This window comes from bacterium, assembly GCA_014360495.1.
GTDB lineage: Bacteria > Armatimonadota > JACIXR01 > JACIXR01 > JACIXR01 > JACIXR01.
Genome location: JACIXR010000012.1, coordinates 1 through 57,671, shown reverse-complemented (window position 1 = coordinate 57,671; position 57,671 = coordinate 1). Strand labels below are relative to the sequence as shown.

Here is a 57,671-nt window from a genome sequence, read left to right as displayed (position 1 = left end):
CGACCAAAGACTTGCTCTCTTGCGCTCCTTGGCTAGGGAGGTTGTGAAGAGGGGAAAAATAGAGACAACCCTCCAGAGGGCTAAGGAGGCAAGGAGGGTTGTGGAGAAGCTCATAACCTTAGCGAAGGAAGATAGCTTATCTGCAAGGAGGAGAGCTTTCCGCATCCTCCAAGACGAGACTTTGGTCAAACGCCTATTTGAGGAAATCGCTCCCAAGATGCAGGATAGGGAAGGCGGTTATCTCAGGATAACGAGATTAGGGTATAGAAGAGGGGACCACGCCGAGATAGCCCTTCTCTCTCTCGTGGAATGATAGATTCTCTTTATGCGTAATATCGTTTTAGGGGTCAGCTACGATGGGACGGATTTCGCTGGTTTCCAAAAGCAGAAAAGTCTGCCCACTATTCAGGGCGAGATAGAGGAAAAGCTGGCGAATTGTTTGGGCGAGAGAGTAAGGGTCATAGCCGCTTCCCGGACAGACGCGGGAGTTCACGCCAAAGGACAGGTGATAAATTTCCTTACAAGCTCTCCTATACCAGTGGAGAAATTTCCTCGCATACTCAATGACCGCCTCCCATCTTCCATTAGGGTCATATGGTCAAAGGAGATGGATGCTTCTTTCCATTCTCGTTTTGACGCGAAAAGCAGAATATATAAATACTTTTTGATAAATAAAGCGGTTATTTCTCCTTTTCTCTCGCGTTATGCTCTGGTCATTCCTGAAGAGCTGGATTTGGAGCTTATGAGGAAAGCGGGAAAGATGTTGGAGGGAGTTCATAATTTCTCCGCTTTTACATCCGAGCGAACGAAAACGAGGAGGCATCTTATTCGTCTTGACATAAAGAAAAAACACGATATAATTATTTTTACCTTAGAAGCTAACGCTTTTCTAAAGGGAATGGTGCGTAATATCGTAGGGCTTCTCCTCCAAATAGGTAGGGGGAAATATTCCCCTTCTATTGTGGAGGAATGCTTGGAAGGAAAGAAAAGCGTGCTGAATCTCACTGTGGCTCCTCAAGGATTGTTCCTTTGGAAAGTAAAATATGATGAATTTTAAGGAGGAATACAGGATGCGAACATATCTACCAAAAAAAGAAGAGATAGAGAGAAAATGGTATCTAATTGATGCCCAGGGGCAAACCCTTGGGCGCCTAGCTGCTTTTATTGCCCGTCTTCTTATCGGTAAGCACAAGCCCTATTACACACCAAGCCTTGATGTGGGAGACAGGGTGATTGTGATAAATGCGGAAAAGATAAGGGTGACGGGAAAGAAATTGGATAAGAAAATTTATCGTTGGCATTCGGGTTACTTGGGTGGTCTTAAAGAAAAGAGTTTAAGAAAAATGTTAAACGAGAACCCCGAGAGGGTTCTCTATCTTGCCGTGCGGGGAATGCTTCCCAAAAATCGTTTAAGGGATAAACGATTGAAGGGGTTAAAGATATATCGGGGAAGCGAACATCCTCACGCGGCGCAGAATCCCGTGCCAATCACTATTGAGGGAGGTTAGATAAGAAATGGAGCAGAAACTTTTAATGGATTATTATGCGACAGGGCATAGAAAGACCGCTACTGCAAAGGTTTGGTTGATTCCCGGTGGCGAAGGGAAGATAATAATAAACGATAAACCTATGGAGGAATTCGTAGGGGGGAGGGAAGTATGGGGCAAAATGCTCCAACAGCCGCTCCTTCTCACCAATACACTGGACAAATATGGTGTAGTGGCAAAGACCGAAGGAGGTGGCATTTCCGCTCAGGTCCAGGCTGTTAGACACGGAATCGCCCGGGCTTTGCTCAAAGTAAATCCCTCTTTTAGGGGGGTGTTGAAGGATGCGGGGCTACTTACAAGGGACCCCAGAGTTAAGGAACGAAAGAAATACGGACGCCACAGGGCGAGACGTGGCTTCCAATACTCCAAGCGCTAAATTATCTTTTCTCCTCATCATCTTTCTCGCCTCCCTTGTATCTACCTCCCTGGGGGAGCGTTTAGTAATAACACTCACGCTCCCCCAGGAGGAGAAAAACAAGGAGGAGAAAATATGGGTGGTAAGCGTGGTTAGGGAAGGAGCCGAGGTCTTCGCTTCTCCATCTACTCGCTCTCGCCTTTACTATAAGTGCCCGAAGGATATGCTTCTCGCGGTGAAAGAGGAAAAAGAGGGATGGCTCGGGGTTATTATGATTGATGGTTCGTTGGGATGGATAAGAAAAAACGATACGAAAAGACTTCCCTATGTGAGCGATGTAATCCTTCATATCCCTGCAAATCTCAATAAATCCTCTAACACGAAAAACGATACGCTTGAGCAAAAGATTGTGAAAACAGCCTTGGGTTATTTGGGTGTTCCTTATAGATGGGGAGGGCTTTCCTCAAGGGGAATGGATTGCTCTGGGTTTGTGCAGAAGGTTTTTTCCTCCCATGGCATTGCCCTTCCTCGAACGGCGGAGGAACAATTCCGGGTGGGGAAAGCTGTTTCCCTTGACCAGCTACAAATAGCCGACCGCTTATATTTCGCGAGTAGAAATGGTAAGATTGACCACACGGGAATATACATCGGCAGCGGTTTATTCATCCACTCCGCTCGCTCAAGGGGTGGTGTGAGCATTGATAGCATAAATGACCCCAAATGGCGAAACATGTTTGTGGGAGCGAAAAGGCTTTAATTAAAACTTTTTTAATTTCTTTTGCGTCTATTATATTGAATGCCCATCCATTCCATTATCCTAAAGAGATAGTGGAAGTGAATAAAAAGATGCTGAGTAAAAGAAAAGATTTCACAATTTATCAAATTGATTTTCCCAGTCCCGTCAAAACGAGATGGGAGGAGAACAATAGAGTTTTCGTTTATCTTTACTCTCCTCCTAATCCTAAGGGGAAGGTGTTGGTTCTTCATACTTTGGGGACGAAGAACCTAAATTTAGAGGAGGAGATATGCAGAAGATTTGCCCAGATGGGCTATGAGGGAGCTGCCTTGGTTCTGCCCTATCACCTCCAGCGTCGCCCAGCTGGATTGAGCAAGGGTTGGGGATTCACTGCCAATCCATCTGTTATGCGCGAGACCTTAATCCAAAGCGTGGATGATGTGATGAGATTCTTGGATATTTGGTCTGAAGGTAAAGGCGTAGCGATAGTGGGGTTAAGTCTTGGTGCCATAATTGGGGCTTTAGTGATGGGAGTTGACAAGAGAATAGAGAAGGGGGTCTTCATAATGGGAGGTGGGAATTTGCCGCTTCTTATCAGGCATAGTCTCTTGCTCTCTCTAAAATCTTTTAAATGGTCAGAGGATGAGATTTCATCGCTTTTTGATGTGGACCCCCTAAAATATGCTCATCTCATCCCTCCCCGTTCTGTCCTCTTAATAAATGGTAGGCTTGATTTCGTCGTCCCTTACAATTGTTCTTATGCCCTCTGGGAGAGGATGGGGAAACCTCAAGCCGAATGGCTTTGGTGTGGTCATTATGGAATCTTGCTGATAAAGGACAAAATTTTGCGAAAGGTGCTAAAATTTATAAAGGAGGTGCATTGAATATGCGCTGGAGAATACCTCTTATAATTCTGCTCGCCATAATTACCGGCTTGCTTGTTATTCATCCAAATAGACTACAGAGCAAGCCGCAGGTGCCTTCCGGGGTTGAGGAGCTGGAAAAAGCCCTAGTTGAGATTGCCAAGAGGGTAGAACCCTCTGTTGTGAACATAAGCGCGGAGAAAACAGAGAAGGTTTCCGTGCCCTCTCCTTTTGAGGAATTTGAAAACGACCCCTTCTTCCGGCGCTTTTTCCGGGAGTTCCAATTCCCCTCTTTCCCCAGGGAGCAAGTTTTTAGAAGAAGGACCCTCGGCTCCGGCTTCATCGTCAGCGCTAATGGCTATGTTTTAACAAATGCCCATGTAGTGGAAGGATTTGATGAAGTGACGGTCATAACCCATAGCGGTGCATCATATAAAGGGAGGGTGGTAGGAAGGGATGATAGGAGCGACCTCGCCCTCGTTAAAATTGAAAATCCCGGCGAACCTCTCCAACCTGTCGTCTTGGGGACATCCTCAAACTTACAAGTTGGACAGATTGTCGCTGCCTTCGGTAACCCCTTTGGAGTGGGACAGAGCATGACCTTGGGCGTTATCTCCGCGCTTAACAGAAGCCAGGTCGTGGAGGAGAAGTCTTACCTCAATTTAATCCAAACGGATGCAGCTCTAAACCCCGGGAACAGTGGCGGACCCCTTGTGAATATAAAGGGCGAAGTAATAGGGATAAATGTAGCTATTGCCTCACCTGGTGCCTTCAATGTAGGCGTGGGCTTCGCGATACCTATTGATATAGCGAAGAAGCTTCTCCCCCAGCTTGAAAAGGGCAAAGTCACCCGTGGCTATTTGGGGGTGAGAATTCAAAGCGCCACTCCAGATATGAAGGCAATCTACGGAGCAGGAGAAGGAGCGTTAGTTGTGGAGGTTGTTCCCAATTCCCCAGCGGATAAAGCGGGGATAAAAGAGGGAGATATAATCATTCGGGTGGATAATAAGCCCATTCATACGGATGCCGATTTAGTTGAAACCATCGCCTTCACTTCCCCAGGCACGAGGGTAACCCTCACGGTTATTAGGGATAAGAAGGAAATGAGGATTCCCGTAACAATCGGTTCCGCCGAGGAAAGCCTTGAGGCTTCAGTTTCCTCTGAAAAAGAGGGTATAAGGGTGGAGAATATAACGCCTCAGCTAAGGGAAAGGTATCGCATCTCATCTGGTCTGGAGGGAGTAGTGGTGACAAGGGTAGGCGTAGAGAGTCCTTTCTATAGCGCGGGAATCAGGGAGGGCGATGTGATATATCGTATCAATGACGAAAAAGTGAGAAATGTCTCGGAATTCAACAACGCCATATCCAAGGCGAAGAAGATAGGGAGGGCTTACATCTGGTTTAGGCGTGGTTTCTCTAACTATGTGGTGACGGTTTACTTCTAATGTGGATTGAGATGGGTTTGAGGGGAGCCGTTAGGCTCCCCTCAAACCTTAAAAGCAAAAAGTTCCCAATAATCGGAGGAGGGAAGCTAAAAGCGTAGCAACGAATAGGGAAAGAAGGAAGGAATAGATAGTATATTTTGCCCCTATTTCCCGCCACATAACTGCAAGGAAGGAGACGCAGGGGACATAAAAGAGCACGAAAGTCGTGAAAACTAATATCTGTAGGTGGGATAAAACCGCTGTAATATTCGTTGTCCCTAAAACATTCGTCAAGAGTATAAGAGTGAGCTCCTTTCTTAATATACCGAAGAAAAGCGTTGTTCCCACGACTTTCGGTAAGCCCATAGCCCCAACAGTTAAGGGAGAAAGCAGGGCATTTATAAAATTATCTATTTTATAGAAACTCAACAGGCTCATAATCAAGCTGGCGAAAATTATCACGGGCCAAGCAAATACGATGAATTCGTAGAGGCGAAACCAGGTCTTCTTTCCGATGTAGCGAAGTGGTGGCATCTTATATGTCGGTATATCCATAATGAATGCTTCAAGAGAGCCAGGAAACATCCCTCGTAGTAATTTCCCCAAGAGAGCCACGACGAGCAAATTGAAGAAATAAAGGGCGAAAGCGAAGGGAGCACCCAAGTAGGCGCCAACTAAAGCCAAAATAACTACGGAGCGTGCGGAGCAGGGGATGAACGAGACGAGTAGGCTCGTGATTAACCTGTCTATGGGGGAATCAAGGATGCGTGTTGCAACGAGAGCAGGGACATTACAGCCATAACCCAGAACGAAGGGGATAACGGATTTTCCATGAAGCCCGATGCGGTGGAAGAGACCGTCAAGGAGGAAGGCTACGCGAGGGAGATAACCCACATCCTCAAGAAGGGAAATGAAGAAGAGAAGGGGAACGAGATATGGTAGGACTATCCCAATACCTCCCGCAATTCCTTCAATCAATCCTTGAAGGAGGGAGAATAAGAGAGAGCGTTGGCTCAGCGGTTTAAGTATTTCCGTCAAACCATCAAATGGGAGAAGCACATAACTACCTATTAAGTTGCCGAGCCTGAAAACGAGGAGGAAGACAATTCCCAGGACAAGGAGAAGGAAGAAATAGCCCGCTATCGGATGCATTACATAGCGGTCCAATATATCATCTATGCGTTCCCTCGGTGGATGAACGACCTTACAAGTCTGCTCAAATATATTTAAGGATAGAGCGTGTCTTTCAGATGAAAGGACAAAGCCGAAGGGAGCTCCATGTGCTCGTTCAATTTCCTCTGCTTTTTCCTTTACCACCTTCAATATCGCTTCCCCATCCTTTAATCTATTTATTTCCTCAATATATTCCTCTTCTCCTTCAAGGAGGCGAATGGCGAGGAAGCGAGCGGGAAGGGAAAGCTTTTCAAGGACATCTTTGGGAAGGATTTTCTGAACCGCAAGGATTGCGTCCTCAACATCCTTATGAAAACTCGGCGTTATCCCTTTTCTTGCTTTATGAAATGCTGCTGACATCAACTCTACTATTCCCATCCCCCTTACAGCTACCGTGGATACAACGGGCACGCCCAAGACCTCCGATAACTTCTCCTCATTTATCAAAATTCCCTTTCTTCTTGCTTCATCCACCATATTGAGGCAGAGGACAAGTGGTCTTTCCAATTCCAATAGCTGGAGGGTTAGTTCCAGGGAGCGAGGTAAAACGGAGGCGTCAACGACATTTATGATAACATCAACGTCTTCCTTTAAAAGGAAATCCCTGGTTACTTTCTCCGCTATATCCGAATAGGAAAGGGAATAGATTCCCGGAAGGTCTATAAGCTCTACTTCCCTCCCCAAGAAACGGGTTTTGCTAATCGTGTAGCCGACAGTTGTGCCAGGGAAGTTCCCCGAGAGGGTCTTGAACCCAGCAAGGTTATTGAAGAGAGTGCTCTTTCCGCTGTTCAGCTGCCCAACTAAGGCAATTCTAAGGGGTTTCATCTACCAATTCCACTATCATCCTTCTCGCCATTCCTCTGCCGATGGCGATTTTCGCTCCCGTCGGTATGTGTTCAATGAGGATTGGTCCTCTAAAGGGCGCTGATTCTAAAACCCTTAACAGGTCTCCTTGAAATATCCCCAGGCGGGAAAGGTTGAGGAAAACGCCTCTCCCACCTTCAACCAAGGACAATCTGACAAGTTTGCCAGCCGGAACATCTGAAAGCTTCATGTCTTTCTCCTTTTCGCAAGTATAAAATTATAAACCCCAAATATGCTAAAAACAACTTTTTTAAATTTAATAGGGGAATTCGGGGAATGATTTTAAGAAAAAGAATGGTTTCTCTCCCTCCCCAGAATGACAGAAAAGTCGCTCCCTATAATCTTGCCCCCTGCTGTCAATGCGTGCCCGCCGAAGGCGGGCTCGCAATACCTAAACGAAATAAAAGGGCAAATTGGTTTCGCTTTATTCCCTTAACCTAAATATGTAAAATTCTTTATAAAGAAAGGAGGATTTTATGAGCGAGAAAGCCCCTAAAAATCTCTTAAAAATCGGTGTCGTTGGCATGGGAGTTATGGGATGGCAATACTGCGAAGTCCTCCGCTCCCTACCCCAAGCCTCCCTCCAATGGATATGCGATATAGATACTGAAAGGCTTGAAAAATCAGCTTGCCATTTCAAAGTGAAAGGCTATAAGGATTTCAAGGAGGCTCCCGTTGAGGAAATAGACGCAGTTATCATTGCCACTCCCGATAACTATCACCTTGAGCCAACACTCTATTTCGCCAAAAACAAAAAGCATATCCTCGTAGAAAAGCCCTTAGCCACAAGCGTTGAGGATGGCATTGAGATGGTGAAAGCTTGCAAGGAAGCGGACATAAAGCTAATGGTTGGACATATCCTCCGCTTCGACCCTCGCTACGCCCTCGTCAAAGAAAGGATAGAGAAAAAAGAGATAGGAGATATAGTTCATTTCTATGCGAGAAGGAACAATTTGCTTTCCAATGCGATAAGAATAAAAGGAAGGACATCGCCTATCTTCTTCCTCGCCGTCCACGATATTGATATCCTCTGTTGGCTGAAGAAATCCCCGCCAAAATGGGTTTACGCCACCGCCAATAGCAAGCTCCTCCGTTTCCTGAACACATTTGATACCGCTTTCATCCTCCTTGAATGGGAGGATGGAACGATAGCTTGTGTTGAGACATCCTGGGTATTGCCCGATTATTCGCCGAGCGGTCTGGACTCCCAATTGGAGGTCGTGGGAAGCGAAGGTGCCATTTATCTGAGGATTGATAATCAAAATCTACGAATTTACAAAGAGAAAAGCGAATTTCCCGATACATTCTATCATTTCCTTCTCCATAACGAACCATTCGGCATTTTGAGAGCGGAGGTTGAGCATTTCATTGATTGCGTCATCGGCGACAACCCTCCATTAATTGATGGCGAGGAGGCACTTATCGCGGTTAGGATAGCGGAGGCGGCGCACAAATCTATTGATTTAAAGGAGAGGATAGAGATATGAGGCTCTATCTTGGAATAGACGGAGGGCAGACCAAGACCGTTGCGGTCATAGGGAATGAGGATGGGGAGGTTTTAGGCTGGGGCAAGGGTGGACCTTCAAATCACATCAGGGAAAAGGGCGGGAAGAAGAGGTTCAAAGAGGCTCTGCTTGTTTCAATAAGTGAGGCAATTAAGGATGGAGGATTGAAGGAAGCTGTTTTCCAATCCGCTTATCTTGGCATCTCGGGAGCTTGCGACGAGATGCTCAAGATAGCGAAGAGAGTCATAAAAGCCGAACAAATTTTCCTTGAAGGGGATGCTCTCCTCGCCCTTGCCTCCTGCACTCTCGGTAATGAAGGAGTTGTGATAATCGCCGGCGGTGGTTCTGTCGCTTTTGGGATTAATAAAAATGGGCAAATAGCTTCAGCGGGCGGTTGGGGATATTTCATGGGCGATGAGGGAAGCGCCTTCTGGATAGCTAAGGAAGGGATAAACAGGGCAACTAAAGCTGTTGATGGAAGGGGAAAACAAACCTCCATCCTTTCTAATCTCCTCTTACATTTCAACATCCCTGACCTTCAAGCGCTTCATAGATTGATTTATTCGGGGAAAATCTCCCGTCCCGAGATAGCGGGAGCGGCGGAGGCTGTTTTGAAATCGGCTAAGGAAGGGGATGAAATCGCTTTAGAGATATGCAAAAGGGCGGGGGAGGAATTGGCGGAAGCCTGTATAGCTGTTTTGCGAAAGCTCTCTATGGAAAATAAAGAGGTCACAGTAGGATTGTTTGGGGGAGTTTTCTCCGCTGGTGAGGTGATAATAGAGCCTTTGAGGGAGAGATTGTTGAGAGATGCGCCCAAAGCGAGGCTCGTTTTCCCCGTTCTTCCTCCGGAGGGAACTGCTTTCCTCTTGGCTCTCAAAAAGAGCGGAAGGGAGATAACGCCGGAAGTGGTTGAGAGAATCAAAAATTCCCTTAAGGAAAGGAGGGAAAAATTTGGCGGATGATAAGATATTAAGATTGAAGGGGGGATTGATTGTTTCCTGTCAAGCTGATAAGAATAGTCCCCTTTATGGACCGCAATATATGAGCGCTATGGCGAAGGCGGCTAAAATGGGTGGAGCGATTGGGATAAGGGCAAATGGACCGGAGGATATAAAAGCGATTAGGGAGGCGGTTGATTTAGTGATAATAGGGATATACAAGATTCAAGTGGAGGGCTATCCAGTTTATATAACTCCCACATTTGAATCTGCTCGGGCTGTGGCGGAGGCGGGAGCGGATATAATCGCCTGTGATGCTACCCTCAGGGAGCGTCCCGTTCCCTTTAGGGATTTGGCGAAGATGATACACGAGGAGCTGGGATTGAAAGTGATGGCTGATATATCAACGAGGGAGGAAGGGTTGAGCGCGGTTGAGGATGGCGCCGATTTGATAGCGACGACCCTTTCTGGCTATACGCCATATTCTCCGAGGAGGAAGGGACCGGATATTAAACTGATAAGGGAATTGGCGAGGGAGGTTGATTTGCCGATAATAGGGGAGGGGCGATTCAAATATCCTTGGCAGGTGAGGAGGGCAATAAGAGAGGGGGCTTATGCTGTCGTAGTGGGTAACGCCATAACGAATCCAATCTCAATAACGAGATGGTTTTGCGAATATCTTGAAATTTACAAATAGAAGTCATAAAGGGTAATTGCGGATTGGTATGTGGATAAACCCGTAGAGGCGGTGGAATGGTCTAATTACAAGGAGAGCGACGCTGGTAAAGAATTATAGAAAAAATTTTTCAGGAGTGATAAACAAATCCCCAAAATTAGCGCCTGGACAGGGGATATATAGGAGGAACTTGATAAAAATAAGGATTGCTATCTCAAAAATGTAGCGGTAAGGGTTTTGAAAAAATTATTCAATGAGCGACATTATTTACACCTTATCGCGCTCGGAAGGCAGACGAAGAGGGGGTAACGAATTCCGATAAAGATAACATGGTTTTACACGCTCTAAGCAACTACCTGCTGATAAAAATCGGAAAAAGAGGATAGAGGTTGGTAGTAAAGGTTATGTTGGAGCGAGAGGGGACGTGGTAATGCTTATCCCAAATCCCTTCAACGGAGAGAATTCCTTTTTTAATCTTGCTTTATTTTTTATCAGCATTGGGCGTATTCATTATCATACCATCCATATAATAAGGACCGGGAGATAGCGGTTTTTCTCAGAGGTTCGGGAGGGCTCTTTATTATTGACAATTCCGTCATCTTGCGTTAGAATTTTCTTAGAATGCTGAAGTTTTTATTTGATTCAAACGAAAGAGAGATTCGTAAGTTAAGACCTTTGGTGGAGAAGATTAATTCCCTTGAGCCAAAGGTCGCATCTCTATCTGATGCTCAATTAAGGGCTAAAACTGATGAGTTCAGGGAGAGGTTAGCGAAGGGGGAAACGCTTGATGATATCCTTCCAGAGGCATACGCCGTCGTGCGCGAAGCGGCGAAGAGGACCATTGGACTGCGTCCCTTTGATGTTCAGCTTATGGGAGCTATAGTCCTGCATCAGGGAAGAATCGCCGAGATGAAGACGGGCGAGGGTAAAACGCTCGTCGCCACCCTCCCCGCATACCTCAACGCCCTTGAAGGGAAAGGCGTCCACATCGTTACCGTTAACGACTACCTCGCTAAGCGTGACACCCAGTGGATGGGTCCAATTTATCATTTCCTCGGGCTGTCCGTTGGATGCATTCAGCACGAAGCTGCCTTCGTCTTCGACCCCACCTATCCCCAAGAAGAGGAGAGGCTGAAAAACCTTCGTCCCGCTTCAAAGAGGGAAGCCTATGCCTGTGATATAACTTATGCCACTAACTCCGAGCTCGGCTTTGATTATCTGCGAGATAATCTCGTGACTTCCATTGATGAAATCGTTCTCCTCTGGAGGGAATTGAATTATGCCATAATTGACGAGGTGGATTGCATCCTCATAGATGAGGCAAGAACTCCCCACATCATAGCAGGACCGATTGAGGAAGATACCACCCTTTATTATAGAGTAGATAGGGCAGTTGCAGGACTGAGGGAGGGTAGGGATTTCACAATAGATGAGAAGGCTAAAAACGCTATGTTGACAGAGGAAGGGGTAAAAAGAGTAGAGGCGGCGTTGGGGATTTCCAATTTGAGCGATATTGAGAATGTGGAGATAATGAGGGCGGTAAACGCCGCTTTGAGGGCGCGTTTCTGTTATAAAAGGGATGTTGATTATGTAGTAAAGGATGGAGAGGTTGTAATAGTAGATGAGTTCACGGGACGTTTGATGTTCGGGCGAAGATACTCCGATGGTTTGCATCAGGCGATAGAAGCTAAGGAGAGGGTGAGGGTTCAGCAGGAGAGCCAGACAATAGCTGTAACTTCATTCCAGAACCTCTTTCGCCTCTATAAGAAGCTGGCGGGAATGACGGGAACAGCGAAGACAGAGGAGGCGGAGTTCAGGAAGATTTACGGCTTGGATGTCGTCGTTATTCCCACTCATAAGCCTATGATAAGGCAGGACCTTCCTGATAGGGTCTACAAGACGCAGGAAGCCAAGTATAGGGGGATAGTGGAGGAGATAGTGCAGAGGCATCATAAGGGGCAACCTCTCCTCGTGGGAACTCGCTCCATTGAGGTATCGGAGAAGCTCTCCGCACGTCTTTCCCCCATAAGCTTGCAGATGCTTGCCCTCGCAAAAATACTTCTTAACGAAGTGAAATTGAGAAGGGGCAAGGATAAGAACGACCCCAAATTGGATGAATTTTGGAAAACTCTCCTCACTCCTTTGGAACAGCTATCTCTTGCCAAGTTGCAATCTATTGCTAAACAGCTCCAGGTGAACCCCGACCCATTGTCTGAGGAGAACCTCCGTAGGTTTGCTGAGTTGATAGAAATAGAAAACAAGGAGAACATAGAGAAGTTGAGGGATATTCTTAAGAACGGGATAGCCCATCAGGTTCTCAACGCGAAGTATCACGAGAAAGAGGCGGCGATTATCGCCCAAGCGGGAAGATATGGGATGGTAACGATAGCGACGAATATGGCAGGTAGAGGAGTGGACATCCTCCTGGGAGGTAATCCTGAGGGACTCGCCCATTTATTCCTACAGGAGAAGGGGATAAATCCCGCCACTGCCTCCCCTGAGGAATACGAAGAAGCGCTGAGAAAGGCGAGGGAGATTTGCGAGAGGGAAAGGGAGCTCGTTCTGGCAGCTGGCGGTCTTCATATCATTGGAACTGAAAGGCACGAATCTCGTAGAATAGATAACCAGCTTAGGGGTAGGTCTGGTAGGCAGGGGGACCCAGGTTCTTCTCGCTTTTATGTTTCCCTTGAGGATGAACTCTGGCGTCTCTTCGGAGAAAAGGGAGGCTTTCTCCTTTCGGGTTGGCCCGATGATGAGCCGATTGAATCCCCCTTGTTAACGAAGGCACTTGAGAGGGCGCAGAAGAGGGTGGAGGGCTGGCACTTCAGCATAAGGAAACAGCTCCTTGAATACGATGATGTGATGAACATACAGAGAGAGGTGATTTACAGGGAGAGGCGGAAGATTTTGGAAGGGGTGGATATGCGCTCCAATATCACCGAGTTTATGAAAAATGTCGTTGATAGATATGTAGAATCGCATTGTCCCAAGGGAGTAAACGAGGAGGATTGGGATATAAAGGGATTATATGAATCGCTCTCCTACATCTTTCCCCTCCCGCTATACCTTGAGGAGAAAGACCTCAAGGGCAAGAGGAAAGAAGAGCTTAAATCTCTCCTTTACGAAGCAATGCTGAAGGCTTACGAGGAGAAGGAATCTCATGTGGGTGGGGAAACGATGAGAGAAGTGGAGCGCCTCATAATGCTCCGGGTTATAGACTCGCAGTGGATGGAACATCTGAACGCTATGGAATATTTAAAGGAAGGAATAGGGCTTCGTGCCTACGCCCAGACCGACCCATTGGTTGCTTACAAGACGGAGGCTTTCGCCATGTTTCAGGAATTGATGCATAGGATAGAAGAGGGGACGGTTAAGTATCTCTTCTGGGTGCAGATAAGTGGGGAACCCCAAAGGAGAGCGGTTCCCGTGAGGAGTTCGCCAGAGGTAGCGAGGCAAAGTTCCCAGCGGGTGAAGAAGAAAGTGGGGAGGAATGACCCCTGTCCCTGCGGAAGCGGTAAGAAATACAAGAAGTGTTGCATGCTAAAAGATATGATGAAGGAGAGGCAAAGGGCTTAAGATGGCTTTGAGAGAGGATGTTGAAGCTTTAATTGAGAAGGTAAAAGAATTGGGTGATTCCCTTTGACCTGGAGGGGAAGAAGAGGAGGATAGAGGAGCTAAAGGGGGAGATAAGCGACCCATCTTTTTGGCAGAAGCCTGAAGCGAAAGAGAAGGTAGCTTTGCTTTCCCGTCTGGAAGAGGAAGTGGAGAGGATAGAGGGGGTGAAGAGGGAGTGTGAGGAGTTATTGGAGCTTGTCTCCTTAGCGGAGGAAGACCCATCTCTTGAGGGAGAGCTCGTTGGTGAGGTGGAGGGCTTGAAACGAAAGGTTGAGGAGTTGGAGCTTTCCACATTATTCACTGACCCATTGGATGAAAGGAACGCGATTTTGACATTGAAGGCGGGTGCGGGAGGAACGGAGGCTTGTGATTGGGTTGAGATTCTCCTGAGGATGTATACTATGTGGGCGGATAAGAAAGGATACAAGTGGGAAATGCTTGACAGGACACCTGGGGAGGTTGTGGGGAGCAGGACAGTGACAATCTCAGTTGTGGGACCTTATGCCTATGGTTATTTAAAGGCGGAAAGAGGGGTTCACAGGCTCGTGAGGATTTCCCCTTTTGATGCGAATAGGAGGCGCCATACGACATTTGCCCTTGTGGATGTGATTCCCGAGATGCCGGAAAGCGAGATAGTGATAAACGAGGAGGATTTGGAGATTGAGACATTCAGGGCTTCCGCGCCCGGCGGTCAGCATATGCAGAAAAACGAAACAGCTGTGCGCATTCGCCACATCCCAACTGGAATAGTTGTTTCCTGTCAGAGCGAACGGTCGCAATATCAAAACAAGCTCTCCGCTCTGAAGATATTGAGGGCGAGGTTGGCGGAGCTGGAGAGAAAGAAGAGGGAGGAGGCAATAAAAGAGATAAGGGGCGAGAAGCAGGAGATAGCCTGGGGGAGCCAGATTCGCTCCTATGTCCTTTATCCCTACACGCTCATCAAGGACCATCGCACAGGGGTTGAGAGAAGGGATGTTCAGGAGGTCCTTGATGGAGACCTTGATGATTTCATCTACGCTTTTTTGAAGCAATCAAGAAACTCTTAGGTTTCCCTCAACTCCGTTAGGTGCCAGGACCCATCAAAGAACTTTGCTTCGTAAGAAGCGAAGAAGATTTCGTTTGGGGAAAGCCAGCAAACCGCCTTTAATTTAGCCCTATCTTCTTTGTATTCCTGCACCACCAGAAAGAGGAGAGCTCCGTTCTTCGTTCCCACTATCCTTCCCTTTTCATCAATGAGGAACTTCTCCCCATCGTCTTTAACCTCTGCGAAGCTGAAGACGTTTGGACACTGGGTTTCCTTTTTCAGCTGGTTCAATACCGCCTGCTTTCCTTCATCGCTCAGCCCATCCAAGCTCGTTAGGTCAACGGCAATGAACTTGTTTCCCGCTTTCGCCTCTTTATAAATTCTCTTCAGAACCTCGGCGTATAGACTCGCCCTCCTTTTCTCCGCTTCCTTCTTCAGAGGTGTGCCATCGTAGGGGCAGAATGTCCAATTTGGTTCCATCTCTCTCTTGCAGGTTGGGCAGATGACCTTCCCCTCAAGTTTTTCCACCTTTTCCTTCAGCTTCTCCACTTCTTTTTTCGTTTCCTTAACCTCGTCTTTCGCATTCAGGAGTTCCTTTAGGAGGAAAAGGTCAAGGTAGTCGGGAGCGGGCTGATACACAACGGTTGGTGGATAGGCAATGGGTGGGTAATAAAAAGGAACAGGGGTATATATGACCACGGAGCGGTATCCCAAGCGGGGGCGAGGATAGGGGCATGGGCGGTAGATATTCATGTGGAAGTATACGAAGTGCCCATCTACTTTGCTTGTTGCGTAAGGGACGAGGGACGGAGGAGTATAAGTTTTTGAGAAATTCGGATTCTTCACTTTATCTATGGACTGGTCCAATTTGTTGAGCAGTCCTTCTATTGTATAGGGAATATCGGTAGGGAAGGAAAAAGCCACGAGAGAGAAAAGGACAAGGAAAGGCATCAATTTCCTAACCATGAAACTCACCTCCTTTCAATTTTCAATTATAATAGAATATTTTTAATAGGGAAAAGTTACATAGCTTTACAATTTCGTTGAGATTTACCCAAAAGCTTTCTATTGCTTATCAGGGATAACCCGATAGATTTTTAAATTATCTATCAATATCGCACCTCTTCCGTGAAGGCTGAAAAATACTGTGTAATCATCAAATTCCTTCGGCTCAAGAATGACGACGCGATGCCCCTCCGCTCCTTTTCTCCCGCTCCAGAACCTTCCCGTCCCGATGTCCTTTTCCCATCCTCCTGTTGGAGAGCGTCCCGCTACTGCGAAGGGATTATCGGGATAATCCAAGCCTTCCTCAATAATACGGTAATCAAACTCAAGTTGATATTTATTTCCCCGCTCCAATTTCACCACTCCTGGACGCATTTGCAATGCCAAGTGCCATTCACCTTTCAAGTTTCGGGAATCAAAAAGGGCTGAGCCCTTTCCATTGATAACCTCCTTTTCGCTGATTGAGGCTCCCTCACCCCAAATCCATTTATCGTTCCTTTCCTCAAAATCCTCCGAGAAAATCAACTCCAGCTTCTCCTTGGGCTCCGCCAACAGCTCCTCCCAAAGTGGAAGCCTTGCCTTCTCTCTTCCTTTCTTAATCTCCTCTTCTACAATTTTGAGCTCTCGTCTAAACGGCTCTAAATGCTCACGCCAATGTCCTTCAACCTGGGCATAGGAGTTCCAAATCTGATTTTGCCTCCAGGGTGGAGGAGAGGAAATCTCGCAGCGCCAGAATCTGACCTTGCCCGGATATAGCTTATTTGCTATCTCCACAACCTTTTCCCAAGCTTTGAGGGATTCTCGCAAATGCCACAGGCAGGAAGCAGACGAATTCTGCCCAAGCTTGAATTTCGCCCATTCTATCGCCGAGCGTATCTTATGGGCGAAATGGAGACCAAGATAAGCGTTGAGCTCTATCCTATCAAGGAGCTGGTTTAAGTGATCTTTTCCCACTGCTTCCCCCCTTAATTTCCCAACCTCATCCAAACATCTCTTTGCGTATCTTTCTATATCGTCGGCTGTTTTTCTTGGAGTGATTGCCTTCTTCGGAATGTTGCCCTTGGCATAATCCCAAATTGAGACGACTTCCAATCCCCAATCTGGATTAGGATAGCATAACCCGAGATTTGGCTTTAAGTAACCTTTCTCATCGGTTGTTTGGACATTCTCAAATATATATGTGGAAAGGGTTGGCATCTCCAGATAGAAGACAAGAGGCAGACCGAACTGGGGCATATAGTGGTCGGTCTGGCTGTGAACTAAGAGTAGGAAAGTGGGAATTATTCTGCTTGCGGATTTCATAGCCGATAGAAGCGATTTGCCCATTCCCGGACAATTATAACGCTCCTCAATCTTCCTTATCCATTCTTCCTCCTCATATCCCTTGCCCAAATCGTAGGCATAGCGGGAAAAGGACCGCTCCGCGAGCCAAGGTTCGGCGATGTAGGTTTCAATGAAGAGTCCCACTCCGTTTTGCTCCTTCAAACTTTTGATTGTCTCCCTTGCCCATTCAGGGTCTCCCCAAAAGAGATAGCCATGCGCTGATTTCGGACCGCCAAGAGCGACCATCGGAGCATTTCCACATTCTCGGCTGAACTTACCAATACGTGGGTCAGCTTTGGGGAGGAAGAACTGCTCATACTGGAGGTAGTGCATGAGTTTCGTATTCGGATAGCTTTCAAGGATTCTTTTCGCATCCCAGGGATAGCTACACCAAGTCCAGAAGATGAGGGCGGGATTGGAACCACTGTCCTTCAATCCGCCCACAATTGCATCCTCAACGAAATCAACGCAATTAGGCGGCGTTTCAGCAGCCATCGTGACAAGACCGAGTTCAGGGTAGGAGCGAAAAAGCTCCGCTACGGCGGCTCTCGTATAGGCTCGGGTTAAGGGAGTATCTGCGCCGAATTCGGGAAGGGAATGGGTTTCAGCGAATTGCGGTGGAAGGCAGATGTTCCAAGTGAGGAAATAAATCTTTATGCCGTGTCGTTTTGCTTCTCCCAGAATCCATTTGAACATCTCCCGATATTTGGAGAGTAAATCGGAGGGGAAATAGCGGGCTTCGGGATATTGAGGGAGGTCAACTAAGGCGGGGTAGGGGTGGGGATGGCAAAATAGGAGGGCATTTATGTGTTGCTTTTCCATATCGGAGAAGAGGTTGCTCCAATAGTTTTTATCAAACCACCACCAATCCGTGCGGAATTCGTTTTGCGCGAATCCCTTCCAGGCATTGTTATACATAGTCGTGCCGAGCCAGAAGGGGAAATTAGTGACCTTCCCCCTCAATTCAAGAGCGGAGGGGAAGGCATGGGTGGTAAGAAATTGTGAGGCAAGAAGAGAGATGATCAATGACAAATTGATATGCTTTTTCATTTTTCGCTTTCCACAATAATCTTTACCGTGGCGATGCTATGGGGGTCAAGGAGTAATTTCAGGGGATTTAGGGTTAAGGGTTGAATTCCCTTTTCTCTTTCCAATAAGTCACATAGCTGTGCTTCCTTGATTTTCACTGGTAGCTTTATCGTCGCTTCAGTTCTCTTTCCCGCTTTCTCCAAGAGCCTGATAACGAACTCGTTCTTCTTCCCGTTTTCCGCTCTTTTTATCGTAAGGAGTCTGACATTTTCGGGTTCAACCTTGATGAAAGAATCCATATTTTCCAGCTTATGAGCGGGATAACCGGGCAATGGTCTATTGCAATAAAGGGGAGGGCAGCAGAATTCACTTGCGAACCGCTCTTGGGCTACGGGGTCGAAATGGTAATTCGTCGTGATGGCAAAGTGGAAGGTGAATTTATCAGGCATTGGATAAGGGCTTCTCAAAAATGAATTCTTTAATTCGTGTATTTCTCCGATATTAAGCAGGACTGAAAACAGAATGGGGATTCTGTCAAATTGGTGAGGTGCCCAGCGAGGAGTGCCAGCAAGCCAAAGAAAAGACTCACGAGAGGATATGACCACTCCATATCCATCACCTTCCCTTATCTCTATCCAGCGATATGCCGGTAGGGAGCTTATGTTTTGAGGAGGAAGATAATCATCCGGAACCTTTCTCGCCTGGAGGGGACCATCTACCCTAATCTGCATCTTTTCCCTATCTATCTTGAATGGGAAGGAAAGGAGGAAGGTTTCTCCCCCAAATTCTCCCTTCTTTAAATCCAGTGTGTTCACAATCTCTATTCTTTTTAGCCCTTCATATAGCCTTATCTCCGTGCGCGAAAGGGGAGAATTTTCCTTCTCTATAACGATTCTTTGCATTAAGTTCCCTTTCTCACATAGGATATTGCAACTAATTCCCTCCTCTTTCTTTACCGCTCCGATATAAGTCTCATTCGTTTTACCTATTAATAGCCCATTAAATATATATTCTTCTTCATTCCCGACGAGCTCTCTCTTCGCTTCCTTATCTAAAATACTCACAATGCGTCCATATGTATCCACCTCTACCCTATAGAACTCGTTCTCAATGAAACTCTCCTCTTGTCTCTTTAATAAGGGAAGGGAACCTTTGCCTTTCGTTATCTCAACCTGCTTATAGCCGAAGGATGGAAGGCTTAGCTTCAGAAAGATATTCTCTTCATCCAAAGCCTCAAACGGAATCGCTTCACCGCTTCGGACATCCCTTACCTCTAATTCTTGTCCCTTTAACTCTTTGGGTAGGTGGAGAAAGACGACATCCTCTCTTTCCCAGGGGAGAGGGTTGAAGATTACTGGACGGTCTTTGCTTACAGGGAAGGTTCTAAGGATGAAGTCTATTATATTGCTTGCAGAGGCATATGCTCTTTCAGCGGTGGCAAGTGATTCCCATTCTCCCTGTTTCACTTGTTCAAGCGTTGCTCCGTAATCGGTAGCCACTCCACCTCCTGCTGTATGTTCGTCGTATTCCCAAAGTGCTCTCCATCCCTTTTCCAAATCGTCCCAAGGATAGGGAACACCGAACTTCATCTCCATCATGCTTGACAATGTCTCAGCAATTGGTAGATATTCCTTTGCCCAGCGGGAGAGGGAATTTCCGTAGCCAAGGGAAGCCCTCACCATTTCCCATAATCCCGACCAATCACCTTTGTAAACAGGAAAATCTCCCTTTCGGGATTTTTCTATTTGGAAGAAGAACTCCTCCGGATTAGCTACGATAACCCCAGGCTTTTGCCCAAGAGAATTCCAATGGCGAGCGCAGGTAAGAACTTGTTGGGCGCCCGCTGAATCCATATTATCAAGGATGGAGGCGAGGACGATAATCGAATCGTGAGGGTAGCCCTCGGATTGAAGTTTTTCCAATTGAGCTTTTATCTTTTTCTCTTGTTCGTCAAGCTTTCCTGCATCAAAATGGCTCAAACCCCAATCCATAGCCTCTATATATGATGGACTTACCCAGGTTAGCACCTTCGCACCACCATCTCCCTCCCAAAGGAAAGGTCTATCTTTGAGGGGGACATCCGCTCCCTTTCCGATGAAGGAATTTATGCCTGTGAGGAAGTAGGGGATTCCGCTCTCTTTCAATATCAAGGGATAAGCGATTGTATAACCTGGGACATCGTTTTGTATTGCTACTTTAGGGAGGGGAAGATTGAGTTGCTGGCAAAGTTTGTAAGTTGGGTAGAAGAGCCGACAGGCTTCCTCAGGGGAGAGGACTGCGGAGTGCATTGTGGCTGGTGCGGCGCAGAGGTAAATTCTTCCCTGTTTGACGAGCTCCCTTAATTTATTTATCTTATCCTCGTCTTTCGTTCTTTTCAGCCATTCCTCAAGTTGCCAACTTGTCTCAATAGTCCATTTCAGGTCTGAGAATTTCTCGCATAGTTCAATAGCGTGGTCTATGCAATGTTTATAGCCGATGCCTACTTCATCTCTTGGCCAATTGAAGCCTATGTCAAGGTGGGTAAAGGTAATGAGATAGATGCGATTTATTTGGGGGTAGGAGAGAGGGATGAGGAGGGTGGAAATAAAAATAAAGGCAAGAAAATGACAGACCTCCTTCATAGGGGGGCACCTCTTTTTCTTAATATTTTGGGGGCTCGCCCCCTTATTATTAATCTGACTGTGGATTGAAATACCTATCGCACTTCTCTAATATGCTACGCCATTGCATCCACTTAGCGTGTCCATCTGCGAATACTAAGTTGGAGCCACCTGTGTGTCTTGCACCTTCATCGTTCTGCCTCTCAGGATAGCACTGGGCGGAACAAGCATTAGCCCAAATCACATGCTTTGCACAGGCGTTCATCATCACGGAATCGCCAGCAGCTACCAGCTCTGCGGGATGAGTCATTGATGCTAATTTAATTCCTCCAATCGGAGGTATTCCTCCACCGCCTCTCTTGATATATGAAAAATCCCAATAGCAAACCAGCCAGTAGTTGAAACCGACATCTATCCAGTGTCCAGCCCATTCAACGGGACAAGGTCTTCCTTTGCTGCCAAGCCAGCGGGTCAAGGGGTCTCTTATTCTGCCAACATTTCCCTCCGCTACCACATCGCTCATATCCGCTGAAGGACAGTCGTATACGGCGATGTTCTTTAAATAAGGCTGAATCTTGGCATGAACTGTGTACATAGGGTCGTCAGCGTTTGAACCTCCACCACAACCCCAGCACCCGAGGAGCGGGAATGTCTCATCCCAATCCTGGACATACATCATAAGAGCCTGCCCTAACTGCTTCATATTTGAGAGGCAGGCGGTTTTGCGAGCCTGCTCCCGAGCTCTGGAGAACACCGGGAATAGTATGGCTGCCAATATCGCTATGATAGCGATGACGACCAAGAGCTCGATTAATGTGAAACCTTTTCTCCGCATTTTTAAAACCTCCTTTTTATGGTTTTCCCCTATTTTGAAAAACAGGAAGACACAAGGGGTCAGCACCTCCCATTTTATTTTTCTATTATAAGCTCATTTCATAATAGCCTCAAGATTCGTGAACTGGTTAAAGGGTCCCAATATTAGTATATCCTTTTCCCTCTTATAAGTTAACTCGGCAACCCTATTTCCTTTGGAATCAAGCAAGAAGACGTGAGTTTTATCTATGTTCCAATTTGAAACGAGCGTTTTCGGTTTTATAATCACCTTCTTTCCAGCTCCAATTCTAATCCTCATTATTTTCCCTCCTTTTACCTCCATCTCAACCTCCACTCCTTGCTCATCGCTGAAGATATAGCCTGGCGCCTTTATGCTCGTTATAATCTTTCCTTCCTTTAACACTCTTTTCTGTTCAATCATTTTACCCTTTACAAAGAATCCATTTTGAGGGAGAAGAAAGCTCTCTCCTTGGTAATTAAATTTGTATGGTTTCTCCCCGAAATTGACTATGACAAATGTGCCATCAGAGAAGACTGTCTTCTGCACATCGTGGTCAGCTGTTAAGAATTCGTGGTTCACCATCTCCTTATCAGCGATTAGCTCATGAAGTTTACAGGTGTTCCGATAGCTTCTAAGGAAAACATCTCTATTAGATGACCAGGTTCTGCTCCAAAGGAGAGGGATTGTTCCATAGAGGATGTTAAATGCGTCCTTCTTAGCTGTAATTTCTGGCGCCGCATCCCAGAGAAAGTCGGTTGCATCGCCCCAATACCAAGTTGTGATTATGCAGTCGTGAAAGACAAGTTCCCAAAGGGGCGCTCGCCATTTATGTCCTATCCCCCACTTATCATAAAGCTCCCATTTGGGCAACTTATTTCCGAATGGGTCGCTGAATTCCTCATCCTTGGACTTCGGGCGGATGAGCTGACCAGCCGGCCAAGAGAAGTGGGCGGGGTTCCCGCTCATCATTCCTTCAACATAATCCAATACCGGAACAGCCCACCATATCCCATGCTCGCTGCCCACCACTAACCCAAGGGAACGAACATAGCGAAGTAACTCCACATTAGCTTCCCTCTTTTCACTTCTCGTTAGAGGATGTCTCTCATCGTAGCATTCATATAGTCCCTCAGCGGTAACTACATCAAGAAACCTTCCTAAGAAGGGATATTTCCTCAGAATATTCGGTATATTCACTTTCGCTGTTTCTATCCAGAGGGCGGGACAGCGCTTGTAAAATTGAAGCTTGGTATCCCAAGTAAATATTCCTTTCATTCTCTCTCCGTTTTGCATAAGTATAACATCTTCTGGAACCCTGCCATGAAGGGGGTCAACCTCGCTTTGACCTTCCTCAAGGGGAAGGATGTCAGTGTATACATCATATTCGCTCGTAACATAACCCAAGGAATTTGCGAACGCTATGTTTGCTGGTGTGCTTCTCCCTTGAATAAGCATCTTCTTAATGCCATAGGTTTTAGCTTCAAGGACGAAGGGCAAGTAAAGGGATGTATCCTCCCGCCAAAGCCCTTCTTCAAACCATACATCTGGAGCGCCAAAGAGGAGACGAAGGCGAGGATTCTTTTTGGTTTTTTCTCTTAATGTAACGAGCAACCCTTTCCCTTCAGCATACGATCGGTATGCTTTAGCGAGGGCTACATAGCCACCTCTGTCAGTGAAGTGATATATGACCTTTCTCTTATACGCAAACTTCCCTTTAGAGGCTTCCCAGCGGATTTGTGGCAAAACAAAATCCTTTCCTTTAAGTTGATAGCGATTGAAGTAAACAATGGCATCGTCGCTTGTTTCAATTATCAAGGCGTAACCGTTTCCCCTCTCAAGGTCGCATATGCCTATCCAAGGCATATCTAATCGGTCAGCTCCCCAACTATCAAAGGGGAATTCAGCAAATGGATAGACATGTCCATTGCAGTAGTCCGCTATAGCGACAACGCCTTTCTCCATCTCGCCCACGAAGGGTTCAAGGAAGTAAAGGTTTTCTATCCTTTCATCTTGTCTACCTATATCTACCGCGATACCAATCTGTGGAGCTTGGGAGGGCATCGTTATTTCAATTTCCACAGAGAACATGGCTCCGCTCGCTGAATTTAAAGTTGTCTTAAAGCTTAGACCATTTGGAATTAATCGGAAAGAGTGGAAAATAGAAGTTGAGGTTATTTTCTCTCTTATTGGCTGCCGCCAAATATAACCAATCCTCTTATCCCTCACGCTCAGAGTTCCTCTCCAATGGTCTATATAAAGGCAAAGGGTTTCGTTTTCCATTCTCCACAGATTTCCTTTCCTCTCCACCTTTATACTCGCGTAAAGGGAAGATAAGAGGAGGCAAAGAATGAAAACAAAGTTAATACCACGGATTGCCATTCTCAATTCTTTATTTGTTCTACTCGTTTGCATTTTATCACCATCATAATTTTAGATGAAATGATAAAATAATGCAAGCGTTTGCTAAAATTTCCTGATAATTATACAAGTATTGGATAAAAATTTCTATAATAAATTTAGTATGCGTAGGGTCATCTATGCCTTACTGATATTCATTGACCTTGTCCTATTACACGGGCAACGCTTTAACCTCTCTAAGCAAACCATTGCTTTTCTGGAATTTCAGGGTTCCATCCCCGAGGATGTTGCCACAAGAGGAATGGGTTATTCGGTTCAATTAAATGGCGAGACGATTATGTTCCCTCAAGGATGGGATAAAGGCTATATCCCTCATTTCATCCCTCTTAAAAAAGAAGGCAGATTATACAGGATTCTCTTCACCGTCCCTTTAGAGCTTAGGAAGGGGAACAACAACTTAATCCTCGCCTCCCGGAATGGAACCGCGAAAATTATTAAATTGCGGGAGAAAATAGACGCTGTTATTGAAAAGAAGGTAGAGCCAGTGGGGACGAATTATATCTTCTACCCAGATGAGTCTCCTAAAATCGTTTTCTCTTTAACCTCTGATAGAAAGATTGCCCTTGATGCTGAACTTATATTTTATGCAGTGTCCCTTGCCGATAATAAAGGGGAAGATGATTGGCGTCCGGGGTTGAGATTCGTTCCTACACAAGTTCTTGAACAAAGGAGATTAAAGCTTGATTTAGCGAAGGGAGAAAAAAATTTTGAGTTTCCCGCCCCAGCTAAGCGATATGGCACTGTTTCAGTATTTCTCGTCCTCTACCAAGGTGAGAAGATTCTTCCTCTCCACATTCTCAATTATGCGGTTGTGCACAAAAGAGACAGGGGATTCAAGGAGGAAGGATTGCTAATGGCGAGCTGTGGAGAGGCAAGTTTTCTCTCCGCTTTGAAGAAAATGGGGATAGATTGGGTGAGAAACGAGGTTGGTTGGGATGGTTTTGAGCCTGAGAAAGGAAAGTTCAATTGGGAAAGATATGATGAGTTTATGAACGAATGCAGAAAAGAGGGGATTTATGTTATGACGCTCACGGAGGGCGCTCCGGAATGGGCTAAACCGAAGGGTGATTTTATTGATATACCTTATAAGGATTTCAAGATAAAGTTGGATTGGTCGCCAGGTAGGGAACACTACGAGGATTGGAGAAACGCTTGGATTGAATATCTCAAGAGATATAAGGATGTGGTCAGGGCTTTGAATGTTTGGAATGAGCCTTGGGAGGGCGAGGGAATAAGTGGTTGGAAATCAACTGGCGAACATTATAGGGAGCTTTTGCGGAGGGTGAGGGAAGCGAGGGATTATGTTGATTCATCAGTCAAAATTGTCGCCGCCGATTCATCCCACAACACCGATTGGAAGCTTTTCTCTGCGGGGATGGAAAAGGAGATAGATGTGCTCTCCATTCATTACGAATTTCCCGTTCAATCATCCTATTCCTTTGCGATGGCTAAATTATATGGGAAGGAGGTCTGGGATACAGAGACTTGGTTGAACTGGATGGGCGATGCCTCCTGTTTGAGAGGTGTGCTCCATGAAATCTCGTTGGGAGCGAGAAAGGTTTCTCCCTTCGTAACAAACCTTCTATTTGATGAGAATGGATTCCCTAACACATCAGTTGCTTGGGCTTCCGCTCTGGCGAGGTTCTTGAACGATAAGAAGTTTATGGGTTCAGCCCATCCGGAAAGACCTCCTTTTGTCTTTCTATTTCAGGGTAAAGAGGAAAATGTGGCTGTTGCGACAACAACCCTCTGGACTCATTATCAATACCGCTATAGCTATCCCTGGGGGCAGTTCTCCGATTGCTCGGTCGTTATGCAACTTCCAAAGAAGGAGGAAGTGAGGGTTTACGATATGTATGGGAACGAGATTAAAATAAGGGAATCAAATGGGAAAATAGAAATTCCCATTGATAGCGCTCCCAAATACATCACAAGCTATATGAAATTTGAGCAGTTTAAGGAATTGCTCTCAAAGGCTACTTATCGAAATCTTCCTCCTGTAGAGATAAAAGTCCATCAGATAGGCAAGCCCTTGGAACGGAATCCCCAACTCAGAATAGATTTAAAGAATGTCCATCCCTTCACTATTGAAGGAGAAATGGAGGTCAGAGCTGAGGGTTTGGGATTTGATAAAAGTAAAGTGAGCTTTAGATTATCTCCGCTTGAGGAACGCTCCTTTTACTTGCGAATAATGAGAAAGACGAAGGAAATGGGGAATAATTACCCTTGTAGCGTTATCGTTAAAACTGAAGAAGGGATTTCCCTTTGGAAAGAGGATTTGGTTGTGGCAATCATCAAGAAAGGGAAGATAGAGGTTGATGGAGACCTATCGGATTGGGAAAAGATAGGAGCTGTTCCAATCATGCTTTCAAAGGTTTCGGGCGTGACTGAGACCTTAAAAGCCTGGTTTCCCTGGGAAGAGTTCTCCCGAAGGGCGCGGGATTTTACTGGCGAAGTAGCTTTTGCTTATGATGAGGAGAATATCTATGTTATGGTGAGGGTGAAGGATGTAAGGAGGGATTTTTTGCCTTCATTATTGAGCGGCAGAAATCTCCACAGGTTCCAGAATCCGCCGGGCGATTATGTTTATTACCAAGTTGGTCCCTTCCCCGGTGCCTCAGGTGATGTCTTCAAGCTATCCCTTTCTCCGTTAAAGGAGCATTATGATAGTAAATACGATGTTTTCCCGCCCAATTCACCCCTTCGGCGTTTGGGGCATTATATCTCCGCGCTCTACCAATATCTCCTATATCCGATAGAGGAGGGTGGAGGAGAAATTATGAGGGTTCGCACTCCGGATTTCTTCTATCTCCATCCTTTACCGATAAATTACGAGTTTTTGGCGAAAAATTGTAGGGTAGAGGGAGGAAAGATAGAGGTGAAGTTGGTGGAGGGTGGTTATATTTTTGAGGCACAGATACCTTGGAGCGAGTTTAAGGAAATTAAGCCGGAAGTGGGAAAGAGGATTAGGATGAGTTTCATAATTCAGAACGGCGATATGGGGAATGTCTTGGAGTTTTCCCGAGATAAAAGCCTATGCGGTATAAATACTTTGGATTTTGAGCCAGGTTGGGGCGCCAAGTATACAGCGGAAACCGAGTTTGAATTCGTGGAGTGAGGTGAATGCTATGAATTTGAGAATTAGAGGGAAAATCATGTGTTTGATTCTTCTCCTCACAATGCTCGCCATTTCTCAGGAATATCCTATTCGCCCCTACATTGACCCTTCCCAACTGGATGTCCCTTGGCCGAAGCACAGCTTTTATAAGATTCCCTGGAGGGCATATCTTGAGACGAGAAGGGGATATGATTTTCTCAATGGGATAGGCATATGCTACAATGTTCCCGAAAACGATGAATTGGCGATTCGCCTCCTTGCGGAGGCGGGTTTCAGGACATTCAGAATAGAGATTGGTTGGGGTAATGTCAGTTGGGATGAAAAGAAGCTGAACAATGAGGAGCGTTTAAGGGAAATCCTTTCCCTATGCAAGAAATACGACATCCGTCCCACCGTTCTCCTCAACGCTCACCACGGCGTTCCCTGTCCCATTCAATTCTTCCAAACCAAGCTCCAGTCCGATGCTCCTAAAGGGGCAAGAAGCGTCCGTCTGGCGAATACCGATAACATAGTTCCGGGAAGGAGCGGTCTATCAAATCTAACCGATTACTGGGCGGCCGAGGTTATAATAACCGAGGTTGATAAATCAACTGGCGAATGTAAATTGAGCAAACCCTTGCCCAAGGATTTGAAGACCAGCGATGATGTGTTAATTGCGACGCTAAAATATCTCCCCCTCCATCCCGTAGGGACGCCTGAATTTGAGGAAACAGCGAATGCTTGGGTGAGGTATGCATTGATGGTATGCGATTTGGTGAACGAGGTAGGGATAAATTCCTTTGATATTGAAATATGGAATGAGCTCACCTTCGGCTCAAATTTCCTTGAGAGAGGAATAAATAATTATTATGACCCTCCTAAAGTGCAATTCAGGGTGGATTTCCTCCATCCGGGAGGACACGCCTGGGAGCTGGCAAGGAGAACGATAGAGGCGGTAAAGAAAAAATATCCTCAGGTTCGTTGTATTTGGGGCTTTTCAAACACAACCTTTTTCCATACACCAATAGAGGAACTACCACCTATGACGGACGGGCAGAGCTATCATCCCTATGGGACGGGAACGAGGAGATTCCCCGAAGATGAGCAATATGGGGATAAGCCTGAGTTGAATTACGATGGCTATACGCCCAAATTCGTTATGAGGATGCCCGAGGGATGGGCACATACATTTATTCAGACGGAGTGTTTAATCCGCCTGATAAATCCCTCCGCCCGCCTGCGGCATCCGTCCCAAACGGAGAGATTTTATCATTATATAACGGAGCACGGCGTCGTTCCGCCAGAGTGTGGAATTAATGACGAAAAAGGAGCTTGGCTTCTTAAGGCGAAGACGGCTCTCCGCTCTTTTTGTCTCTGGTTGAACAAGGGAATAGATGTAATGCACTACTTCTGTGCCTACGACCAGAATCCACTGGGAATGGGGCTTCTCCCTTCCGAGCTTCCCAAATTACCAAAGGATGCGGAGTTTAATAAAGTTGCTACGCTCCCTATGAAAGCGGTGAGGAACTTACTCTCTCAATTCAAGGGAAGCGTTCCCTTAGAGAAGACAGATAAATTGGATGTTGATGTTGTGGGGATAGGGAAGCAGGGAGTCATTTTTGAGGGCGATGCTAACCATCCATCCCTCAAGGATGGAGATGTATTCGCTTTCCTCCCCTTTCAAGTGAATGGGGGGAAATATGTGATAGCAGTATATGTGATGAGCTATGATGTGACGAAAACTTTCAGTGGGGAGAAATACAAGTTAAACATCAAGGGGTTCGGGAAACCGATAAAAAGCGTTCGTTACTATGACCCTCTTTTGGGGAAGGATATCCCCTTAAAGGTTATAAAGAAGGGAAAGGAACTGGCTGTTGAAATATATGCCGTTGATTATCCTCGCCTACTTATAATATCGGGATGAGGACATTAACAGATTTTCCGTTCAATTCCGTAGAGAGGATTTAAGGGAGGAGTAGCTTTGATTTTCAGTAGGGGAGCTATTGATGGGAGGGATAACGCTCACGATAGAGCAAGCTCCGGGTTCGCTTATGATTTTTTATAAAAAGAGGTAGCGAAAGCGAAAAAGTTTCGATTTAAAATATTGACTTATTCTTCCTATATGCTATAATGATTAAGCGATTAATCAATGGCAAGATTAAAGGATATAGCCGAAGAAGCTGGCGTTTCAATAGCGGTTGTCTCTAAGGTCCTGAACAATAGCAGGACCAATGTGAGGGTTGGTGAGGAGTTACGGCGTAAAATAATCAAGATAGCCAAGGAACTTGGCTATCATCCTCATCCGCTGGCCAGGGGATTGGCTAAGGGGAAGACTTACAGCGTGGGAATCATATTCTCTTATCCGCCCCATCTTTTTCTGCGCGACCCATCAGCCTCCCAAATTGTAGCAGCGGTCTGGGATAAATTGAGCAGGTCCGGCTACAACATATTCCTTAAATCGGGGAAGGGTAAGCGTTTGGGCTTCTTCCCTTCCATAAATGACCTGAAGGGAAGGGTTGATGGCATTATAGCTATTGGTCCAGTGAGGGCTGATGACGAGGAAGTGGAAAAATGGAACGAAATGGATGTTCCTGTAATACTTGTGGGAAATCATCCGAAATTTAAGGGGAGCACTGTAGATGTAAACAATGAAAGGGGTGGCTATCTTGCCACGAAATATCTCTTAAGCCTTGGTCATAGAAGGATTGGTCTAATTACGATATCTCAGGAACAGAGCTTCGTTCGGGAAAGATATCTTGGTTATTTGAAAGCATTGAAGGAATATGGTATAGACCCGAGGAGCGAGTGGGTTAAAGTAGCGGAGATTGGAGATGAAGGAGGATATGAGGCTATGATGAGGCTTTTGTCAGCTGCTGAACCGCCCACTGCTGTATTTGTGAGCGCTGGCGTATGCGCGAGAGGGGCTTTAGAGGCGATAAAAGCGGTTGGTTTAGAGGTTCCTAAAGATATATCATTCGTCGCTTTTGATAGGTTTATGGAGAATTTCCCAAGGGAAATCTCAATCACCACAGTGGAATGGTCTTTCTACAAATTGGGTTTGCTTAGCGCCTCCGTTTTACTTAATCTCTTGAAAGGGAAGATAATGGGACCAATTAACAAGCGATTGCCTATTAGGCTTGTAATCGGTGCTTCAACCGATAGACCAAAAGAAAACCAAAAAGAAAGGAGGTGAAACGGAATGAGAAAGCGTGGCTTTACCCTGATAGAATTGCTCGTCGTGATAGCGATTATCGCTATCTTGGCGGCAATTCTCTTCCCGGTTTTCAGCCGGGCGAGAGAGCAAGCACGCAAGTCCGCCTGCTTAAGCCATGCGAAGCAGATAGGCTTGGCAATCCAGATGTACGCCCAGGATTGGGACGAGAAGCTCCCAAGCTGGCTAACTCCCTGTCATGGCGGCTCTCCTTCCGCCCTTACCTGGTGGGAGCAGATAGGTCCCTATGTGAAGAACTGGAAGATATACGAGTGCCCCAGCGCTGGACAAAGCGAGTGGAACTCCAATTGTTGGCCGAGGCAGCCGGAGCCCGGGTTCATAAATAATTATGGATACAATGTTTCGGTTATGTATCCGCCCGGTTCTGCTTCCTCACCTGGTTGTCCTATTCACGATAAACCTATTGGCAGCCTATCTGCGATGCAAGCTCCCGCGGAAACACTCGTTGTCGCGGATTGTCTGCAGAATTTCATACAGCCTCATCAGTGGCTTACGGACATATGGGGGCTTCTCACAAATGTTATCTTAGCTAATATGTGGGGAGGTTCCTCGCCGGAGTTCACCTGCGGGTGCCCACCCACGGTAGTAGATATGGAAGCGGCAGCGAAGAAGTATAGCAGGCATACCGATGGAGCAGTGTTGATATTCGCCGATGGGCATGCGAAGTGGTATCAATGGAACCAGATTAGAGAATACAGCAGAGGCGGAACTATAAGGGCTTGCGCTGCCTCCATCTATTGATGGTCTGGGGGCGATACCGCAAGGTGTCGCCCCCTAAATTTTATACTGCCATCTGCTTCAATAGTTCTATCCTCTTCTGAATAGGTGGATGGGTGCTCCATAGGTCAGCCCAGAATCCTTCCGATTCCCCTATCGCCCTCTTCAGAGGGTCAGCTATGAAGAGATGAGCCGTAGCAGCGCTCCCCAATTTCCCCGCTGGCGCCTTAGCTATCTTCTCCAAGGCGCTTGCTAAACCAAGGGGATTTCTCGTGAACATAGCGCTATGTGCATCCGCTATATATTCCCTACTACGGGATACCGCGAGGAAAACCAGTTTGGCTATTATGGGAGCGACTATTAGAAAAAAGAGAAAGAGTATGAAAAACAAACAACCCGCCCTATTACCTACTCCTTCTCCTTCTTCTCCTTCATATCCCCTCATGTATTGAAGACGCCAGCCGATTTCACAGAGGATTATTATCGCTCCCAGAAGAGCTGCTGTAATCGTCATCGTGAGGATGTCTCTGTTTTTTATATGTGCTATCTCATGCCCTATGACTCCCTGTAATTCCTCTCTATTTAATAAATCCAGAAGGGAGCTAGTGACACATATGGAAGCGTGTTGTGGGTCTCTTCCAACAGCGCAAGCGTTGGGAGCGTCGCTATCAATTACATAAACCCTTGGGCGAGGAATGCCCGCAGCAATTGACATCTCCTCAACTACATTCAGGAGGGTCATCTCTTTTATGCTTTCCAGGTTCAAACCGCGCGCCCCCAAGGAGCGAAGGATGATGTTATCTCCCTGATAATAGGATACTATGCTCTGAATCGTGGCGATGAAAATGGCTATGGATGTGAAGAGAGGAAAGGAAAATTTACGGGGAAAGTGCAGGTAGAAATAATCAACGAGGAATCCGATGAGCCCGAGCAGGATGAAGAAGAAGAAGATTAGGAAAAAGGTTTTCCTGCTATTAGCCTCCGCTATGCTATAAAAGGTGACACTCATCCCCCGAAATTCAGATTCTCAAATCTACGCTTGGCGGTTGCGCTTCTTCCTCTACCTCCATTCGGAAGAAAGGTTTGGGTTGAAAGTTGAAGAGGCTGGCTATTATAGAATTGGGGAAGACCTGTAGCGATGTGTTGTAATCCATAACCATATCGTTATAGAATTGGCGGGCGAAGGCGATATTGTTCTCGGTATGGGTCAGTTCCTCCATCAGCCTCGCCACCTGCTCGTTTGCCTTCAGTTCGGGATAGTTTTCCACGAGGGCAAAGAGCTGGCGGAGTATCCTGCTGAGTTCTCCTTCTGCTTGTCCCGCTTCCTCTATTCCTCCTGCTCTAACCGCTCTGCTCCTCGCCTCCATTACCTTCTCCAAGGTCCCCCTCTCATATTTCATATAGCCCTTAGCCGATTCAACGAGGTTGGGGATGAGGTCGTGTCTTCTCTTCAGCTGAACATCTATTTGGCGCCAGGCGTTGTCAACCCTAACCCGCTTCCTAACCAGGCTGTTGTAAATGGCTATTGGCCATACGATGAAGATAAGCACCAGCAGGACAACGATGATTACCACCGCTCCTGTCAATCTTTTCACCTCCAAGTAAATTGTAAAGAATTTTGTGAAAAATAACAATTATTTAATCTATTATTCCCCTTTTTGATAGGCATTTGTTTAGGAACCAAAGCTCCATTGGACATCCTAAGCATCTTCTGGGGTCGCAAAAGGGAGGAATGTAGTCGTTATCTATTGACAATTTAGCGATTTCAACGAGTTCTCTTCTTATATCCTCTGCTGTTTTACCAAAGATGTCTGCGGGAGGCTCTGGATGAGAAGCGCTTCCCCAGAAAATCTGGGGATATTCCTTTTTGTTGAAGAATAAGGGTCTTGTCATTGCGATGTCGCAGGGCTGAGAAAGAAGGAACCAAGGTTGGGGTAGATTATCCTTATTTTCCTTCAGCCTCGTTACCGCTTCTCGCCCTAAAATGTTAGCAAGGCGAGGATATTTCTTTCTCAAGATATTCTTCAATTTGAAGAGATACCCCATTTCCTTCTTGCGTTCAGTAAGGACCTCACTCAACCAATGATTAATTGATATCCCTTTTTTAAATAAAATCTCTGCCCTAATAGCTTTAACAAGTTCCGGGAATATTTTCTGAACCGTTTGGATTTGTTCCTGTCTTTGCTTCCAATTCCTGTATTCCCAAGATATGCCAGAAGAGATAAAAAAATTTAGAGTTTCTGGATTAACCAAGATAATGATATATGGTCTTCTTTCACCTAAAGCGGATTTAATAAGCTCTTCGGGAAGCAATTCCGGGCGTGTTCTCGTGAGATATCTCAAGGCGGAGGGGAAGCTCCTGATATTAGTTATTTGGGAAACTATGACGAACCTTCCTCCATAATCAACTTTTATTGTTTCAAATAGTTCCTTAGAATTAATCGCTTTTTGGAAGTCTTCTTGAGAACGCTCAAAAGCTTTGACTACCAATGATAGCCATTCCCTCCCCACATCCTCCTCCATATAACAAAGGAGATGAAAGATATTCCTCAAAGCGTCAAGCTTTTCCGGCTCTTTTATGTTCTCCAACCAATTGTTCAGACTGTTCTTAGCTAGGCTATCCGGGTTGCGAGATAGGAAATCAGATACTGTTTCACGGAAGATTTTCTGCCCCCTCTCTAAATTTTTATCTTTATAGAGGAAGCTATCCATAAGAGGAACGAACCAGCGCTCGTAGACCTCTCTATCTGGGAGGTCCAAGAAGCTATTTATGGTGCCTAAAGCCCTCTTTATGTCCATCTCTCCCGTATCTTTATGGAAGTCCCCATATCTCACCAATGCTTTCCATCTCTCCATCCTTTCCTCATCAAATCCTGCAATTCCCTTTGCCTCGGTAAGAAGCTCAAAGGAAGAAACCTGCATCGTTTTTAACTGTTCCTCATTTAAAATCTTTTCAATTAGGTGTTGGGAAAAGATTTCCACTTCTCCCTCTCTTGGCTCTTCGGAGGGATAGGTGTCAACGAAGATAATTTTGTCTGCTTTCCCCTCGTATTCCTTTGCTTTCTCGACTCCGAACTCTATTCTATCTACTTCGTCCAATATCTCTAAGAAACGAATGCAGCTGCCAGCATCCAAATCTATCTTTTTATGCGTTATTCCTACTCGCATTCCGCTCATCTTGAAGAGAAATACTTTAGAGAGCCACATTCACCTCCCTTGCGATTTCCCTTACATACTCTCCCGCTATGATATATTCCTCTTCACTTGATAGATGCTCCAGCATAATGGGAACATCCTGCGGTAATTTGTTCAATTCCCACAGGAGGGTTCTGTAATCAAGCTTTCCCAAGCCGGGGCGAACTTCCTCGAGGTGAACAAGGAACGACTCTTTAAGGATGACATCCTTAATATGACAGCTTTTTATATAAGGTCCGAGCTTCTCAACACATTCCTTGATGAAATCGCTGTTGAAGAAGTAGCGCCTTGGGCTGTTTATCATATTAACGATGTCCAAATGGACTGCAAATTGCTTTCTATCTATAGCTTTGAGCAGGCGAATATACTCATCTGGAGAATCGGGGTACATCCAGGGCATAGTTTCCAGGGTGTAGAAAGCGCGTATCGGCTTCACATCGTCTATTATTTCCCTGATTGTATCAACTATCATTTGAAATGTTTCCCCTTTAAAGTCATCCTCGCAAGGACCGTCCCATTTCCGCCCTCTGGAGCCTGCGATGTTAACGCAACAGAGGGCACCAATCCTATCGGCTAAATCCAATTGACGTTTGCAGAATTCAATTGCTGAACGGCGTTCCTCCTCATTGGAGCTCAGGGGATTGCTCCAGGCTCCTACCTCTGCTATGACTATGTCGGATTTCCGAGCGATTTCCTCATAAGCTCGCACTACCTCATCGTTTGCCGAGCTATCAACAGGGCAATAACCAGCCCTATAGCCGTATTTCCTCAGAAGGTTAATCCATTCCTCGGGTTCGCTATAATCTCCGAAAACAGGACCTCCTAATCTCACGAAAATCACCTCTTTATTATAGCAAAAATTTTGCTTCTTGTGTATTATATTAAAAAAGGAGGTTATCATTATGGAAGATGATATTTACGATGTGGCTATAATAGGAGCAGGACCAGCTGGTCTCACTTCCGCTATATATACAGCGAGAGAGCGGTTGAAAACGCTCGTTTTGGAGAAGGCTATGTCCGGTGGATTGCCGGCTACCACGGAGATGGTGGAGAACTACCCGGGATTTCCCGAGGGCATAGGTGGAGTAGAGCTGATGAGGAGATTCAAGGAGCAAGCGGAGAAGTTCGGGGCGGAGATAAAGGAATTCTCCGAGGTGAAGAGGATTGAGCAGGAGGGAAAGATATTCAAGTTAACGACCGATTTCGGCACTTTCCGAAGCCACACCGTGATAATCGCCTCTGGAAGTGTTCCAAAGAAATTGAATGTGCCGGGCGAGGATAAATTTATGGGAAGAGGGGTTTCCTATTGTGCTATCTGCGATGGTCCCTTCTATCAGGGTAAGGATGTGGCGGTCATCGGGTGCGGGAACTCTGGCTTACAGGAGGGAGAGACGCTTTTAAAATATGTGAACAGCATAACATTTGTAGAGTTTCTCCCCTACATCCCAGCTGAGAAAATCCTTCAGGAGAGGTTGAAAAATGAGCCAAAAGCGAAATTCCTCCTCAATCATACTGTAAAGGCTATAAATGGGGATGAATTCGTTCAATCAATAACGGTTATAGATAGAGAAAGCAGGGAGGAAAAGGAAATAAAAGTTGACGGGGTTTTCATCTATGTGGGTTTCCTGCCCAATACCCAATTCTTAAGAGGATTTGTTGAGCTTGATAAAAATGGGTACATAATAACTGATGAAGCTATGCGGACATCAAGGGAGGGAGTTTATGCGGTTGGGGATGTGCGTTCAAAGAAAGTCAGACAGATTTCCGTTGCTTGTGGGGAGGGAACGATTGCCGCTATCGCTGTTAGGGATTACCTGAGGGAAGGAAGGTGATGGATGTGGCAAGAGAGGATTTAGAGGAAATCTTCTCCTTATATAAGAGGCACATAAATCCCTATTTAGCCGACCTCCTTCGCTTCGCTGGCTTTGATAAATTAGAATGGGAGGCGGAGGGTTGCATAATCAAAGATAGCGAGGGAAACGAATACATTGATTGTTTAGGAGGTTATGGCGTTTTTTCACTCGGTCACCGTCATCCAAAGGTCCTTGAGGCAGTGGAAAGGCAGCTACACCTTATGCCCCTTTCTTCAAAGGTGTTTATAAATCCCTTACAGGCGAGGCTTGGGGAAAGGCTTAGCGAGATAACTCCGGGAGATTTGCAATGCGTTTTCTTCTCCAATAGCGGGACAGAGGCAGTTGAGGCTGGATTAAAATTCGCTAGGATGTATACTGGAAGGAAGAAATTTGTCTCCGCTCTCGGCTCATTTCACGGAAAGACATTCGGCTCGCTCTCCGTTTCGGGAAGGGATATATATAAGAAGCCGTTTGAGCCCCTACTTCCCATTTGCGAACAGGTTCCCTTCGGTGATGCGGAGGCGTTGGAGAAGGCGGTTGACGAGGAGACAGCTGCTGTCATACTTGAGCCGATACAGGGCGAAGGTGGGGTGAATGTTCCACCTGACGATTTCCTCCCAAGAGTGAGGAAAATTTGCGATGAGAGGGGAGCGCTTCTTATCTTGGACGAGGTCCAGACTGGTTTGGGGCGTTGTGGAAAGATGTTCGCCTGCGAGCTCTGGGGCGTTGTGCCCGATATTATGTGTTTAGCGAAGGCATTGGGAGGTGGGGTTATGCCGATTGGCGCTACGATTGCCCGTTCCCAAATTTGGAAAATCTTTCAAGATAACCCCCTAATCCACTCTTCCACATTTGGTGGAAATCCCCTTGCTTGTTCAGCTGCCCTGGCTGCGTTGGAGGTTATAGAGGAGGAGAAGCTTCCCCAAAGGGCGGAAGAGCTCGGCAATTATCTTCTTAGAGAGTTGCAAACAATAAAAGACAGGTTTCCCCAGCTCATAAAAGATGTAAGGGGGAAGGGATTGCTCTTGGGCGTGGAGTTCAGCGACGAGGACATAGGGCTCCTAACGATAACTTTCTTATTAAAAAGAGGCGTTCTTGTGGCTTATGCGCTTAATAATCCAAAAGTTATGCGCATTGAACCGCCCTTAATCATCAGCGAGGATTTGCTATCTCGGGTTGTAGAAGCGATTAGTGATTCTCTTGCGGATGTGGGGAAAGTGCTCCTTGGAGGTTAGAGGGGTTTTGTGGTGGAGCCTATCCTTAGGCGAACGGGGATTCTCTTCTTGATTGGTGTTTTTCTCTCCCCATTTATCACCTTGAAGAGAACCATCGCGGCGTAAAGACCGAGCCTGTAGAAGGGTGGAACTATGGCGGTGGGCTGGATTTCCATCAAGCTGGAAGGATACTCTTGAAGAGTTATAAGGGATATATCGTCGGGCAAGTTCAAGCCGGTATCCCTTATCGCTCGTAGTGCGCCAACTCCCATAAGACCTGTTGAGGCGAATATCGCTGTTGGCTTTTCCTTTCTCTGTAAGAGCTCAAGCGTAGCTCTATACCCTTCCTCTGTTGTTACCTCTCCGATAAAGACATTTTCTTCATCGTAAGGCAAATTGTTTTCCTCCAAGGCTTTCCTATATCCCGCGAAGCGTTCCTCACCGTAGCTGTAATAGAGAGGACCGCCGAGGAAGGCTATGGATTTATGACCAATTTTCGCTAGATAATCAACTGCCTTATAACCCACAGCGTAGTTATCTATATCTACACAGCTTATCTTTTTCGCATCCTTGTAATTTCCGATAACAACCGCTGGCAAATCTCCTTCATCAAGTTCCCTTATCCTCTTATCATCTTGTTTAATCGGTCCCGCCACTATTGCGCCATCAGCCTCTCCCTTGTGTAGCTTTCTCCTCAGAGGCAAATCCCTGCTTACCTCAAGGGGAGGAATTAAGAGAAGTCTCATTCCGCTCTCCGCTATCTTTGTGCCCACGCCAAGGAGTATTTGGGAATAGGGGATATCGGCGAAGAGATTTAAAACCGGTTGGAGGAAGAGGATGGCTATTGTTTCCGCTCTCCTGCGGGCGAGGCTTTGGGCGGCTCTGTTTGGGGAGTATCCAAGTTCCTTTATCGCTGCCCAAATCCTCTGTTTAGTCTTCTCGCTCAAAGGGACGGGCACATTATTTATCACGAAGGAGACGGCGGTAACCGATACACCCGCTTTCTTGGCAACATCCTTAATTGTGGGCATTTTGCTCTAACCTCCTTATTTGTGCCTCTACTCTTTCGAGTCTATCCCTTGTAGGTGGATGGGTGCTGAAGAAAACGGCAAGTTTGGAGGGTTTTCCCTTTTCATCCTTCAAGAGCTTTTGGAAGAAGCGAACTGCTCCCTTGGGGTCATATCCCGCTTTATAAGCGAGTTGAACACCCCAATAGTCAGCTTCGTATTCGTTATCCCTTCCATAGCCAAGGAAAACCATATCCCTCGCTAAAGAGAGCATCTTTGACCATCTTTCGTTCTTGCTGATAACCGCTATAGCTATATCGGTTTTGAGCTCCCTTTCAATCATTTTCGCTGCGTGTTTTGCAACGACATGACCTACCTCGTGCCCGATGGCGAAGGCGAGGGCGTCTTTATCGAAGTTTATATATTCTATCAACCCTTTATTCACGAAAATGAAACCGCCTGGGGCGGCCATAGCGTTTACCTCGTCTGTATTGAGGACTTTGAACTCATACTTTACATCCTTGCGTGGAGCGACTTCCGCAATCTTTTTTCCGATTTCTTGAACTGGGTCGTTGAATTTTGGGTCTTGATTTACCCCGTAGCGTTTTTCCACTTCAACCGATACCTCCTTACCCAGCTCAACTTCCTGTTCCGTGCTAATGGAGAGAAGACTTTTTCCTCCTACCTTACCGAAGAGGAGGAAGAGGACCAAAAGTCCGGAAACAATATCTTTTGTGCTTATTCCGGCAATTGTTATCATTTTTTATCACCTTTATAAATATATTTCCAAATATCGTTGATTTTCGTTTGTATTTCCTGCCAAAAGTTTTTATTGTTTTCCTCCTTCAATCTATCAAGAGCTCTTTCCACACATTTTTTTGCCTCTTCCTTATTTCCCTTGTCAATCCATTTCAGGGCATCTTGGAGGTCCTTTTTCAGAAGGAGGTTAGTGATGCCCGGCTGGGAGAGAGAGATTTTTCTCTCCAATCTCAAAGTGCGCTCGTAGGCGAGGATTGAAAGAGCGAGCGCACAGATTAACAGGAGACCTGAAATCAACCTCAACATGGACATTCAAGACATTGTTTGTTAAAATTATAATTGGTATTGAGAAACAATGCAAGCGTATTGACTTTAAGGAGATTTTCGTTATAATTTTAATGTTGACGAAGAGGGAATTACCGTTATAATATAATAGTGCCAAATAGTTTCTTGACAAGCGCAGGCAAGTAGGCTAATATATAAAAACGGGACCCTTAGCTCAGCTGGTTAGAGCGTACCCCTGATAAGGGTGAGGTCCCTGGTTCGAATCCAGGAGGGTCCACCAGCGGGGACGTAGCTCAGTTGGGAGAGCGTCTGCTTTGCACGCAGAAGGTCGGCGGTTCAAATCCGCCCGTCTCCACCAGAGGGAAGGAATTGCATTTTGAAAATTGCATAGGGAAAGGATTGTCCTTGGCATCAAGTTAGTAAGGGCATACGGAGGATGCCTTGGGGCAAGAAGCCGATGAAGGACGCGGCAGGCGGCGAAACGCTCCGGGGAGGTGCGAGCAACCGATGATCCGGAGGTCTCCGAATGGGGAAACCCGGCGCAGGGAAACCTGCGTCACCGCCCTCGTTAGAGGGCGGGGGGCACCGGGCGAACTGAAACATCTTAGTAGCCCGAGGAAAAGAAAGCAACAGCGATTCCCCGAGTAGCGGCGAGCGAAAGGGGAAGAGCCCAAACCCACTGGGTGCAAAAGGCTGTGGCCGTTGCTCAGTGGGGGTTGTAGGCATCCGTCATCCTGCTTCCACAGGAGCAGGGGGAAGTTACAAAGGACCTGCTTAGCCGAAGTGTCCTGGAAAGGCACGCCATAGAGGGTGATAGCCCCGTAGGCGAAAAGCAGTGTCCCTTCCCGACGGATAGCCTGAGTACCCCGGGACACGTGAAACCCTGGGGGAAGCAGGGAGGACCACCTCCCAAGGCTAAATACTTCTTGCCACCGATAGCGCATAGTACCGTGAGGGAAAGGTGAAAAGAACCCCGAAAGGGGAGTGAAATAGAACCTGAATCCGTATGCCTACAAGCAGTAGGAGCCCTACGGCCCTAAAGAGGGTCATGGGTGACTGCGTGCCTTTTGCAGAATGAGCCGGGGAGTTGCTTGGTGTCGCTCAGGTTAAGCGCTTCAGGCGCGGAGCCGTAGCGAAAGCGAGTCCGAATAGGGCGAATGGGGGCTTTTGCTCCCAGGGTGGCACTAAGCAGACCCGAAACCGGGCGATCTACCCATGCCCAGGGTGAAAGAGGGGTAAAGCCCTCTGGAGGCCCGAACGGGTTAGGGGTGAAAACCTATCCGATGAGGTGTGGGTAGTGTGGGTGAAATGCCAATCGAGCCCGGAGATAGCTGGTTCTCCCCGAAATGCATTTAGGTGCAGCCTCACGGGTTGAGTTTCGGAGGTAGAGCACTGGATGGGCTAAGGGGCCTGCCAGCCTACTGAACCCAACCAAACTCCGAATGCCGAAACTCGGACCGTGGGAGTGAGTCTACGGGGGACAAGCTCCGTAGGCGAGAGGGGAACAACCCAGACCGCCAGCTAAGGTCCCTAAGTCTCGGCTAAGTGGTAAAGGAGGTGGAACGGCGAAGACAGCCGGGAGGTTGGCTTAGAAGCAGCCATCCTTTAAAGAGTGCGTAATAGCTCACCGAGCAAGTCGTTCCGCGCCGAAAATTCACGGGGCTTAAGCCGAGCACCGAAGCTGCGGGAGCTTCCTTTTAGGAAGCTCGGTAGGGGAGCGTTCCCTGTGCAGAGAAGGCTCAGCGTAAGCGGGGCTGGAGCGCAGGGAAGTGAGAATCCCGGCATGAGTAGCGAAAAGAGGAGTGGAAATCTCCTCCGCCGAAAGCCTAAGGGTTCTCAGGGAAGGCTCGTCCACCTGAGGTTAGGCGGTCCTAAGCCGAGGCCGAAAGGCGTAGGTGATGGGTAGCCGGTTGATATTCCGGCCCTTCCTCTGCGGCGTTATGAGCTATGGGGTGACGAAGGTTGGAGGGCTGTCACGCAGTTGGTTTTGCGTGTTCGCCTGTAGGCAAGGCGGGATAGGAAAATCCGTCCCGCGGCGGCTTTTCAGCCGCGACTTGCTGGCAGGCGAGGAGCAGCGGGGAAACCCAATGCGAACCAGCCTGAAGACCTTCCAAGAAAAACCTCTATGCCAGTCGCAGGGGAAACCGTACCCCAAACCGACACAGGTAGGCAGGCAGAGGATGCCAAGGCGCGCGGGATAACCCTCGCTAAGGAACTCGGCAAATTGGCCCCGTAACTTCGGGAGAAGGGGTGCCCTTGGAGGTGGATGGCTGAAACGCCATCTGCTTCTGGGGGTCGCAGCGACAAGGCCCAGGGAACTGTTTATCAAAAACACAGGTCCTCGCTCAACCCGAAAGGGGATGTATGAGGGCTGACGCCTGCCCAGTGCCAGAAGGTTAAGGGTGGAGGTTAGGAGGGTTTCTGCCCTCCGAGGCTTCTACCTTAAGCCCTGGTAAACGGCGGCCGTAACCCTAACGGTCCTATGGTAGCGAAATTCCTTGCCGGGTAAGTTCCGGCCCGCATGAAAGGCGTAATCACCTGGGCACTGTCTCGGCGAGGGACCCGGCGAAATTGTGAAATCCGTGAAGACGCGGATTGCCTGCGGTGGGACGGAAAGACCCCGTGGAGCTTTACTGCAGCCTGGCGTTGGATTTTGAGATACTATGTAGAGAATAGGTGGGAGCCTTCGGGCGCCAGTGGAATACCACCCTTAGTATCCCGAAATCCTAACCGAGGCCTATCCGGCAACGGGACAGCGCTTGGTGGGCAGTTTGACTGGGGCGGTTGCCTCCTAAAAGGTAACGGAGGCGTCCAAAGGTCCCCTCAGCACGGTCGGAAATCGTGCGTAGAGTATAAGGGCATAAGGGGGCCTGACTGCGAGGCCTATAAGCCGAGCAGAGGCGAAAGCCGGGCCTAGTGATCCCCTGGTGGCGCGTGGAAGCGCCAGGGCTCATCAGATAAAAGCTACCCCGGGGATAACAGGCTGATCTCCCCCAAGAGTCCACATCGACGGGGAGGATTGGCACCTCGATGTCGGCTCATCGCATCCTGGGGCTGAAGAAGGTCCCAAGGGTTGGGCTGTTCGCCCATTAAAGCGGTACGTGAGCTGGGTTCAGACCGTCGTGAGACAGGTCGGTCCCTATCCTCCGCAGGCGCAGGAGACTTGAGGAGAGCCCTCCCTAGTACGAGAGGACCGGGAGGGACGGACCAATGGTGTACCAGTTGTCTCGCCAGGGGCAAACGCTGGGTAGCCATGTCCGGAAGGGATAACCGCTGAAGGCATCTAAGCGGGAAGCCCCCTCCAAGATAAGGTCTCCCACTGGGTCAACCAGGTAAGACCGCGGCAAGAACAGCCGCTTGATAGGCCAGAGGTGTAAGGCGGGCAACCGCTTTAGCCGACTGGTACTAATCGGTCGAGGACTTGATGCTAAGGCTACAATCCTTCCCTATGCAACTTTCAGAATGCAAAGCCTATCCCTTTTTATATTATCCTCTTTATAAATCCCAAACTCCTCGGGTCCAATAACGACCAATCCTCTATCTCATAGTATATGTTGTCTATATCAACTATTATCAATCGCCTCTCGCCCATATCTATAACGCTACTATGCAAACCCCAAGTGAGAAACTTCCTCTCCCCTATCTCCGTCTCAACTATCCACTCCGTGAATCCATAAAGGTCCTTTAAAGACCTTATCCTCTTTATCTTAGCGATGTAATATGTCCTTTCAAGTTCTTCCTCTACCACCCTCCTTGATTCTGGGTCAAGCATTTCTAAATCCGTTATCACGCCAATCTCCTGCCCAAACTGCTCCTCATTCCTATAATCGCCATTCCAAACACTTATATACTTCGTCGGATTCGTAAGCGGGAATAACCGCCTCAGTATAACCTTGGAAAACTCGCCTAAACCCTCAACCCATAGCTTGACAACTCCGCCAGAAGTCCTCTCAAATCTCGTGGTGTTGGGAGGGAAGAAAAGGGGTCCTATATCTCTTTCTTCTATCTCTTCCCTTTTCACCGCCCACTGCTCGGGTCCGCTTATAGGACCAGCCTGCAATTCCACGAGCTTTTTATACTCCCCATTTCGTGAAAGGAGCTCTTCATTCGTCCCTTGCTCAACTATCCTTCCTCCCTTAAGAACGATTATCTTGTCCGCTATTCTCAAAGTTGAGAGGCGATGGGCTATGGCAAAGGTCGTCCTCCCCTTGACGAGGCGAGCGAGGGCTTCCTGTATCTGCTTCTCCGCCTCCGTATCAACGGCGGATGTAGCTTCATCTAAAATCAGAATGCGAGGATTATGCACTAAAGCACGAGCTATAGCTATCCTCTGCCTCTCTCCTCCTGATACCCTTGCACCTCGTTCTCCTACAACAGTATCGTATCCCTCGGGGAAATAGGTTATGAAATGATGGGCATTTGCAGCCTTTGCTGCCCTTATTATCTCCTCAGGACGGACATCCAAACGGGAATAGGCGATATTCTCGGCTATTGAACCTCGGAAAAGGAAAGGCTCCTGGGGAACGAGTCCAATCTGGCTGCGAAGGTCGCGCAAATTGATATCCCTTATATCTACTCCATCTATGAGAATTTGTCCCTCGGTTGGGAGGTAGAATCGGCAGATCAGATTTATAATCGTCGTCTTTCCCGCTCCGCTCGGACCGACTATCCCGACCATCTCGCCTGCCCTAACCTTCAAGTTTATATTGTGAAGGATTGGCTGATATTTGTCGTAGCCAAAAGTGACATTGCGGAACTCCACATTTCCATAAATATATGGGAGGGAAATCTTCTCCCTATTGTCCTCCAATTCTTCCGTCTCCATATCCATAATCTCAAATACCCTTTCGGAAGCGGCGAGGGCATTTGCTATGCTGTTGCTCATATTCATCACGACTTGCAGGGGTCCGAAAAGCATTCCCAAGGCGCTTAGGAAGGCGAAAAGGGTTCCCGTGGATATCTGTCCGCCAACTATATCCTTTCCTCCAAAATAAAGGACTATCAGAGATGTGGAACTTATCAGGAGGGAAAGGATGGGGGCGAAGGTTGCTTGTGTCTGCTCCGCACGAGTGGCAGCCTCAAAGAGGGCGTTAGCCCTCCTATCAAACCTGTCTTCCTCCTTTTTCTCCTGTGCGAAAGCCTTCACTACCCTTATCCCGGAAAGGGAGTCGCTTAGCACGGCTACGAATCTGCTCCATCTATGCCATAGCCTGCGAAAGTTCATATAGATGTAGCCCCAAACGAAGCCAACGAGGAAGAGTATTAGGGGAGCGGGGAGTAGGGTGAGAAGGGCAAGACGCCAGTTCATCTGTAGGAGTATAGCACTTATACCGATGAGAAGGAGGATGTTAACAGCGAAGTGATGTATGTCGTTGGCGAGGAATCCCTGCAGGGCGCCTGTATCCTGAGTTATGCGGGATATAAGAGAGCCCGTGGGATATTTGTCGTAGAAGGTAACGGATAGCTGCTGGAGGTTTTTGAATAAGGCGGAACGGAGGTCGTAAACTATCTTCTGACCCGTCCTCACCGTCAATCTTCCACGCAAAATCGTGAGCGTGGTGTTTATAATCCGAAATGCGAGAAGGACCAGGACCATTACGCCGAGCATAAAGCTGAGATGCTTTAGCTCGGCAGCACTTAATGGTAACCCCTTATGGAAATGAGCATCAGCGGGAACGAAAACGTGGTCCATCAAATAACGGTTGAGGTAGATTGGAACAAGGTCTAAACCTGTTATGAGAAGACTGATTGCTCCCGCTAGGGCTAATGACCATTTATAGGGCTTTGCGTAGGTTAGGAGGCGGCGCAGGACTTGCCCCTTGGGTAAGCAGCGAGGGCATACTTTTGAGCCACGAGGAAGGGGTAGCCCACACTTGGGACACTTGCGCTCTTCCTCCTCGGGAGGAATCTCGCTCTTCCCTTCTTTGAGCAAGGAGATGTCCCTTGAAGCAAGGGCAAATTGAGGAGCAAGCACATTGGAGTAGCGGATGAGCCTCACCCATTCCCCATTAACCTTGACCTCCAGCACGCCGCAGCCGACGAGGGGAATGGAACGGATATCCTCAATATCAGTTATGGGTATGAGTTTTTTGATTTCGCTTCCTTCTTTGCCTTCCGCTACTACCGCCAACCGCTTGTCCGTTAAAATGAGCCACTCCTTTTTGTCTTTATCCTCGGGGAGGTCAGTGGAAAGAGAAAGCTTTATCTCCTCCTCCCCCTTGCTGTCTTTGAGCTCGCTTAAAAACTCTAATGGCGGTTCCTCTAAGTTCACCATCCTTAAATCACCTCCAAATGGATGGTTTAAAATCAAATGCAATATTATAACAACATATTTTCAATAGTCAAGGAAAGTATGTGATTTTATAATATGTTGGAGTCTTTTAATTCCCTCTAATAATTGATAAACATTTCCCTTGTGTCATCGCTTCAATACATCACATCTTCCCCGAAACTCTGCCTATCCTCTTTTTATCATTTAACTCCTTACCCTCCACCGAAATGTTTTCGTATCTCCTCTTCGCTCAATGCTCTATCGTAAATCTTGACCTCATCTATCACGCCCTTGAAATAGGCGCCATCACACCAAGAGGCTTTTCCAATCATTAAGGAGGTACCGATATCTTGCGTTAGCTCCGCTTCGGCGCTACCCCTAAGAACTCCGTTAACGTAAATTCTTGCCATCTTCCCATCGTATGTGCCTACTATATGATACCACTTGCCGACCTCAAGAGCTTCTGAGCTCGTGGCTGAAATTTCCTTTTGGGGAGTAGCTATATGTAGGCTGGGTCTTCCCGTGTTTCCCTCCAAAAGAAGCATATAGCCTTTCCAATTCCCACCATATTTTGAGACAACCATCGGTCCGCGGTCGCTTGCTACCAAGCTCTCAGGCTTCACCCAAGCTTCTATAGTGAATTGCTCGGGAACAAGGAATTCTGAATGCTTTACTTCCACATAGGAGTTTTCTCCGTTAAATCTCAAGGCTTTGCCGGTTTTTCCCTCCACCCATTCCGCTCCAAATATCTCGCCGGTGTTTCCAAAGCCGGAGCTATCCATAGCGTAATCGCCCTGCCCCTCATCAAATCTCCAGTAAGCAACCAACCCCTTCTCCAATTCCTTTGCCGATACCCACCTGCTTGCCTCTCTCAGCAGAATGAAGAATCTCTCGCTTTTAGACCTAATAACTGGCTCGCCCCAGCAAGCCCAATCAGCGGTTGAATCGTCGTTTGGTCCTACATCAGCAATGAACTTGAATTGCACTTCCTTCCCCGCCAAGGAATATAAATCAGCGGAAACCTCCTTCAATCTTTTTTGCTCTCCGTGTTCCTTGAGGACCTCAATTTGTTTCCCATCCCGGGTTAGGGCGAGAACCGTGTAATCCACCCCATCGGAAGGGTCTCCCCCATCCATAAGACCGATGAACATATGAAATTCCGTGGGCTCTTTAGGCAATTTTATCCAATCAAATATAGCGGTTGTATAACCCACACCGCCTATATAAGGCGGGTGGGAAAATAGCCCATCCTTCTCCACCCCTCCTACTGGCATACTTTTCCTGGAGATAAAGGAAGCACCTGTCCTGCTATCCCCTGGTTCTTCATCTTTCCCACGAAAACAAATCCGCCAAGTGAAAGGAATGGAGCCATCGTAGAAATTGAAGACCACCAGCTTGAATGCGTCAACTTTCAAATTAAATATCTTCGCCAAGGACAGGTTTTTCACTGATACCTCCGCTTTCAGAGTAGCGCGTTCTATCTTCCTATCCCCTTTAAGCTCTATCTTCATCTTGAAAGTCCTTTCCAAACCGGTAGGGAAGTTAATCACAGAGGGTTCAATTGAAAGGTTTGGCTCATCAAGGGAGAACTTTATGCTTCCCCTAGGAGCACCTTGAAGGTTGTTTTTGAATCTGAAGGTAAGAGTTGCTTTCCCCTCTTCAAGTTCGATTCTATTTCTCTCAAGCTTTATTTCAAAGGGAGGGATTGTGAAGAAATCGGCATAAGCGACGAATTCCTTTTCCTCCTGCCCAACTCTCGCTCTCAGCTTCCCCACAATCCAAAAGTGCTCGTTTTCTGGTAAGTCAAAGGGAAGAGATATCTCGCAAGTTTGCTGATATGCTTCCCCAACATTAAGCGAGCTTTTCATCGGTTTCACTTTTATGGTTTCCCTTCCTTCCAATCCTACTTCAATTTCAACGATTTCAATGGGGGAGGGGAAGGGACCTATTTTCATCTTCCCCTTGATTGTATCTCCGGGCGCGAATCTCTCCTTCGTGAACTGGAGATTGAAGGAAGAAGCAATGTCCCTTTCATCTTTTGGCTCAGTCATGAACATATATCCGTGAATGTCTTTCTCACAAGGAATAAACGCATATCCCCTTGAATATCTCACCTTCACTTCCTTTATGGGCTCCCTGTCGTAATTCAAAGCATAGCATTTAATGGGTGAATCCACCTTCACGCCGATTTCCTTGTTCCCTATGTTTATGAGCTCCTCTTTTCCATCGCCGAGGGGAATCCTCGCCGCGCCATATTTTGCTGAGAGGAAATCATTCTCTACCCATTTTCCTCTTCCATCAAGATAGATATATTCAGGGGAGATAACCTCATCCACACGACTGCCATCCTTGAGATAGGATGCCTCAAAGAAGCCTTTCTCATCAAAGGCACACCAACCGCTTGGAGGAAGGACGATATTCTTTTTTATTGGCTTTGTCAATTCTGAAGGGACTTGCCATTCCTTATCCCTTGACCAATTCACGAATATATGCAAGCCATTTTCATACTCAACATGAAGCCTGGATTCCTTTATGACGCCCGAGATGATTGCCTGCGCGGGGTTGAACCATCTATTTTTCTCATCCGCATACTCTATCTTCTTCACCTTCTCCATTGCATAGCGTTTCGCCACCTGCTGTATCATATAATAGATACGGCAATTCTCCGTTGGGTTCCTCCCACAAAGAATGCCGATGTGCCCATAGGCAAGAGTTGCGCCAATCAATCTATCAATATTCTCGCCTGGATAACGTGCGTCCCTTTTCTCCTCAAATCCTTGCCCCCAGAGGGGTGAATGACCCATATCAATATCGCATTCCAAAGGGTGAATTTTCAAAAGGTCAAATGAGACAAATAAAGGTTCGTTGAAGAAATCATAACCGGGACATTGGGCGTAATTCCCGGTCGTGAGCCCTGCGTAGAGGTAATGCCAAGTGCCCTCGGAAAATGTTGGACCATAAGTCAGCTGGTCATTTAAGAGGAGCTCTCCATAAGCGTAGAATGTGGCGGCGAATGTCCCCGCTCCCGGAACCCTCGCATCATAGTCAACATAGCCCCAGGGCGGAACACAGGTATGGACATCCGTATAAGAGCAATCTATTCCGAACTTCTCCTTAACTATTTTCGCTAACTTCGCATCAAACTCAACCGCCTTCGCTGGCTTCAAATTGTAGCATCTCGGCCAAGCGGGTCTCCAGTCGTTGTTGGGCAAGCGGGATACGAAATCCTCGTTCCAGTTTTCGTTAACGGGAGCGAAATCGGTGTAATTAGAATAATAGCCGTATAACCATCCTAAGGATTGTTGTTTCTTCGTGTATTCCTTTAAAGCCTCATCCCCTCCTTTCCTTGGTCCTGCCTTGGTACGAAGCGTGAAGGATTCTCCCGCATCCCTCCAAGTTGTCTCGTGGCTGAGCTTCATCAGCTTTCTTATCCCATAAGACCAGAGTTCCTTCTTGCACAGCTCATGCTCTTTATCGAAATCCTCTTTTGTGGAAACATCCCTAAGCCAACCCATAAGATAGAGATGCTCGCCGGCAATCTTTCCTACAAGGGAGGGTGGATTGGCTATGGTGGGGAGGGTCTCCTCAAAGAGGGGAGAAACAGTGAGGAAAATCCTCTCAAATAAGTCGTTTCTTTTCCCATCCGTCTTAGGGATGTATCTCGTTCCGGGGGCGAATCTTGCCGAATCCCGCTTCGTCCAAGAATCCCAGTAATACTCGGAAGCGTTTGAATTATACCAATCTATCCAACAGGAGATAAAAACTGGAGTTTCTCCCTTCAAAAGCAGGATGGAGGGACGCGCGAGGTCAAGATAAGGAACCCTTATAAGTTCTGGCTCAACTTTCAGCTCATCAGCATATCCGAGATTCAGCTCGGTTGCCTTACCTCCGAGACAGGTCGTCTCTATGACGAGAGATTTCTGCCAGATCCAGAACCTGTATTGGACATCGCCATAAGGTGATGAGAAGATGGCAATGAGAATATCATCCTGCAATTCAGCCGAGCGCAACTGCATCTTTTCCACTTCAGAGTTTCCCTCAAACTTTATCCCGCCCTCCTTCATTGGACGGCAGATTTCCTTCCCGTTTACGAACACCTTTATATCCCCGAATGTTCCATCCTTTGGTGAATAAACATATCTTATATTCACATCCTTGCCATCATATTCAAAGCTGAACTCGTTATCTCCTGATTTCCAAGCCCTTGTTTTGAAGGAAGTCTCAAAATTGCTTGGGAGGATAGTTTCCTTGCGGGTGGGGAAGGGCAAAACGCCGGGGCCAGTGTTTGTTCCCAGATTTTGCCCCGGGCGAGGTTCTATGTTCCTCTTCGGTCTCGGCTCAAAGGAGAGTGGCTTGAGCTCCTCTTTATAGAAGTAAAGCGAATCAAGGTAAATCGTGCTTTCCTTCTGATTGGAACAGCCTCTTATCTCAATACCAGTAAAGGAGCAAGGGAAGGAGATTTCCTTAAGTATTGACTCATCTATCCTTCTATGTGTGAGGAACCATTCCTTCCACATAACATTCCAGAGATAAATGCGGAAAAGCTTACCGGTTGAATCAACGAAATGGATAGCGATTTCCACCCTTGGATTATTTTTATCCAATGGCTCCCATCCCCAATTATTGCCGTAAACCCAAAGATTTATACAATCAAAGTTATCCTTTATCGGAATGGGTTGGGGAGGTTTGATGACGAACCTGCTATTGGGGGAAGTGCCTGAAAAGGTCACTTTACAAACATAATCTCCCCACATCTGTTGTTCCCTGCTTCTTTGCACTTTTACATTCGCTCCGGAATAGCATTCAACTGTCCATCCTTCAAGGTTCTCAAAATCAACGAGGGGTTCACGTTCTTCCTTTCTATTAGCCCAGACCATCTCATAAGGTCGTTCCCCAACCTTCTCCTGGGGATTTATCTCATTGATGACTTGAACTACCTTTTCCGGTTGTTCCGCCATAGCTATTCCTCCTTTGAGGGAAAATATAAGCGTTCCAATGAATGAAAGAAGAACGAGAGTCGTTATTTTGCTTTTTAAATTAGGATTTCGCATAAACTATCACCATAGATATATTAGTAAATTTTGGAAAGTGAGTATAGTTTTTTGAAAAGTTTATTGGGAATTTGGGGATAATAATGTTTGGGGGCGGACGGGTTTACCCGTCCGCCCCCAAGCCTCGTCGTCAGCTTCGCATTAACGGAAGTCGGGATAGATGGAGTTCAACAGAGCGTTTATGTCATATTGCCCAGCCCTGCTTGGATTATCCCACATAAATGTCGGCGCTAAGGTCTGAGATAACTTCAGCCACTTCACATGCCCATCCGCGAACACGAAGTTCATCCCTTTGTTGTGATAGGGATAGGGTCCGCAAACCCCATACCAGCCAGGCCAGCCCAATGTCCAAGTACCCAAGTCCGGCCAGTAGTCCGATGTCTCCAACACCATAATGAGCTGGGAGGGCGCTTCTATCTGCGCTTGGCTAATAGGGTTGCTGAACACGTTGCCGTTGTAGCAATAGTTTGCACCGTGTTTTTCGGGGTCAACGCCATTTTGATAGTCCACGATTGTCATATCAACATCTGCATCGCATCCCGTATCTCCTCCGCCAAACTTCGTCCAGACGAACTCGTTCCAGGAATGATGGGCGGAAGGGCATATCCATATCTGGCTGTTCTTCAAGTAGGGCATAATAGCATAGCGCCAAGTGTAGTGCCGTCCGTTGATGGAATTCCAAATCCTGTTCGGTGGGAATTTCTCATCCCAATCCTGAGCGTACATCAAGAGCGCCGTCCCTATCTGCTTCATGTTGCTGGAGCAGGATGCCTGCCTTGCTTTCTCCCTCGCCTGGCTGAAGACGGGGAAAAGAATAGCCGCCAATATTGCGATGATGGCTATAACGACGAGGAGTTCAATGAGGGTGAACCCTTTCTTCATCTCTTTTCACCTCCTTTCTTTGTGGTTTCTAATAAAGAATTCTAACAAACAGGTGTGTCAATTCAGTGATATTTTAGTGTCAAATGATAATGATTATCATTATTGATATTTTCGTTAGAGAAAGGAAGGAATAGGGTGAAATTTTGTTTAAGCGGGCATTAAGGAGAAGACTGCGATTCCCTTATTTAAAGAGCGGTTTATCGCCTCTTGGACATCCTCTTCAGAAACCCTTTCTATCCTCTCCAAAGTTTCCTCTATGGGAACGATTCTGCCTCTATAAAAAAGGGAAAGGGCTATGCGCATCATCCTCTGGAGGGATGTCTCCAAGGAGAGAAGTATGGCGTTTTGCAACTGCCTTTTTGCCCTTTCCAATTCATCTCTATCCACCCCTTTATCTCGTAAGGAAACAAGTTCCTCCTCAATCAGCTCTCTTAATAACTCCTTATTATTCGGATGAGAAGCGGAATAGATGTTCAAAATTCCGCAATCCTCCAAAGCTAAATCCTCTGCTTCCACATCATAGCAAAGACCCCTTTCCTCCCTTAGCTTTTGGAAGAGACGAGAGGCGGTTCCACCACCCAACAAAGTCGCTAAAACACTATAGGAGTAATGGAAGTCATCCCTTGCCTTAGCGCTTTCCATTGCAATACAAAGATGCACTTGGGTAGTAGGGTGTAGAACCGTAGATTCCCCGGCTCTGAAGCTGGGAGGTTCATTTGGGGGCTTCTTACAGCCATTTATTGGCAGGAGAAGATTTTCCACTTTTTTCAAAAAAGAAGAGTCGTCAATCCTCCCTGCAGCGGAGACGATTATCGCTTGTGGATTATGGTAAAGGGAAAGGAAGTTTTCTAAATCCTTTTTGCCTATGGATAGAAGCGTTTCTTCCGTCCCAAGAATAGACCTGCCTATAGGATGCCCATCCCAGGCAAGGGAGAGAATCTTTTCCTTGGCTACCTCCTCAGGGTCGTTATCCCTATCCCTAATCTCCTCCAATATCACCTGCTTTTCCTTCTCTAAATCTTCTTCTGCTAAAGTTGGATTTAAAAAGATGTCAAAAAGCACATCCATCCCGATGTCAAGCTTGTCGTGGGGAACCCTTATATAGAAAAATGTATAGTCCTTATGAGTTAAGCCGTTGAAATCCCCTCCCAGCATATCGGTTATTTTGGCGATTTCTGTTCTTTCGTAGCGTTTGCTTCCCCTGAAAAGCATATGTTCAAGGAGATGAGCTATACCTGCCTTCTCATCCTCCTCATCCTTTGCCCCCACTTTTACTAAAATACCTAAAGAGACGGAGTAGGAAGAGGGATTATTCTCTATTGCTACTTGGACGCCGTTTTGGAGGGTTACTTCTCTGAGGTCTTCTGCCAACTGGCTTCTGCCCGACTGGGAGGAATAGTTTTTTCCTCGTTAAAGTTATTCTTCCCGAGGGCTCAACGCTCTCCACTTTAACAAGAATCTCATCCCCTACCTGTAAAACCTCCTCCACCTTCTTGATTGGACGAGTTGATATTTGGGAAATATGAAGGAAGGCTTCCTTTCCTGGCAAAATCTCCACCACAGCCCCGCTGGGGGATATGCTCTTAACCTTGCCAGTATATACCTCTCCAGGCTTGATTTCAGAGACTATGCCCAATATCTTATCCCTCGCCGCCTCGCCCTTCTCAATTGAGGGAGCGGTTATATAAACGGTCCCGTCATCCTGAATATCTATTTTTGCATCTGTTTCCGCAACAATCTTGCGTATCGTCTGCCCGCCGGAGCCAATCACTAACGCTATCTTGTCCGTGGGTATGGTTATGCTCAATACCAAGGGAGCATAGGGAGAAATGGTTTCCCGAGGAGCGGAAATAGTCGCATCCATTTTATCCAAAATATAGTGGCGAACTTCCTTCGCCCTTTGAAGAGTGGCGGATATCATTTCGCTCGTTAATCCCTCGTTTTTTACATCAAGCTGTATAGCGGTTATGCCATCTCTCGTCCCCGCCACCTTGAAATCCATATCGCCAAATCTATCCTCAATTCCCTGAATATCAGTCAGTAGAACGAATTTCTCACCTTCGCTGACCATCCCAATGGATATTCCCGCAACCGCTTTCCTCACCGGCACACCGGCATCCATTAAAGCCATTGAGGAGGCGCAAACAGACGCCATAGAGGTTGAGCCGTTGGATTCCAAAACCTCCGATACCAAGCGAATGGCATATGGAAACTCCTTCTCAGGCGGTATCACCTGCTCTAAAGCTCGCTCGGCGAGGAATCCATGCCCCACTTCTCTTCTCGTCGGCGCCCTTAAGGGACGCACTTCCCCTGTGGAGAAGGGAGGGAAATTATACTGATGCATAAATCTCTTGCTTTCCTCCTCCAATATCCCCTCCAACCTCTGAACCTCCTCCAATGCCCCCAATGTAGCTGTTGTGAGAACCTGAGTTTGACCCCTTCTAAATAGAGCGGAGCCGTGAACGCGAGGCAAGAGTCCAACTTGGCACTCTATTTCCCTGATATCCTCTGGCTTCCTCCCATCGGGACGCCTCCCGTTCTCCAATATCTCCCTCCTAACTATTTCTTCTTCCACCGCTTCAATCGCAAGGGGAATCTCCTTCACTTGCTCGGGATAGTTGGCGCTCAGCTCTTCCTTTATCTTCTCCTCCGCCTCTTTCATCGCTTTTTCCCTTTCCTTTTTATCCTCTATGAAGATGGCTTCCCATAACTCCTTCTCGTAATTGAGAACAGCGGACTTTATCTCATCCGAATAGGACAGGATTGTATAAGCGTCGCTTTTATTCTTCCCACATTTTTCCCTCAATTCCAATTGCATATCAATGAGTGCTTGGATGTAGGGTTGGGCGAATTCTATGGCGGAAACTATCTCCTCCTCGCTCGGCTCGCTACCCTCAAAATCAATCATAACGATTCTCTCCCGCGTTCCCGCTACCACCAAGTTGAACTTCTTCTCCAAAACAGCAAGGGAGGGAGGATTGATTATGAAATTGCCGTTTTCCTTGCTTACCCTAACTACTCCAATTGGTCCGTTAAAGGGAATGTCGGAGAGCGTAAGGGCAGCTGAGGCTCCCAAAACGGCGAGGATATCTGGAGGGTTAAGGGGGTCGGCGCAGAGGGGGATGGCTATAATCTGAACTTCATTTCTTAACCCTTTAGGAAAAAGGGGGCGAATGGGACGGTCCATCATCCGAGCGTAGGTTATCGCCCGCTCGGATGGTCTTCCCTCTCGTTTGAAAAATCCACCGGGAATCTTTCCCACCGCATATAAACGCTCCTCAAACTCGCAGGTGAGGGGGAGGAAATCTATGTCCTCCCTCGTCTCGGGAGAGGAGCAAACGGTGACTAAGACAACGCTCTCCCCCTCTTTAAGTACGACGGAAGCGTTTGCCTGACCAGCCAACCAGCCGGTCTCAATGATAAGTGGTCTCCCACCTATCTCTCTTTCAACCGCTGTTGATTCCATTTTAGCCTCTCAGTCTCAGCTTCTTTATTATCTCTCTATATTTTTCGGGGTCGTGCTCCGCAAGATAATTGAGCAGTCGCCTTCTTTTCCCTACCATCATAAGAAGTCCGCGGCGGGAATGAAAGTCCTTATGGTGCTCACGCAGGTGCTGTGACAACTTGTTTATCTTCCTTGTAAGAAGAGCGATTTGCACCTCTACTGAGCCCGTATCCTTTTCGTGGCGTGCGAACTCGGATATAATCTTCTGTTTTTCTTCCTTGAGAAGGGGCATCTTTTTAGCTTTCACCTCCGAAGAAATTTCTGTAATAAAGATTAACAAAAAGAGGTGCAATTGTCAAATTTATATTGCAACAATATTTGATTTAATTCCCCTCTCTCCAAAAGGGATGACTCCAGAGCCGAGAGAGTTATTATCAGTAGGAGGAGAAATCCTTAAAGCACTAAATTCTAACTAAATTTTTTTTGTTTCAAAATTACCAAATGTGTATATTAAAAAAAACACACCATTTTTATTTTATTCCAAATTTGGTATCCATCTTTTAGATTTATTTAAACAATAAAACCTAACATGTCAAAAAAATGAAAAAATGTTGACACATATTAGATGTAATATTTCTTTAGAATCAAAAACTAATTAGGAGGTGATGAGCTTATGAGGATTCTCTCGCTGTTTGTTGGCTTCCTCCTTCTTGGGTTTCTGTTTTCCTTTGCCCAAGAGGAAGTGCCGCCCGAAATCGCTGTATTGGTTGAGGTTGAGGCGGAAAAGGAAAAACCTGTAAAGGTGGAAGAGATAACCGCTGAGAAAGCTAAGCAGGCTATCGGACCTATGAACTTCGCGGATGTCCTCTCTCGCCTTCCCGGCACGCAGACGATATACGGCTGCGCCATGAATTCCCCTCGCTTATCCTTCAGAGGCTCAACTTACACTTACCTCCAGATGCTTGTTGAGGGGATTAATGTAAATCCTATAGGTGCTTGCGTGCTCCAGCGCGTTCCCTGGCGCTCTATGGCGGAGATAGATGTGATAAGGGGTCCCGCCCCTCCTTCCTACCCCGGCAATACCATTTCAGGGCTTGTCTCTATGAAAATGAAAACGGGAGATAAATATCCGGGAACCGGCTTCGGTATAACTTATGGGACTTACAATACCCAGATTTACGATATCGTGGCTGGTGGAGGTGATGAAAGGAGGAACTGGTTCGTCGCCTTCAATCGCAGCTATAACGATGGCTGGATGCCCAACTCCCGCTTGGATATGTCAGACCTTTCCTTCAAGGTTGTCAATGCTCCCGATGATGTCTCGAAATGGACGATAGCGGGTGTTTTCCTCCACGGAGAAAAAGGAGGCTTTAAACCCCTTGGTCCAAATATCGCAGGCATCTCTAAATTCAATCCCAATACGAACAAAGCAGAATTGATAGGATACGCTTATGAGCAGAGATGGCCCAACCTTATGCGTCCGGGTTTATCAATAACCTATGAAAGGAAGGTAGGCGAAAGAACTAATATGATGTTTCGTATAAGCCCGGTGGCAGTAACTTACGACTTATATTTCAAAAGAGGTTTGCTTAAAGATACATCTCAATATGAACCTGACGGAACTTTCAAGAAACTTGATAAAGCCCAAATAACTGAGATGACCCAAAAGATGCGCTATAAGCTGGTTCGCGCAGAGCTAAACTATGATATTAACCTCTCGGGAGGAAATATCTTCTCTTGGGGAATATGGTGGGAAGGCGATTGGCGAAAAGCAACCCAAGCCGTTGAAGCTTCATCTCCTCAGCCCGGTGCTTGGTCAAAGCGAGATATGAAATATCTTGGAATTTTCGCCCAGCATACACTCAGCTTGGGGGAAGGGAAGGCTTTGGTTTGGGGGGCTCGCTATGATGATACGGACCCTGGGGGAGGAGCATTTGTTCCCTTCCTTGATTACCATCTGAAGACAACACCAACCTCCGACTTGCGATTTTCCCTAACACGCAACAAGCGTTTCCCTACATTGGATGAGCTTTATGGCTCAGGGGTAAACATCGGCAATCCAAACCTCAAACCCCCTATCGCAACGATTGCCCAGCTTGACTGGGAGAATAAACTCCCCAATGGGAAATTCACCGCCACATTGTTCTATCAAAAGGAGAAGGACAAGATAGTCTCCGACCAAAACTATCAATGGCAGAATATGGGAAGGGCAAAACAGCAAGGTTTGGAGCTTTCTTATGAATACAACGCCGGTAGAACGAGCTTCTGGTGCAACTACACATATTTAGATGCTTGGGATTTGACAAATGATATGCCCCTGATTCCTGCCTATCGCACCGCTCCACCGAAACATATGTTGAAGGCAGGAATATCTGTTAAGGGGAATAACGGTTTAACCTACGATGTGGAATTCTTCTATTGGGGAGCAAGGGATACGAATGTCCGGACCTCTAAGCTGGAAACCTGGTTTGATGAAAACGGGAACATATACCAAGTCACAACGCCGACGAGCCTTTCAGCTGCGCCAATCTTCAACATTAGGATTTCAAAGCAGCTTCCTAGTGGAAGGACGCTGAGCTTGTCAATAGAGAATATATTTGATAAGCAATGGCAGGAGATGGTGTTCTATCCTCGCGAGGGAAGATGGGTAAAGTTCAGCTTTATCCAGAAGTTTTAAGGGGTTAAAAAACCGAAGGGGGGCAACCCCTTTGGGGTTGCCCCCCTTTTTCTTTA

General features: G+C 46.8%; 40 protein-coding genes, 2 tRNA genes and 1 rRNA gene (1 of these 43 running past the window's edge). 23 read left to right on the top strand and 20 right to left on the bottom strand.

The genetic code is table 11. The features are described from left to right. The 7 genes from rplQ to H5T88_09745 form a co-directional block, all read left to right on the top strand. Positions 1-313, top strand: the 3' portion of a protein-coding gene (gene rplQ / locus H5T88_09775) for a 50S ribosomal protein L17 (protein MBC7330630.1). It extends 41 nt beyond the left edge of the window; only the last 313 of its 354 coding nucleotides appear in the window; its start codon lies off the left edge, out of view; the stop codon is at positions 311-313. A gap of 12 nt (positions 314-325) precedes the next feature. Then, the gene (gene truA / locus H5T88_09770) at positions 326-1,057 is read left to right on the top strand and encodes a tRNA pseudouridine(38-40) synthase TruA (GenBank protein ID MBC7330629.1); all 732 of its coding nucleotides are present in this window, start codon (positions 326-328) and stop codon (positions 1,055-1,057) included. 13 nt (positions 1,058-1,070) lie between these two features. Continuing rightward, positions 1,071-1,508 (top strand): 50S ribosomal protein L13, encoded by a 438-nt coding sequence (gene rplM / locus H5T88_09765; protein ID MBC7330628.1) that lies wholly within the window; start codon positions 1,071-1,073, stop codon positions 1,506-1,508. A 7-nt stretch (positions 1,509-1,515) separates the two neighbouring features. Then, positions 1,516-1,923 (top strand): 30S ribosomal protein S9, encoded by a 408-nt coding sequence (rpsI, locus tag H5T88_09760; GenBank protein ID MBC7330627.1) that lies wholly within the window; start codon positions 1,516-1,518, stop codon positions 1,921-1,923. A 118-nt stretch (positions 1,924-2,041) separates the two neighbouring features. After that, the gene (locus H5T88_09755) at positions 2,042-2,659 is read left to right on the top strand and encodes a C40 family peptidase (protein MBC7330626.1); all 618 of its coding nucleotides are present in this window, start codon (positions 2,042-2,044) and stop codon (positions 2,657-2,659) included. Between the two features lie 89 nt (positions 2,660-2,748). Continuing rightward, positions 2,749-3,522, top strand: a complete 774-nt coding sequence (locus H5T88_09750) for a hypothetical protein (GenBank protein ID MBC7330625.1) — start codon at positions 2,749-2,751, stop codon at positions 3,520-3,522. A gap of 2 nt (positions 3,523-3,524) precedes the next feature. Next, positions 3,525-4,946 carry a Do family serine endopeptidase gene (locus H5T88_09745; protein ID MBC7330624.1) on the top strand — a complete coding sequence of 474 codons (1,422 nt, stop codon included), beginning with the start codon at positions 3,525-3,527 and terminating at the stop codon, positions 4,944-4,946. 48 nt (positions 4,947-4,994) lie between these two features. Here the strand turns inward: H5T88_09745 and feoB are convergent, their stop codons facing one another. Both feoB and H5T88_09735 read right to left on the bottom strand, forming a co-directional pair. After that, a complete protein-coding gene (gene feoB / locus H5T88_09740) occupies positions 4,995-6,923 on the bottom strand; it encodes a ferrous iron transport protein B (GenBank protein ID MBC7330623.1) in 1,929 nt (642 codons plus the stop codon). Then, positions 6,910-7,152, bottom strand: a complete 243-nt coding sequence (locus tag H5T88_09735; GenBank protein MBC7330622.1) for a ferrous iron transport protein A — start codon at positions 7,150-7,152, stop codon at positions 6,910-6,912. The genes feoB and H5T88_09735 overlap by 14 nt, the downstream gene beginning before the upstream one ends. An 86-nt stretch (positions 7,153-7,238) precedes the next feature. Between H5T88_09735 and H5T88_09730 the strand changes: the two genes are divergently transcribed. The 6 genes from H5T88_09730 to prfB all read left to right on the top strand — a co-directional run bounded on the left by H5T88_09730 (position 7,239) and on the right by prfB (position 14,742). Next, a complete protein-coding gene (locus H5T88_09730) occupies positions 7,239-7,403 on the top strand; it encodes a hypothetical protein (GenBank protein ID MBC7330621.1) in 165 nt (54 codons plus the stop codon). A 35-nt stretch (positions 7,404-7,438) separates the two neighbouring features. Further along, on the top strand, positions 7,439-8,449 hold the full coding sequence (locus tag H5T88_09725; GenBank protein MBC7330620.1) for a Gfo/Idh/MocA family oxidoreductase: 1,011 nt from the start codon (positions 7,439-7,441) through the stop codon (positions 8,447-8,449). Further along, complete coding sequence (locus H5T88_09720; GenBank protein ID MBC7330619.1) at positions 8,446-9,429, top strand: hypothetical protein; 984 nt, start codon at positions 8,446-8,448, stop codon at positions 9,427-9,429. The genes H5T88_09725 and H5T88_09720 overlap by 4 nt, the downstream gene beginning before the upstream one ends. Continuing rightward, positions 9,419-10,102 (top strand): N-acetylmannosamine-6-phosphate 2-epimerase, encoded by a 684-nt coding sequence (locus H5T88_09715; protein ID MBC7330618.1) that lies wholly within the window; start codon positions 9,419-9,421, stop codon positions 10,100-10,102. The genes H5T88_09720 and H5T88_09715 overlap by 11 nt, the downstream gene beginning before the upstream one ends. 600 nt (positions 10,103-10,702) lie before the next feature. Next, the gene (gene secA, locus H5T88_09710) at positions 10,703-13,657 is read left to right on the top strand and encodes a preprotein translocase subunit SecA (protein MBC7330617.1); all 2,955 of its coding nucleotides are present in this window, start codon (positions 10,703-10,705) and stop codon (positions 13,655-13,657) included. Between the two features lies 1 nt (position 13,658). Beyond that, positions 13,659-14,742 (top strand): peptide chain release factor 2 gene (prfB, locus tag H5T88_09705; protein ID MBC7330616.1). Its coding sequence is split into 2 segments (ribosomal slippage): positions 13,659-13,712 and positions 13,714-14,742, totalling 1,083 coding nucleotides; the frame shifts between segments, so codons are not numbered across the junction. Here prfB and H5T88_09700 read toward each other — a convergent pair. The 5 genes from H5T88_09700 to H5T88_09680 all read right to left on the bottom strand — a co-directional run bounded on the left by H5T88_09700 (position 14,739) and on the right by H5T88_09680 (position 23,891). After that, on the bottom strand, positions 14,739-15,686 hold the full coding sequence (locus H5T88_09700) for a hypothetical protein (protein MBC7330615.1): 948 nt from the start codon (positions 15,684-15,686) through the stop codon (positions 14,739-14,741). The genes prfB and H5T88_09700 overlap by 4 nt on opposite strands. 99 nt (positions 15,687-15,785) lie before the next feature. Continuing rightward, entirely contained in the window at positions 15,786-18,098 is a 2,313-nt protein-coding gene (locus tag H5T88_09695) for a hypothetical protein (GenBank protein ID MBC7330614.1), read from the bottom strand. Continuing rightward, complete coding sequence (locus tag H5T88_09690; protein MBC7330613.1) at positions 18,095-20,698, bottom strand: hypothetical protein; 2,604 nt, start codon at positions 20,696-20,698, stop codon at positions 18,095-18,097. The genes H5T88_09695 and H5T88_09690 overlap by 4 nt, the downstream gene beginning before the upstream one ends. A 49-nt stretch (positions 20,699-20,747) precedes the next feature. Beyond that, positions 20,748-21,512, bottom strand: coding sequence for a DUF1559 domain-containing protein (locus tag H5T88_09685; GenBank protein ID MBC7330612.1), 765 nt, complete (start codon positions 21,510-21,512; stop codon positions 20,748-20,750). A 93-nt stretch (positions 21,513-21,605) separates the two neighbouring features. Further along, entirely contained in the window at positions 21,606-23,891 is a 2,286-nt protein-coding gene (locus H5T88_09680; GenBank protein ID MBC7330611.1) for a hypothetical protein, read from the bottom strand. Between the two features lie 142 nt (positions 23,892-24,033). On the opposite strand from H5T88_09680, the gene H5T88_09675 reads away from it, so the two are divergent. From H5T88_09675 to H5T88_09660, 4 genes are all read left to right on the top strand, one after another. Continuing rightward, positions 24,034-27,048, top strand: coding sequence for a beta-galactosidase (locus tag H5T88_09675; protein MBC7330610.1), 3,015 nt, complete (start codon positions 24,034-24,036; stop codon positions 27,046-27,048). A 10-nt stretch (positions 27,049-27,058) separates the two neighbouring features. Continuing rightward, the gene (locus H5T88_09670; protein ID MBC7330609.1) at positions 27,059-28,951 is read left to right on the top strand and encodes a hypothetical protein; all 1,893 of its coding nucleotides are present in this window, start codon (positions 27,059-27,061) and stop codon (positions 28,949-28,951) included. 225 nt (positions 28,952-29,176) lie between these two features. Beyond that, the gene (locus H5T88_09665; GenBank protein MBC7330608.1) at positions 29,177-30,220 is read left to right on the top strand and encodes a LacI family DNA-binding transcriptional regulator; all 1,044 of its coding nucleotides are present in this window, start codon (positions 29,177-29,179) and stop codon (positions 30,218-30,220) included. A gap of 6 nt (positions 30,221-30,226) precedes the next feature. Further along, entirely contained in the window at positions 30,227-31,000 is a 774-nt protein-coding gene (locus H5T88_09660) for a prepilin-type N-terminal cleavage/methylation domain-containing protein (GenBank protein ID MBC7330607.1), read from the top strand. A gap of 40 nt (positions 31,001-31,040) precedes the next feature. On the opposite strand, the gene H5T88_09655 is transcribed toward H5T88_09660, so the two are convergent. The 4 genes from H5T88_09655 to H5T88_09640 form a co-directional block, all read right to left on the bottom strand. Beyond that, entirely contained in the window at positions 31,041-31,985 is a 945-nt protein-coding gene (locus H5T88_09655) for a M48 family metallopeptidase (GenBank protein ID MBC7330606.1), read from the bottom strand. A gap of 10 nt (positions 31,986-31,995) precedes the next feature. After that, positions 31,996-32,550: a LemA family protein gene (locus tag H5T88_09650; GenBank protein MBC7330605.1), complete on the bottom strand. Its 555-nt coding sequence runs from the start codon at positions 32,548-32,550 to the stop codon at positions 31,996-31,998. Positions 32,551-32,614: 64 nt separating this feature from the next. Beyond that, a complete protein-coding gene (locus tag H5T88_09645) occupies positions 32,615-34,183 on the bottom strand; it encodes a hypothetical protein (GenBank protein ID MBC7330604.1) in 1,569 nt (522 codons plus the stop codon). Further along, positions 34,170-35,003: a sugar phosphate isomerase/epimerase gene (locus H5T88_09640; GenBank protein ID MBC7330603.1), complete on the bottom strand. Its 834-nt coding sequence runs from the start codon at positions 35,001-35,003 to the stop codon at positions 34,170-34,172. Before H5T88_09640 ends, H5T88_09645 begins: the two co-directional genes overlap by 14 nt. 70 nt (positions 35,004-35,073) lie before the next feature. Here H5T88_09640 and trxB point away from each other — a divergent pair, with 70 nt between their 5' ends. Both trxB and H5T88_09630 read left to right on the top strand, forming a co-directional pair. Next, on the top strand, positions 35,074-36,003 hold the full coding sequence (gene trxB, locus H5T88_09635) for a thioredoxin-disulfide reductase (GenBank protein MBC7330602.1): 930 nt from the start codon (positions 35,074-35,076) through the stop codon (positions 36,001-36,003). Further along, positions 36,003-37,259: an aminotransferase class III-fold pyridoxal phosphate-dependent enzyme gene (locus tag H5T88_09630; GenBank protein ID MBC7330601.1), complete on the top strand. Its 1,257-nt coding sequence runs from the start codon at positions 36,003-36,005 to the stop codon at positions 37,257-37,259. Before trxB ends, H5T88_09630 begins: the two co-directional genes overlap by 1 nt. On the opposite strand, the gene H5T88_09625 is transcribed toward H5T88_09630, so the two are convergent. Genes H5T88_09625 through H5T88_09615 form a run of 3 tightly spaced genes read right to left on the bottom strand, consistent with a single transcriptional unit; the run spans position 37,256 to position 39,310 of the window. Continuing rightward, positions 37,256-38,269 (bottom strand): LacI family DNA-binding transcriptional regulator, encoded by a 1,014-nt coding sequence (locus H5T88_09625; GenBank protein MBC7330600.1) that lies wholly within the window; start codon positions 38,267-38,269, stop codon positions 37,256-37,258. The two genes, H5T88_09630 and H5T88_09625, sit on opposite strands and share 4 nt — an antisense overlap. Next, positions 38,256-39,005, bottom strand: a complete 750-nt coding sequence (locus H5T88_09620; protein MBC7330599.1) for a M48 family metalloprotease — start codon at positions 39,003-39,005, stop codon at positions 38,256-38,258. The genes H5T88_09625 and H5T88_09620 overlap by 14 nt, the downstream gene beginning before the upstream one ends. Then, complete coding sequence (locus H5T88_09615) at positions 39,002-39,310, bottom strand: hypothetical protein (GenBank protein ID MBC7330598.1); 309 nt, start codon at positions 39,308-39,310, stop codon at positions 39,002-39,004. Before H5T88_09615 ends, H5T88_09620 begins: the two co-directional genes overlap by 4 nt. A 182-nt stretch (positions 39,311-39,492) precedes the next feature. Here H5T88_09615 and H5T88_09610 point away from each other — a divergent pair. From H5T88_09610 to H5T88_09600, 3 genes are all read left to right on the top strand, one after another. Next, a tRNA-Ile gene (locus H5T88_09610) sits at positions 39,493-39,569 on the top strand. A gap of 2 nt (positions 39,570-39,571) precedes the next feature. Continuing rightward, a tRNA-Ala gene (locus H5T88_09605) sits at positions 39,572-39,647 on the top strand. Positions 39,648-39,698: 51 nt separating this feature from the next. Further along, positions 39,699-42,717, top strand: a 23S ribosomal RNA gene (locus H5T88_09600). Positions 42,718-42,770: 53 nt separating this feature from the next. On the opposite strand, the gene H5T88_09595 is transcribed toward H5T88_09600, so the two are convergent. The 6 genes from H5T88_09595 to rpsO form a co-directional block, all read right to left on the bottom strand. Next, complete coding sequence (locus tag H5T88_09595) at positions 42,771-45,563, bottom strand: DUF1854 domain-containing protein (GenBank protein ID MBC7330597.1); 2,793 nt, start codon at positions 45,561-45,563, stop codon at positions 42,771-42,773. A 209-nt stretch (positions 45,564-45,772) separates the two neighbouring features. Next, a complete protein-coding gene (locus H5T88_09590; GenBank protein ID MBC7330596.1) occupies positions 45,773-50,518 on the bottom strand; it encodes a LamG domain-containing protein in 4,746 nt (1,581 codons plus the stop codon). A 234-nt stretch (positions 50,519-50,752) separates the two neighbouring features. Continuing rightward, positions 50,753-51,493, bottom strand: coding sequence for a DUF1559 domain-containing protein (locus tag H5T88_09585; GenBank protein MBC7330595.1), 741 nt, complete (start codon positions 51,491-51,493; stop codon positions 50,753-50,755). 147 nt (positions 51,494-51,640) lie between these two features. Beyond that, positions 51,641-52,864, bottom strand: a complete 1,224-nt coding sequence (locus tag H5T88_09580; GenBank protein MBC7330594.1) for an insulinase family protein — start codon at positions 52,862-52,864, stop codon at positions 51,641-51,643. Then, positions 52,803-54,959, bottom strand: coding sequence for a polyribonucleotide nucleotidyltransferase (locus H5T88_09575; GenBank protein MBC7330593.1), 2,157 nt, complete (start codon positions 54,957-54,959; stop codon positions 52,803-52,805). The genes H5T88_09580 and H5T88_09575 overlap by 62 nt, the downstream gene beginning before the upstream one ends. Position 54,960: 1 nt before the next feature. Next, the gene (gene rpsO, locus H5T88_09570) at positions 54,961-55,230 is read right to left on the bottom strand and encodes a 30S ribosomal protein S15 (protein MBC7330592.1); all 270 of its coding nucleotides are present in this window, start codon (positions 55,228-55,230) and stop codon (positions 54,961-54,963) included. Between the two features lie 381 nt (positions 55,231-55,611). Between rpsO and H5T88_09565 the strand changes: the two genes are divergently transcribed. Further along, entirely contained in the window at positions 55,612-57,615 is a 2,004-nt protein-coding gene (locus H5T88_09565) for a TonB-dependent receptor (protein ID MBC7330591.1), read from the top strand. Positions 57,616-57,671 lie beyond the last annotated feature (56 nt).

Excerpts from the sequence above, each read along its gene's own strand:
- H5T88_09595 (MBC7330597.1), bottom strand. The coding sequence starts at position 45,563 with ATGGTGAACTTAGAGGAACCGCCATTAGAGTTTTTAAGCGAGCTCAAA.
- H5T88_09620 (MBC7330599.1), bottom strand. The coding sequence starts at position 39,005 with ATGATAACAATTGCCGGAATAAGCACAAAAGATATTGTTTCCGGACTT.
- H5T88_09730 (MBC7330621.1), top strand. The coding sequence starts at position 7,239 with ATGATTTTAAGAAAAAGAATGGTTTCTCTCCCTCCCCAGAATGACAGA.
- H5T88_09665 (MBC7330608.1), top strand. The coding sequence starts at position 29,177 with ATGGCAAGATTAAAGGATATAGCCGAAGAAGCTGGCGTTTCAATAGCG.
- H5T88_09575 (MBC7330593.1), bottom strand. The coding sequence starts at position 54,959 with ATGGAATCAACAGCGGTTGAAAGAGAGATAGGTGGGAGACCACTTATC.
- H5T88_09695 (MBC7330614.1), bottom strand. The coding sequence starts at position 18,098 with ATGAAAAAGCATATCAATTTGTCATTGATCATCTCTCTTCTTGCCTCA.
- truA (MBC7330629.1), top strand. The coding sequence starts at position 326 with ATGCGTAATATCGTTTTAGGGGTCAGCTACGATGGGACGGATTTCGCT.
- feoB (MBC7330623.1), bottom strand. The coding sequence starts at position 6,923 with ATGAAACCCCTTAGAATTGCCTTAGTTGGGCAGCTGAACAGCGGAAAG.
- H5T88_09750 (MBC7330625.1), top strand. The coding sequence starts at position 2,749 with ATGCTGAGTAAAAGAAAAGATTTCACAATTTATCAAATTGATTTTCCC.
- H5T88_09585 (MBC7330595.1), bottom strand. The coding sequence starts at position 51,493 with ATGAAGAAAGGGTTCACCCTCATTGAACTCCTCGTCGTTATAGCCATC.
- H5T88_09700 (MBC7330615.1), bottom strand. The coding sequence starts at position 15,686 with ATGGTTAGGAAATTGATGCCTTTCCTTGTCCTTTTCTCTCTCGTGGCT.
- H5T88_09725 (MBC7330620.1), top strand. The coding sequence starts at position 7,439 with ATGAGCGAGAAAGCCCCTAAAAATCTCTTAAAAATCGGTGTCGTTGGC.
- H5T88_09615 (MBC7330598.1), bottom strand. The coding sequence starts at position 39,310 with ATGTTGAGGTTGATTTCAGGTCTCCTGTTAATCTGTGCGCTCGCTCTT.
- H5T88_09645 (MBC7330604.1), bottom strand. The coding sequence starts at position 34,183 with ATGTGGCTCTCTAAAGTATTTCTCTTCAAGATGAGCGGAATGCGAGTA.
- H5T88_09630 (MBC7330601.1), top strand. The coding sequence starts at position 36,003 with ATGGATGTGGCAAGAGAGGATTTAGAGGAAATCTTCTCCTTATATAAG.
- rpsO (MBC7330592.1), bottom strand. The coding sequence starts at position 55,230 with ATGCCCCTTCTCAAGGAAGAAAAACAGAAGATTATATCCGAGTTCGCA.
- H5T88_09680 (MBC7330611.1), bottom strand. The coding sequence starts at position 23,891 with ATGGCAATCCGTGGTATTAACTTTGTTTTCATTCTTTGCCTCCTCTTA.
- H5T88_09590 (MBC7330596.1), bottom strand. The coding sequence starts at position 50,518 with ATGGCGGAACAACCGGAAAAGGTAGTTCAAGTCATCAATGAGATAAAT.
- H5T88_09690 (MBC7330613.1), bottom strand. The coding sequence starts at position 20,698 with ATGAAGGAGGTCTGTCATTTTCTTGCCTTTATTTTTATTTCCACCCTC.
- H5T88_09720 (MBC7330619.1), top strand. The coding sequence starts at position 8,446 with ATGAGGCTCTATCTTGGAATAGACGGAGGGCAGACCAAGACCGTTGCG.
- H5T88_09670 (MBC7330609.1), top strand. The coding sequence starts at position 27,059 with ATGAATTTGAGAATTAGAGGGAAAATCATGTGTTTGATTCTTCTCCTC.
- H5T88_09625 (MBC7330600.1), bottom strand. The coding sequence starts at position 38,269 with ATGCCCACAATTAAGGATGTTGCCAAGAAAGCGGGTGTATCGGTTACC.
- H5T88_09655 (MBC7330606.1), bottom strand. The coding sequence starts at position 31,985 with ATGAGTGTCACCTTTTATAGCATAGCGGAGGCTAATAGCAGGAAAACC.
- rplM (MBC7330628.1), top strand. The coding sequence starts at position 1,071 with ATGCGAACATATCTACCAAAAAAAGAAGAGATAGAGAGAAAATGGTAT.
- H5T88_09735 (MBC7330622.1), bottom strand. The coding sequence starts at position 7,152 with ATGAAGCTTTCAGATGTTCCGGCTGGCAAACTTGTCAGATTGTCCTTG.
- secA (MBC7330617.1), top strand. The coding sequence starts at position 10,703 with ATGCTGAAGTTTTTATTTGATTCAAACGAAAGAGAGATTCGTAAGTTA.
- H5T88_09675 (MBC7330610.1), top strand. The coding sequence starts at position 24,034 with ATGCGTAGGGTCATCTATGCCTTACTGATATTCATTGACCTTGTCCTA.
- H5T88_09685 (MBC7330612.1), bottom strand. The coding sequence starts at position 21,512 with ATGCGGAGAAAAGGTTTCACATTAATCGAGCTCTTGGTCGTCATCGCT.
- rpsI (MBC7330627.1), top strand. The coding sequence starts at position 1,516 with ATGGAGCAGAAACTTTTAATGGATTATTATGCGACAGGGCATAGAAAG.
- trxB (MBC7330602.1), top strand. The coding sequence starts at position 35,074 with ATGGAAGATGATATTTACGATGTGGCTATAATAGGAGCAGGACCAGCT.
- H5T88_09745 (MBC7330624.1), top strand. The coding sequence starts at position 3,525 with ATGCGCTGGAGAATACCTCTTATAATTCTGCTCGCCATAATTACCGGC.
- H5T88_09565 (MBC7330591.1), top strand. The coding sequence starts at position 55,612 with ATGAGGATTCTCTCGCTGTTTGTTGGCTTCCTCCTTCTTGGGTTTCTG.
- H5T88_09660 (MBC7330607.1), top strand. The coding sequence starts at position 30,227 with ATGAGAAAGCGTGGCTTTACCCTGATAGAATTGCTCGTCGTGATAGCG.